A 57,671-nucleotide genomic window follows, 5' to 3' on the forward strand; every position below is an offset into this window, starting at 1 on the left:
GCAGTTCGAATCTGCCCAGACCCACCAATTTCCAGTGGTAACGGCCGGTAGTAGAATACGGGGCCATAGCTCAGCTGGGAGAGCGCCTGCCTTGCACGCAGGAGGTCAGCGGTTCGATCCCGCTTGGCTCCACCACCATCCTCTGTTCGAAAGCTTAGAAATGAGCATTCCTTCACACTGAAGCGGAATGTTGATTTCTGGTCTTTTCCAGAATCGTTCTTTAAAAATTTGGGTATGTGATAGAAAGATAGACTGATCGACCAGTTTCACTGCTGGTAGGATCAGGCTAAGGTAAAATTTGTGAGTTGCTCGAAAGAGCGAATGCGAATTTTCGGCGAATGTTGTCTTCACAACCGTAATCCCAAGATTGCTTGGGGTTATATGGTCAAGTGAATAAGCGCATACGGTGGATGCCTTGGCAGTCAGAGGCGATGAAAGACGTGGTAGCCTGCGATAAGCTTCGGGGAGTCGGCAAACAGACTTTGATCCGGAGATCTCTGAATGGGGGAACCCACTCAGCACAAGCTGAGTATCTTGTACTGAATCCATAGGTGCAAGAGGCGAACCAGGGGAACTGAAACATCTAAGTACCCTGAGGAAAAGAAATCAACCGAGATTCCCTTAGTAGTGGCGAGCGAACGGGGACCAGCCCTTAAGTTGACTTGAGATTAGCGGAACGCTCTGGAAAGTGCGGCCATAGTGGGTGATAGCCCTGTACGCGAAAATCCCTTGTCAATGAAATCGAGTAGGACGGAGCACGAGAAACTTTGTCTGAATATGGGGGGACCATCCTCCAAGGCTAAATACTACTGACTGACCGATAGTGAACCAGTACCGTGAGGGAAAGGCGAAAAGAACCCCGGAGAGGGGAGTGAAATAGAACCTGAAACCGTATGCGTACAAGCAGTGGGAGCAGACTTGTTCTGTGACTGCGTACCTTTTGTATAATGGGTCAGCGACTTATATTCAGTGGCGAGCTTAACCGAATAGGGGAGGCGTAGCGAAAGCGAGTCTTAATAGGGCGTTTAGTCGCTGGGTATAGACCCGAAACCGGGCGATCTATCCATGGGCAGGTTGAAGGTTAGGTAACACTGACTGGAGGACCGAACCGACTACCGTTGAAAAGTTAGCGGATGACCTGTGGATCGGAGTGAAAGGCTAATCAAGCTCGGAGATAGCTGGTTCTCCTCGAAAGCTATTTAGGTAGCGCCTCATGTATCACTGCTGGGGGTAGAGCACTGTTTCGGCTAGGGGGTCATCCCGACTTACCAAACCGATGCAAACTCCGAATACCAGCAAGTGCCGAGCATGGGAGACACACGGCGGGTGCTAACGTCCGTCGTGAAAAGGGAAACAACCCAGACCGTCAGCTAAGGTCCCAAAGTTATGGTTAAGTGGGAAACGATGTGGGAAGGCTTAGACAGCTAGGAGGTTGGCTTAGAAGCAGCCACCCTTTAAAGAAAGCGTAATAGCTCACTAGTCGAGTCGGCCTGCGCGGAAGATGTAACGGGGCTCAAACCATACACCGAAGCTACGGGTGTCACGCAAGTGACGCGGTAGAGGAGCGTTCTGTAAGCCTGTGAAGGTGAGTTGAGAAGCTCGCTGGAGGTATCAGAAGTGCGAATGCTGACATGAGTAACGACAATGCGAGTGAAAAACTCGCACGCCGAAAAACCAAGGTTTCCTGCGCAACGTTAATCGACGCAGGGTTAGTCGGTCCCTAAGGCGAGGCTGAAAAGCGTAGTCGATGGAAAACAGGTTAATATTCCTGTACTTCTGGTTACTGCGATGGAGGGACGGAGAAGGCTAGGCCAGCTTGGCGTTGGTTGTCCAAGTTTAAGGTGGTAGGCTGGGATCTTAGGTAAATCCGGGATCCCAAGGCCGAGAGCTGATGACGAGTGCCCTCGGGCACGAAGTGGTCGATGCCATGCTTCCAGGAAAAGCTTCTAAGCTTCAGGTAACCAGGAACCGTACCCCAAACCGACACAGGTGGTTGGGTAGAGAATACCAAGGCGCTTGAGAGAACTCGGGTGAAGGAACTAGGCAAAATGGCACCGTAACTTCGGGAGAAGGTGCGCCGGCGAAGGTGAAGGGCTTGCCCCGTAAGCCTATGCCGGTCGAAGATACCAGGCCGCTGCGACTGTTTATTAAAAACACAGCACTCTGCAAACACGAAAGTGGACGTATAGGGTGTGACGCCTGCCCGGTGCCGGAAGGTTAATTGATGGGGTTAGCGCAAGCGAAGCTCTTGATCGAAGCCCCGGTAAACGGCGGCCGTAACTATAACGGTCCTAAGGTAGCGAAATTCCTTGTCGGGTAAGTTCCGACCTGCACGAATGGCGTAACGATGGCGGCGCTGTCTCCACCCGAGACTCAGTGAAATTGAAATCGCTGTGAAGATGCAGTGTATCCGCGGCTAGACGGAAAGACCCCGTGAACCTTTACTATAGCTTTGCACTGGACTTTGAGCTTGCTTGTGTAGGATAGGTGGGAGGCTTTGAAGCGTGGACGCCAGTCTGCGTGGAGCCATCCTTGAAATACCACCCTGGCAACCTTGAGGTTCTAACTCAGGTCCGTTATCCGGATCGAGGACAGTGTATGGTGGGTAGTTTGACTGGGGCGGTCTCCTCCCAAAGAGTAACGGAGGAGTACGAAGGTGCGCTCAGACCGGTCGGAAATCGGTCGTAGAGTATAAAGGCAAAAGCGCGCTTGACTGCGAGACAGACACGTCGAGCAGGTACGAAAGTAGGTCTTAGTGATCCGGTGGTTCTGTATGGAAGGGCCATCGCTCAACGGATAAAAGGTACTCCGGGGATAACAGGCTGATACCGCCCAAGAGTTCATATCGACGGCGGTGTTTGGCACCTCGATGTCGGCTCATCACATCCTGGGGCTGAAGCCGGTCCCAAGGGTATGGCTGTTCGCCATTTAAAGTGGTACGCGAGCTGGGTTTAGAACGTCGTGAGACAGTTCGGTCCCTATCTGCCGTGGACGTTTGAGATTTGAGAGGGGCTGCTCCTAGTACGAGAGGACCGGAGTGGACGAACCTCTGGTGTTCCGGTTGTCACGCCAGTGGCATTGCCGGGTAGCTATGTTCGGAAGAGATAACCGCTGAAAGCATCTAAGCGGGAAACTTGCCTCAAGATGAGATCTCACTGGAGCCTCGAGCTCCCTGAAGGGCCGTCGAAGACTACGACGTTGATAGGTGGGGTGTGTAAGCGCTGTGAGGCGTTGAGCTAACCCATACTAATTGCCCGTGAGGCTTGACCATATAACACCCAAGCAATCTGCCCAAGGGCAGAACGCGAAGGCAACACCGAAAGTTCGCCATCACAACTACACATACCCAGATTCGCTGCACCGTGCAAACGAGGCAGCTACCGAATTTCTTGACGACCATAGAGCGTTGGAACCACCTGATCCCATCCCGAACTCAGCAGTGAAACGACGCATCGCCGATGGTAGTGTGGGGCTTCCCCATGTGAGAGTAGGTCATCGTCAAGATTCATTCCCAAAACCCCTGGTCGCACAGCGATCAGGGGTTTTGTCTTTAGTAGAAGTATCAAGATTCCGCCGGGGCGCCATAGGCGAAACGGCCACCGAATTTCTTGACGACCATAGAGCATTGGAACCACCTGATCCCATCCCGAACTCAGCAGTGAAACGATGCATCGCCGATGGTAGTGTGGGGCTTCCCCATGTGAGAGTAGGTCATCGTCAAGATTCATTCCCAAAACCCCTGGTCGCATCGCGATCAGGGGTTTTGTCTTTCAAGGGCTTGGTTATTCAGGTTGATTCATGCTTGAAGAACAAGCATAAAACTCTCTAACCCCCTCAAGGCTAGGGTCTTGGCTAGCAATTCCAGATGTTCTGCCTGAGCGCTACCTTTTCATGGCAGTATCTGCGAAACCTTGAGGAACCTTGGCGACTGGCCTCGCGCCGTCAAACGGAACCGCGAGCGCGCGAGGAGAGGAGATGTCGGCCCTGGGCGGGCCGAAACGGGGCGGGAAGACGAAGCAATTGCCTGAAGGGCACCAAGGGCGTAGGTGCCCGATTACGTAGCCTGGCCTTGCGCCAGGAAGCGAGTGATGGCTTCGATACCGCGTTGCAGGTGCTCGGTCAGCGCGCCGACACAGCGCTCGGTATCCCCGGCCCGCGCTGCGGCGGCCAGGGCTCGGTGATCGTCCTGCGACACTTTACCCAACCCCATGGCCTTGAGATTGAAGCGCAGGAAACGCTCTTCTTCGTCCAGCCCGGTTTCCACCAAGGTCATCAGGCGGCGGTTAGGGGCTCTACGATAGAGCACCAAGTGAAACTGTTTATTCAGCTCGCCCATCGCGGAGTAATCCGCTTCAGCTTCCATGCGTTCGATCAAGGCATCGGCTTCGTCAAGGTCACTTTCAGTGAGCCTCGGTACAGACTGTCGTAGGGCTTCGGATTCAAGAAGTATCCGCAGCTCGTAGGTTTCGGTGGCGTCCCAGGTAATCAATGGGGCAACGACCGCGCCTTTGTGTTGTTCAACGGCCAAAAGGCCCTGGGCTTCAAGTTGGCGTAGCGCTTCGCGCACCGGCATGCGGCTGACGCCGAACATGGTGGCCAGCTCCTGTTGCCGCACTGCCGTGCCGGTTGGCAGGCGACCTTCGAGAATAGCGATGCGCAGGCGTTCCTGGATGATGGAGCGAGCAAGGTGGGCAGGCAACTGTTCGGCCGCCAGCACAACGCTCAAGGCGCTGGGTTTTCTAGGCACTTTGACTACCTTGATAGATGTGAAACCGCATATTGTTGTCACCCAAATCTCGGTGCGAGGCGTGTCCTGCCACCTGAACGCCGGAATTCCTTTCGGTGGGCTGGGCCACACCGGCGTATCGGCATGGAGCTTACGTCCTTTGATCGTCGTTTTCAGCACTTATCCGTTGTGGGGCGGTACCTTCCTCGATCTTGTGCTGAGTTGTTTCGTGAGAGTCGACGCACTGATTGCAGGTTGCGATTGTTTTTTACCGGCGCTACCCGCACCATGCTGCGCCTCACACCGCGCCTCGAGCTTGCCAACGTGCTGAAGGTGACCTTAGCGAAGACCAGGCTGCGCCGCTTCCTGTTTGCGCTGACGCTGAGCCTTGGCTTAATCGGCGTGTTGCAGGCGGACTGGGATTTTACTCTTATCGGTCGACGGGCCCAGGCCTTGTACGGCCCGCTGGGTGCCGGCCAGCAACGGATCGATGCTTGGCAAAAGCTGTTGGCGACCCAACAGCAGGTCCCTGAAGCGCAGCGGTTGAAGGTGGTCAACCTGTTCTTCAACCACCAGATGCAGTACCGCGAAGATATCGACCTCTGGAGAGAAGTGGATTACTGGGCCACGCCTGTGCAGTCGCTCTGGAAAGGCGCCGGCGATTGCGAAGACTATGCCATCGCCAAGTACTTCAGCCTGCGCCATCTGGGCGTATCCGGCGATAAATTACGCATCACTTACGTCAAGGCCTTGCGACAGAATCGCGCCCACATGGTGTTGACCTACTACGCCAGCCCGAACGCCATGCCGCTGGTTCTGGACAGCCTGATGGATGACATCCTGCCAGCCAGCCAGCGCAGCGACTTGCTTCCTGTCTATGCCTTCAATGCCGAAGGGCTTTGGCTGACCGGCCAGGCAGGCAACAAGCGGGTAGGTGACACCAAACGCCTGTCGCGCTGGCAGGACGTGCTCAAGAAAATGACCGCCGAAGGCTTTCCGGCTGACCCTACTGACTAATCAGGAGCCCTGATGTCTCTGTTCAAGCAATTACTGTTGGCCATCTGCCTATTCCTGGTGGTGGCATTCGGCGGGAGCTTCATGGTCAGCCTGGAGAGCTCCCGAGCTCAGTACGTCAATCAACTGCGTTCCCACGCACAGGATGCCGCCACGGCCCTGGCGTTGTCCCTGACGCCCAATATCGATGACCCGGCGATGGTCGAGCTGATGGTGACGTCCATCTTCGATAGCGGCTACTACGCCAGCATCCGCGTGATCGACCTGGCGGACAACAAGGTGATGGTCGAGCGCAGCGCGGAGCCCGACAGCAGTGGCGTTCCGCATTGGTTCATTCGCTTGATCGGGCTGGAAGCCGCGGGTGGGGACGCTATCGTCAGCCGGGGATGGCAGCAGGCGGCACGGGTCGAGGTGGTCAGCCATCCCATGTTCGCCCTGGCCAAGCTATGGGAAAGCGCCCTAGGCAGTTTGGGATGGCTGCTGCTGTGTGGCGCTATCAGTGCCTTGCTGGGGGCTTTGCTGCTCAAGCGCCAGTTGCGCCCGCTGGACTATATGGTCGAGCAATCCCATGCCATTGCCCGGCGTGAATTCCTCAGCCTGCCGGAGCTGCCGCGCACGCCTGAGTTGCGGCGTGTGGTACAGGCCATGAATCAGATGGTGGAAAAGCTCAAGGCATTGTTCATGGAACAGGCTGAACGCAGTGAGCGGTTGAGGGAAGAATCCTATCAAGACAGCCTTACCGGGCTGGCAAACCGGCGTTATTTCGACATGCAGCTCCAGGCGCGCGTCAGTCATGCTGAAGAAAACAGGCCTGGTTACCTATTGCTGCTGCGGGTCAATGACCTGGCCGGCTTGAACCTGCGCTTGGGCGCCGCCGCCGCCGATACGCTGCTCAAGGAAGTCGCAGCGATGCTCGCGCGCCTGTGCGCCCGTCATCCAGAAACCGCCAACCTGATTTGCCGCAGCCGAGGGGGCGAGTTTTCGGTACTGGCGCCTGGGCTAACGCTCGATGAGGCTCACCAGTTGGCGCAAGCATTGGATACCGCCTTGCACAGCCTCTATGAAACAGGCGCTTCGGACATGTATCCGGTGGCCTGGATGGGGCTGGCACCCTATACAGCGGGCGAAGCGCCTCAGGACCTGCTCAAGCTCGCCGACCAGGCCCTGGCCCAGGCTGAAGGCTCGGGAGATGGGCACTGGGTGTGCCTTGACCAGCCCAGCGTTCGGCAGGTCGGCGATGATCACCATGCCTGGCATCAATTGCTGGACCAGGCGCTGGAGGGGCATGGCCTACAGCTGTTCTTCCAGCCCGTTATCCATGCCCAGACAGGCAATACTTTGCACCACAAGGTGCTTTCCAGGGTATTGGACGCCCATGGCGCGGCGATTCCGGCGGGGCGCTTCCTGCCCTGGATCGAGCGCTTCGGCTGGTCCGCTCGCCTGGATATCACGGTGCTCCGGTTAGTACTGACGCATTTGCAAGCCCGCCCGGGCGTGCTGGCGCTCAACCTTTCGGCGGCTACCCTGGATGACACCCAGGCGCTGAATCGCATTTTCGATCTATTGACCGCCCACTCAGCGCTTGGGCCGCGGTTGATCTTCGAAATCGGCGAAGAGCAATTACCTCAGCAACAAGTGCTGGAGCAGGTCACCCGCCGCTTGCATGCGCTGGGCTTTGGCCTGGCACTGCAGCATTTCGGCGGGCGCTTCAGCATGATCGGCAACCTGTCCCGGTTGGGCCTGGCGTACCTGAAGGTCGATGGCAGCTATATCAGGGCCATCGATCAGGAAAACCACAAGCGGCTGTTCATCGAGGCGATTCAACGGGCGGCCCATAGTATCGACCTGCCGTTGATTGCCGAACGTGTAGAAACCGAGGGCGAGCTGGCGGTCATCCGGCATATGGGCCTGGAAGGCGTCCAGGGGCGGCTGGTGGGCGAGCCAGGCCCATGGCAAGAGGCTTGAGTTCAGGGCCCAAGCATCGAAGGCCCTGCTGTGAGGTGAGCTGGCGCCCGAGGGAGCCAGCTTCGCTAGTCAACGCTTCCATAGCCGGGTGCGCTGGCTTTACCGCTCTTGCAGCGCCTCGGCCTTGGCCCGCAGGATAGGCTTGAGCAAGTAACTGAGGATGCTCTTGTGGCCGGTGATGATATCCACCGAGGCCACCATGCCTGGAATGATCAGCAGGGGCTTGTCGTCCGTGCCCAGATGGTTGCGATCAGTACGCAGGCGGATCAGGTAGTAGGTCTGTTTCTTGTCTTCATCGGTGATGGTGTCGGCGCCAATCTGAACCAGTTCGCCCTTGAGCCCGCCATAGATGGTGTAGTCATAAGCGGTGAACTTGATCATGGCCTCCTGGCCGGGATGCAGGAAAGCGATGTCCTGCGGACGTATCTTCGCTTCCACCACCAAGGTATCGTCCAGAGGCACGATCTCCACAATATCGCTACCGGGCTGGATCACGCCGCCGACAGTATTGACCAGCACCTGCTTGATCACCCCGCGCACTGGCGAAGACACCATGGTCCGGCTGACACGGTCTTCCAACCCTTTGGCCGTGGCGGTGTACTTGTTGAGATCTGTGCGCGCTTCGTTGAGCTGGGTAAGAGCGTCGCTGCGGAATTTGCCCCGGGTTTCATCGATCTTTCGCTGTACTTCCGAGATAGCCGCCTGGGCGCGGGGGATGGCCAGGGAAGTGGCATCCAATTGCCCGCGGGTTTCGACCTCGGAACGCTTCAGGCGCAGCACCTCCACAGGCGAAACCGCGCCTTGCTTGACCAGGGGTTCAGACATGCCGATCTCCTGACGCAGCAATGCGAGGCTGTTACGGTATTGTTCCTGCTTGGAGGCGAACTCGCGCAATTCCTGTTGCTTCTGGGTCAGTTGGGCCTGCAGCCCACCGATTTCATCGGCCAGTTGCTGTCGTCGGCTGCGATACAGCTGTTCTTCATCCGCCGCCTGGCGGGGGGCCGACTTGCGCAACGTGTCGGAGATATTGAGCGGCCGATCTTCCACTTCGGCGCTCAGGCGCTCTACCCGCAGGGCCATGCCGATGCGGTCGGCCTCGGTTTCCCCCACATTGGAGGCGAAGCGGGTATCGTCCAGGCGGATAAGCGGCGTGCCGGCTTCCACGATCTGCCCTTCCTTGACGTAGATTTCAGCAACGATGCCCCCTTCCAGGTTCTGCACCTTCTGGATCTTCGAGGAAGGAATCGCCTTGCCCTCGCCTTTGGTCACTTCGTCGACGATCGCGAAATGAGCCCAGCCTAATAGAAACGCGAAGAACAGGATCACGCCCCAGATGGTCAGGCGCACAATTCGAGGCGCATCGTCGATCAGTGCCTTGTTCACTTCTGGAAGCGGCTGGCCGGAAAGGTTGTCCCGGCCTTTGAAGTAGGCGCCGATACCGCCCTTGTCTATCTTAAGCGACATTGACTTGCCCCTTTTTCAACGCTTCGAGCACCGCGGCTTTCGGGCCGTCGGCGACAATCTGGCCCCGGTCGATGACGATCAGGCGGTCTACCAGGGACAGCAGGGAGGCACGGTGGGTAACCAGGACCACGGTCTTGTCCCCTATCACCGGCTGCAGCCGTTGCTTGAGCCGTTCTTCGCCGCTGTTGTCCATGGCGCTGGTAGGTTCGTCGAGCAGGAGAATCTTTGGGTTGAGCAACAAAGCCCGGGCCAATGCCACGTTCTGGCGCTGTCCCCCGGAGAGGTTCTGCCCGCGTTCACCGACCTGCATCTCATAGCCTTGGGGGTGCAGCCTGGCGAATTCATGCACACCGCTGAGTTCGGCGGCCTGCAGCACCATTTCGTCCTCGACGTAGCGCGCGCCGGATACCAGGTTGTCCCGCAAGGTACCCGCCAGCAGCTGGATGTCCTGTGGCACGTAGCCAATGTTGTGGCGCAGTTCGCTCACGTCGATCTGGCGAATGTCCATGCCATCGATCAACAGCGCGCCTTCATCGGCCTCGTAGAGGCCTACGATCAGCTTGGCCAGGGAGCTCTTGCCCGAGCCGCTACGGCCAATGATGCCGATCTTCTCGCCTGGGCGAATGCTCAGGTTGATATTGCGCAAGGCCACGTTCTGCTGGTTGGGGTAGGTGAAGCCCAGGTTGCGAAACTCCACGGCCCCTTGCAGTACCGGACGGCTCAGGGGCCGTTCCTCGAAGTTGCGCTCCTGCGGCAGGTCCATCATCTGGTTGACCGACACCATGGTCACCTTGGTCTGCTGGTAGCGGGTCAGCAGGCCCGAGAGCTGGGCGAGGGGCCCCAGGGCGCGGGTATTGAGCATGTAGCAGGCAATCAGGCCGCCCATGCTCAGGTTGCCATCGATGATCTGATACACCCCGAAGATGATCATGGCCACGCCGGCCAGTTGCTGGATCATCAAGGTCAGGTTCATCGCCAGGCTGGACAGCACCTTCACCCGCAGTTCCAGGCGGCTGAGGGTGCCGATGGTTTGTTCCCATTGGTACTGCCGCTCGCTCTCGGCGTTGTTCACCTTGATGCCGTCGAGGCCCGCGAGGGTTTCGATCAGCGCCGATTGCCGTTCCGACGCCAGCGCCATGGTGCGCTCCAGGGTAGCGGTCAGAGGCTTCTGCAGCACATGGCCCAGCCCTAGCGCCAATGGGAAGGCAACGATGGGAATCCACACCAGGTGCCCGCCGAGAATGGCGATTACGAGAAGAATGAGTACCGTAAAGGGCAAGTCGATCAGGCTGGTGAGGGTCAGCGAGGTCAGGAAGTCCCGCATACCCTGGAATTCATGGATGTTCTGGGCATAGCTACCCACCCGGGCGGGGCGCATCTTCATGGCCATGCCCACGACACGCTCGAACAGCGTGGCGGAAATGATCAGGTCAGTCTTTTTTCCCGCCAGGTCCAGGCACAGGCCACGCAGGCCCTTGAGCAGCAGGTCGAACAGGTAGGCGCCGGTAATACCCGCGGCCAGTACCCAAAGGGTCGCCGTGGCCTGGTTGGGAACTACACGGTCGTAGACGTTCATCACGAACAGGGGGGCGGCCATGGCGATCAGGTTGATCACCAGGCTGGCGGCGATGGCGTCCATGTACAGCCAGCGGGACCGCTTGAGCGTGTCCTTGAACCACGACTGGGCCCTGGGGATGAGCGAACCGTGGTTGACGTCGAACTTGTGTTGCGGCTGGGCGAAAAAGACCCGGCCGCTGTAGTCTTCCTCTAGCAGCTCGCGACTCACCCGGGTTTCGCCGCCATCGCTTTCGCTCAGCAGCACCCGTGCTTGCTCGCCTTCCCAGCCTAACAGCACGGCGCTACGGTTGTCTTTCAACAGCAGCAGCACGGGCATGGCGATGGCGGGAATCTGTTCCAGCTTCCGGGTCAGCAGGCGACCCTGGAGGCCAGCGCGGGCCGCTGCCCGGGCCAGCAAGGCCGGTGAAAGACGCTGATCCGGCAAAGGCAGGCCCGTGGTGAGCATGGCCCGGCTGGCCGGCTTCTGATGCAGATAACAAAGCGACAACAGCCCATCGAGCAGCGGGTCGTCATGCAGGCTGCGTGGATCATGAGTGGGTAGGTTTCGACCGGCTTCTGATTCCACGCTGCGCTCTCTGATTTTTAAATTACGGGGATTGGTCAAGAATCAATTCATGCCGGGCAGTTTAACCTCCGGCTTGAGGTCCTGTTGTACAACCGATGCCAGCGGGGCGAGCACGGCCTGGCTGAACCGCGTCGGGTGCGCTATGCATACCCGACCGCTTCGCTTCGCATGCGGCTGGGCGATCGGCCTTTGGCTCTAGGCAGTGTGCAAATACCGGCGCCTGCTCCGCCAGGCAAGGCTCGGATTGCAGGTGCGCCTGGTTGGCCCCACCAGCGTACAGGTTGGAGGTCATGCGTGCCACGGCCGAGCAAGCGTTGTGATGGCCTTCTCCAGCGCTGATGTTGTTGTCGGCATTGCGTGACAGTTCTACATCGAATTTCGGATGGAGCGACGAACGGGTACCGAATACCGCTTCGCGGTCGGCTTGGTCCGAGCGCCGCGCCGGCCCGTCTGCCACCAGTCCTTCCCAGTCTTGAGCCAGACACGGTTGCGCTTGATCCAAATCCGCGTTGCGGCCTGGCTCGCGAGCCGTGCGCAGGTTGCTCTGAGCAGAATTTCGCTGGTGGTTCTTAAGATTCTCCTCCGGCGGCCGAACATATTCGCAACGGATCAGCCCATCTGGGTAAACCTGGACAACGGTCACTGCAGTGCGCTCGAAGGCGCTGACAACAAATAGGCGCTCCTCCCTGCCTGAGGCTGAGCATGGGCCTCAGGCGCATGCTTAATGGCACCGGACAAAGTGCCTCTCTGAGCGAAGCTGATACCGAAGGCCATGGGAAGTGAGGCGGGGAAGTACGAACGCATCGCAAGAAATACCGAAAGTCCTTTGAAAACAATGACTCTGACAAGCGTATAAGGCTGTGGAAGTCGCAGCCGAAGCGCGCAAGCGTCTGCTGGTGCAAGAGGAAAAGGAAGTGCACACAGTGAAGGCGGTTTGCCATGAAATATCAATGTGACATTACTCAGCGGATTGTTTAGGATGCCACACAATAGGTCAATAGTTTGTCGGTTAGTTAGCTTCCTATAAGTAGCGTCATAAAACCGACGCAGATTAGAAATTCTTTTTATACCTTACGCTCCCCTCTGAAATGTAGGGCTTTTTTGCCCACACGTCGTACGGAAGCGACCAGATCGGTACCCCCGGAGAAGCTTCATGAGCAGTGTCGTCGCCATCGTAAAAAGCATTGTTGGCCAGGTCGTCGCGGTTTCACCGGAGGGCATCCGTCGGGTGCTTGTGGAGGGGGATCGGCTGTTCGCGGGGGAGGTGGTGGAAACCGGCGCGTCTGGTGCGGTAACCCTGTCTTTGAACGATGGCCGTACACTGGATATAGGGCGTGAAAGCCAGTGGAGCGCCAGCGCGCCGGACACGATGCGCGCCGCAGAAGATGTTGCGCAGCAAGCACCTTCGGTCGCTGAGCTACAGAAAGCCATCGCCGCGGGCGCAGACCCTACCACCGAACTGGAAGCTACCGCGGCGGGCGAAACCGGCGTGGATACTGGCGGCTCAGGTGGCGGCAGCCACAGCTTCGTTTTGCTGGAAGAGACTGCAGGCGAGGTAGACCCAACGGTGGGCTTCGAGACTGCAGGGCTGTCGTCCGGTGACAGCATCGCTGCTGAACAGACCAGCCCGACTGACAGTCCGACCATCGTGGCGGGTGATACCGCGACTCTGAACGAAGATGATGTCGCGACCGGTAATGTGCTGGCCAACGACAGCGATGCTGATAACGCATTGAGCGTTACCAGTTATACCGTGGCGGGGGTCACGGGTACGTTCGTGGCTGGGCAAGTCGCTACGATCCAGGGTGTAGGTACCATCACGATCGCCACCAATGGTGATTACGCTTTCACCCCAGTGGCTAACTGGAACGGTACGGTTCCACAGATTACCTACACGACCGATACCGGCGTGAGCGGGTCGCTAGATATTGTTGTTAACCCTGTCAACGATGCGCCTGTTATTACTACGAGCGACGTCGCCAGCTTTGCCGGCGTGGACGAAGACGCTACCGTCTCTGGCCAGTTGACGGCGACGGATGTCGACGCTGGTGCAGTACTAACCTTCAACACCGCGCCAGGCCAATCTGCTGTACCTGGCTTTACCCTGAACACCGATGGTAGCTGGACCCTGGATGCCAGCAATGCGGCCTACCAGCAACTGGCCGTCGGTCAGACCCAGACCATCGCTATCCAGTACGTGGTGACCGATGAGAACAATGCTGCCAGCGTTGCTGAAACGCTGACGCTGACCGTCACCGGCACCAACGATGCGCCAGTTGTCACTACATCCGCTGTGAACAGCGCTGCGGCTGTAGATGAAGACTCCACGGTTAGCGGCCAACTTACTGCCACCGACGTAGATACCGGTGCCCAGCTGAGCTTCGGCCTTGCAGAAAACCAGGCGACTGTACCTGGCTTTACCCTGAACACCGATGGTAGCTGGACCCTGGATGCCAGCAATGCGGCCTACCAGCAACTGGCCGTCGGTCAGACCCAGACCATCGCTATCCAGTACGTGGTGACCGATGAGAACAATGCTGCTAGCGTTGCTGAAACGCTGACGCTGACCGTCACCGGCACCAACGATGCGCCAGTTGTCACTACATCCGCTGTGAACAGCGCTGCGGCTGTAGATGAAGACTCCACGGTTAGCGGCCAACTTACTGCCACCGACGTAGATACCGGTGCCCAGCTGAGCTTCGGCCTTGCAGAAAACCAGGCGACTGTACCTGGCTTTACCCTGAACACCGATGGTAGCTGGACCCTGGATGCCAGCAATGCGGCCTACCAGCAACTGGCTATGGGTCAGACCCAGAATATTGATGTTCAGTACCAAGTGACTGATGAACATGGGGCAAGCAATACAAAAACGCTGAGCCTGACAGTTACCGGCACCAACGACGCCCCGCTGGTGATCAGCAGCACTGCCAATGGTAGTGAAGACAGCCCAGTCATCGTGACTCTCGGTGGCAGCGATGTGGACGGCACCATTGACCACTTCACTATCACTTCGGTCCCGACCGGTGGCGTATTGCTGCGCGATGCCAATGACTCGTCCAGCGTTGTGAAAGTCGGCGACACCATCACCGCGACCGGCAACGGCGCGACTTTGACCTTCGTGCCAAATGCCAACTGGAACGGCAGCACCAGCGTGGTCTACACCGCCACCGACAATCAGGGCGTGACCAGCACCGCCTCCGGCACCGTGACCGTGAACGTCGCGGCGGTGAACGACGCTCCGCTGGTTACCAACAGCACCGCCACCGGCAGTGAAGACAGCCCTGTCACCGTGACCCTGGGTGGCAGCGATGTGGACGGCACCGTCGATCACTTCACCCTCTCCTCGGTCCCGGCCGATGGCGTGCTGCTACGCGATGCCAACGATCCGCTCAGCGTTGTGAAAGTCGGCGACACCATCACTGCGACCGGCAACGGCGCGACTTTGACCTTCGTGCCAAATGCCAACTGGAACGGCAGCACCAGCGTGGTCTACACCGCCACCGACAACCAGGGCGTGACCAGCACCACCTCCGGCACCGTGACCCTGAACGTAGCGGCGGTGAACGACGCTCCGCTGGTTACCAACAGCACCGCCACCGGCAGTGAAGACAGCCCTGTCACCGTGACCCTGGGTGGCAGCGATGTGGACGGCACCGTCGATCACTTCACCATTACCTCGGTCCCGGCCGATGGCGTGCTGCTGCGCGATGCCAATGATTCGTCCAGCGTTGTGAACGTCGGCGACACCATCACTGCGACCGGCAACGGCGCGACTTTGACCTTCGTGCCAAATGCCAACTGGAACGGCAGCACCAGCGTGGTCTACACCGCCACCGACAACCAAGGCGCGACAAGTATCGAGGAAGCTGCCGCAACCATTCAGGTTTCCCCTGTCGATGACGCTAGTGCGCTTGTTGCCGATACGGCTACTCTTGACGAGGACAGCCAAGTTTCAGGAAACCTGCTGAGTAACGATAGCGATGTCGATAACGTCCTAAGCATCAGCTCGCTCAGTATTGCCGGCAAAATCTACGCGGTGGATACCGATATCGACACGGGCGTAGGCACGTTGAAAGTTAATGCCAACGGTAGCTATGTCTTCAAGCCAGCGGCCGATTGGTCGGGCACGGTACCCCAGGTTACCTACACTACGAACACCGGCTCATCTAATACGCTCAACATCAATGTCAACCCCGTCGCCGACGCCCCGAGCCTGTCCATTACGCCAGACAACGTCGTTTCCACGGGGCTGTACAAGCAGACCTGGACCGGCCTGCCCGGTATGGAAGGCAATGGCTGGGGCGCGTCAGCCGCGGCCTTGGTCAGCAGCATTGGCGCGGCCGACCAGAGCGTGGCGCGCCAGATCGTCAATAGCGTGGTCGATGCCGACGTGCCTCAGGGCGTTGCCAGCAAGACTTCGGGCGTTATCTACCTGGAAGCTGGCCACACCTACAGCTTCAGCGGTAGCGTCGATGACAGCATGGCGGTCACCGTAGGCGGCCAGCTGGTCGCTTCAGCGTCCCTGGCGGTTGGCCTCAATGGCAGCTTCACCCCGAGCGTCACTGGTTTCTATACCCTGGATGTATACCAGTACAACCAGGACGGCCCGGGCCGCTACGAAGTACTGATGTCCGTGGATGGCGCTGAGGCTAAGCTGCTTACCAGCGACAACTACCTTATCTACAAGAACATCGCCGACATCACGACCCCTGGCCTGGATGTGGTCCCTCATGTAGACGCCAATGGTGAAGGCTATTACGCCGGCTATGCGTTCAACCATGGGGCTGAAGACTCCACCATCAAGCTAAGCACCATCAACGTAGCGCTGACCGACACTGACGGCTCTGAAAGCATCACCAACGTCACTATCTCGGGCATACCGAGCGGCGCGGTGCTGCAGGACGCCAGTGGGCACAGCTTCACCGCGACCGCCACCAATGGCAGCGCCAACGTAACCGGCTGGGATCTCAGCACCCTGAGCATCACTCCGGCGGCCAACTACAGCGGCACCATTGCCCTGGCTGTCAGCGCCACCTCTACCGAAGGTGCCAATGGCCAGTCGGCAACCAGTACGGCTACGCTCAACGTTACAGTCATTCCCGTGGCAGACGCCGCGGTGATCGTCGATTCACGTACCGTCAGTGGCGATGAAGATACTTCCATTGCCTTGGGCACTGTCGCCAGCTACACCGATAACGATGGCTCCGAAACTCATACCACCGTCATCAGCGGCATCCCGACTGGCGCAACCATTACCGACGGCACACCTGGTCATAGCTATACGGCGGTAGCTGGTGGCGACGGCACCGTGGACGTGAGCAGCTGGAACCTGTCCACTATCAGCTTCAGCGCGGCCAAGGATGCCAGTGGCACCTATACCCTGACAGTAACCGGTACCACCACCGAAGCCGCCAACGGCAGCAAGGCCACCAGCTCCGGCGATATCGTCGTCACCGTGAACCCGGTGACCGACATCCCGACCTTGAGCCTGATTGGCCAGAACACGGTCGCTTCGACCAACTTCCAGGAAGTGAACGCCGGCAGCTACACCACGGTAAACGTAGGCAAGTTGGGCAGCGGCGAATGGCACACTGATAACCAGCCGCAGACCGTGGAAATCGGCTCCGGCAACACCTACGGCGCGAATACCAGCAGCCAGGTCATCGAGCTCGAGCGTAACGGTGGCGATGCCAGCAACCTCTACACCACGGTCAACGCCAAAGCGGGCGCAACCTACACGGTATCGTTCGATTATTCGGCGCGTTCAGGTGCCGAAGGCAGCTCCACGGTCAATGTGTTCTGGGGGGGCAAGCTGATCACCACGCTCTCCGCCAACTCGGCGGGGATGACCCATTACACCCTGAACCTGCCGGTCAGCGCCGATGGCAACGAAAGGCTGGAATTCGTGGCGGCTGACAAGAGCGGCGCGGGCGGCTTGCTCGACAACATTCAGCTGGTGGAAACCCGCAATAGCGGCTTGGAAGACCAGCCGATTCTGTTGTCGAACATCAAGGCTGCGACTACCGACGTCGACGGTTCGGAAACCCTTACGGTCAAGATCAGCAACCTGCCCGAAGGCGCTGTGCTGACCGATGGCACCACTGCACACACCGTGACCGCCAGTGCCAATGGCATTGTCGATATCACTGGCTGGGATATGTCCAGCCTGAAATTCACCGCGCCTGCCAATGCCAGCGGTGACTACACCTTGACCGTGACCGCTACCGCGCAAGACGGCAACGCCGCGCCGCAAAGCGTCAGCCAGGACTTGGTGGTGCACGTCGCGGCCGTGAACGACGCTCCGCTGGTAACCAACAGCACCGCCAACGGCAGTGAAGACAGCCCGGTCATCGTGACCCTGGGTGGCAGCGATGTGGACGGCGCCGTCGATCACTTCACCCTCACCTCGGTCCCGGCCGATGGCGTGCTGCTGCGCGATGCCAACGATCCGCTCAGCGTTGTGAAAGTCGGGGACACCATCGCCGCGACCGGTAACGGCGCCACCCTGACCTTCGTGCCAAACGCCAACTGGAACGGCAGCACCAGCGTGGTCTACACCGCCACCGACAACCAAGGCGCGACCAGCACCACTTCCGGCACCGTGACCGTGAACGTCGCGGCGGTGAACGACGCTCCGTCGATTTCCGATGGTGCGGGTAAAGACGTTGCCAACGGCAGCACCAATAGCGGCGCCCTGGGCAATACCTTCATCGAAACCCCGGCACCGGGGGAAACCCCGCATGCAGGTCAGGGCCCGGCATTGATCGCTCGCGACCTTAGCCTGACCGACGTGGACAGCCCGACGCTCAAGAGCGCGACCGTGGTGTTGACCAATGCCCACGCTGGCGACAGCCTGGCGGTGAATACTGGCACCAGCGGCATCACCGCTTCTATCGTCAAAGGTGTGGATGCCAACGGCAAAGCCATCATTACCCTGAGCCTGAGCGGCGATGCGACCCCGGCCGAGTACCAGGCCGTGATCAACAGCATCACCTTCGACAACAACTCGCAAAACCCAAGCTCGGAAACCCGCAACATCACCATCGCCATTACCGACGACAAGGGCGCGACCACCACTGGCATCTCCCACGTTGCGGTGGTGCCGGAGAATGACGCACCTGTGCTCAGCGGCTCGCCAGCCAGCTTCACTGAAGGCGATTCCGCTACCTCCGTTGTCAATGGACTGGCGATTTCCGACGTGGATAACACCACCCTGACCAAGGCCGTGGTGACCATCAGCGGCCTGGGTGCTGGCGACACTGTCGCCTTCACCGGCACCTTGCCGTCGGGTGTAACCCTGGTCGCCAGCGATGTGGTGAACGGTACCCAGACCTTCACCCTCAGCGGCGCCTCGTCGGTCGGGAACTACCAGGCGTTGATCGACGCCATCCAGTTCTCCAATACCACCGATACCCCGGTGGACGGTGTGCGTACCGTGAGCGTGGCGGTCACCGATGCCGGTGGCGACAACCTGGCACGCGACCCGGCCTTGACCACTGTCTACAACAGCACCTTGACGGTGAATGCGGTCAACGACGCTCCGGTAGCTGCTGGCAACAGCACTGCCACCGGCAGTGAAGACAGCCCGGTCACCGTGACCCTGGGTGGCAGCGATGTGGACGGCACCGTCGATTACTTCACCATTACCTCGGTCCCAGCCGATGGCGTGCTGCTGCGCGATGCCAATGATCCGCTCAGCGTTGTGACAGTCGGCGATACCATCACTGCGACCGGCAACGGCGCTACCCTGACCTTCGTGCCGAACGCCAACTGGAACGGCAGCACCAGCGTGGTCTACACCGCCACTGACAACCAGGGTGCGACCAGCACCAACACTGGCACTGTCGCCATCAGCGTGAAGGCGGTGAATGACGCCCCGGTAATCACCCATACCGACGGCAGCACCAACACCAATAACTTCGGCAACACCTTCATCGAAACCCCAGCGGCGGGCGAAACGCCTCATGCTGGCCAAGGGGTAGCGCTGATCGCTCGGGATCTGAAGCTGACCGACGTGGACAGCCCGACGCTCAAGAGCGCGACCGTGGTGCTGACCAATGCGCACGCTGGCGACAGCCTGGCGGTGAACACCGGCACCAGCGGCATCACCGCCTCCATCGTCGAGGGCGTGGATGCCAACGGCAAAGCCATCATTACCCTGAGCCTGACTGGCGATGCGACCCCGGCCCAATATCAGGCCGTGATCAACAGCATCACCTTCGATAACAATTCGCAGAACCCGAGCTCGGAAACCCGCAACATCACCATCGAAGTGCGTGACGATGCTGGCGCAGCCGCTACGGCCACCTCGCATATCGGCGTGGTGCCGGAAAACGACGCACCTGTCGTCACGGGCTCGTCCGTAAGCTTCACCGAAGGCCAGGCAGCCGTCTCCATCGTCAACGGCCTGACTATTTCCGACGTGGATAACACGACCCTGGCCAAGGCCGTGGTCACCATCAGCGGCCTGGGCGCCGGCGACACTGTCGCCTTCACCGGCACCTTGCCTTCAGGTGTGACCCTGGTCGCCAGCGATGTGGTGAACGGCGCCCAGACCTTCACCCTCAGCGGCACTTCGTCGGTGGGGACCTACCAGGCGCTGATCAACGCCATCCAGTTCTCCAACGGCACCGATACCCCTGTGGACGGTGTGCGTAACGTCACCGTGGCGGTCACTGATGTGGGCGGCAACAACCTGGCCCGCGACCCGGCCCAGACCACCGTCTACAACAGCACCTTGACGGTGAAGGCGGTGGACGACCCTAGCGTACTCAAGGCAGACACCAAGACCATCAATGAAGATGGCCAGGCCAGCGGCAACCTGTTGAGCAACGACAGCGATGCTGACAACGCCCTGAGCATCAGTTCGGTCAGCGTAGGTGGCCAAACCTACGGCATAGGCAAGGATGTCGATGTTGGAGTAGGTACCCTGAAGGTAGCCACCGATGGCACCTACAGCTTCACCCCGACCGCAGACTGGGCCGGCACCGTGCCGGAGGTGACCTACACCACCAACACCGGGGCCAGCAGCACCCTGAAGATCACCGTCAACCCAGTGGTCGACATTCCTGTGGTCAGCGTCGCCAGTGCGAACATCACCTCCACTGGCCTGAACAAGGACACCTGGACGCCAAGCGATCGCTCCAGCCTGGACGTCGGCGGTGGCAACGGCGCCAACACCCAGGTATTAATCAATACCCTGGGCGGCACCAAGGTGGACAGCAGCGCGACCATCCATGGCGTCACCGCCATGGCGTCCAGCAGCAACCTGGCCGCCGGCACCGCGACCAAGATCAGCGGCCTGGTGTACCTGGAAGCGGGCAAGAGCTACAGCTTCAGCGGCAGCGGCGATGACAGCCTGGCGATCCAGCTGGGCGGCACCACCGTGGCCACCGCCAGCTGGGGCAAGAGCTCCGGCGTCGTGAGCAGCGGCAGCTTCACGCCAACTGATACCGGCTACTACACCTTCGAACTGTACCACTACAACCAGAATGGTCCGGGCAACTACGACGTCACCCTGCTGGTCAACGGCGTGTCTACCTCACTGGCAAGCCTGACGACCTTCGGCAGTGTCCAGGACATGACCAACGCGGGCCTGGATGTGTCCAGCCTGCATGGCAGCAATGGCACGGGCTACTATACCGCGACCAGCCTGAACCACGGCCTGGAAGACACCGCCATCAAGCTGGCGCCGATCAGCGTCACCTATGGCGACACCACCGACGGTTCGGAGACCCATGTCACCACCCTCAGCGGCGCGCCAGCTGGCAGCACCCTGAGCGATGGTACCCGTACCGTCACCTTCGACAAGAACGGCTCGGCTGTGGTCGATGGGCTGGACCTGTCCAAGCTGTCGATCACCACCCCGCTGAACTACAACGGCACCTTCACCCTGACCGTCACCGCCACGGCGACCGAGCAGGGCGTGGCCAGCCCGCAAGTGCGCACCGGTACCCTGAGCGTGACCGTCGACGCGGTGAACGACGCGCCGGTGGTCACCCTGACCCCGGGCAGCGGCACCAGCGCTGACGTGACCTACGTGGAGAACGCCGCCGCGACCGCCTTGGTCAAGCAGTTGAGCATCAGCGATGCCGACGGCACCAACACCCTCAAGAGCGCCACCGTGACCCTGAGCAATGCCCAGGCCAACGATGTGCTCAAAGTGGGCACCCTGCCAAGCGGCATCACCGCGACCATCGACACCAGCGTCAGCGGCAAGATCACCGTGACCCTGAGCGGGACCTCGACCCTGGCCAACTATGAAGCGGCCATCAAGGCGATCACCTACGCCAATACCAGCGAAGACCCAAGCGTGGTCGATCGCAGCTATAGCGTGGTGGTCAACGACGGCGGCGCCAGCTCGGTGGCCGCCAGCGGGCAGGTCCATGTCACGGCAGTGAACGATGCCCCCGTGGCGGCCACCGGCTCGGCTTCGACCAATGAAGACACCGCAGTGGTGCTCAAGTGGAGCAACTTCAGCGTCTCCGATGTGGATACCGCAGCGGACAAGCTGAGCGTGCAGGTCACTGCGCCGGCCGCCAACCAGGGCACCTTGCAGTACAAGGACGGCAATACGTGGGTTACCCTGGCCGCAGGCAGCACCCAGTTGATATCGAAGGCTGCCATCGACAGTGGTTATCTGAAATACACGCCGTCCAAGGATGCGTCGGGCACGGTCAACCTGACCTACAAGGCCTACGATGGGGCGGCCTACAGCGCCAGCAGCACGCTGAGCATCAGCGTGGCGCCGGTAGCGGATGCATCTACCCTCAAGGTGGACGGCAGCCAGACCCTGGTCGAAAACAACTCGACCACGCTCAAGCTGGTGGCCAGCACCCCGGATACCGACGGTTCGGAAACCGCCACTGTCACCAAGATTAGCAGCATCCCGGTGGGCGCAACCCTGTCCGACAGCGCTGGCCATAGCTTCACAGCCACCACGGGCAATACCGAAGTGGATGTCAGCCAGTGGACGGTCACCAGCCTGACCTACACCCCGGCGGCCTACCACAACGGCACTGACACCTTGCAGGTCACCACCACCTCCGTGGACGGCACCTCCAGGCTCGACACCGTGACCAGCCTGCCGATCACTGTCACCCCGGCGGTCTACAACCACCAGGACGGCAACGCGGGCGATGGCAGCTCCACCGGCACAGCCAACAACGACATCATGACCGGCGACATATCGGGACAGTTCGTCAAGGGCCAGAACTACAACATCGCGTTCATCGTCGACAGCTCGAGCAGCATGGGCAGCGATGGTGTCTCCGCGGCAGTGAACTCGCTCACCGAAGCGTTCAAGTCGTTGCAGGCCAGTGCCGCCAAGAATGGCGCCGGTACGGTGAACATTCTCTTGGTGGACTTCGACACCAACGTCAAGAAGTCGGTTTCAGTGAACCTGGCCAGCAGCGACGCGTTGTCCAAGTTGACCGATGCACTGAGTTCCATGTCGTCTGGTGGAACGACCAACTACGAAGATGCCTTCAAGACAACGGCCAGCTGGTTCCAGAGCAAGACGGCGCTGGCCAATGCCAACGCTACGAACCTGACCTATTTCATTACCGATGGCGAACCGAACACCTACCAGAATGCCAACCCAACGATTTATACAGCTGATGGCACATCTCATACCTTGGATGAGCTGGTTACCACAGCCAAGTACAGCATCGGTTCTGGGCAGACACTGACGGAGAGGTTTGGCGGCTCCGATCATGTAATCGTCGATAGGTCAGGGAATGTCTTGCAATGGACGTCGGTAAACGGCAAGTGGGTTTCCACAGTCATTGGCAAGATCCATACTGAAGGCAATGGTACTTATGATGTCACCGACACCACAGGAGCAAATACCGGTTTCACAGACGCGGCTACCGCCGACGCCAAGTCTGCCTATGCCGCACTCAAGGCAGTGAGCCCAACGGTCGAAGCCATCGGCCTCAACTCCTCGATCTCGGCTGACAAGCTCAAGCCCTACGACACCGATGGCAAGGTGCAGACCAACGTCGACCCATCGAAGCTGGCGGACGCCATCCTCGGTCACGACGTGGCTACCCCGGCGGGCGCCGACACCCTCAACGGCGAGGCCGGCAACGACATCATCTTCGGGGATGCCATCAAGCTGACGGGTTATTCTAGCGATGGCGTGGAAAACCTGCGTGCCTACGTCTCGGATGTCACCAAGGTCAGCAGCGTGAGCGATTCGGCGCTGCACCAGTACGTGACCGAGCATGTATCGGAAATCGCCAAGCTGACGGACTCGAGCTCTGGTGGCAGCGACACGCTATTGGGCGGCGAAGGCAACGACATCTTCTTCGGTCAAGGTGGTAACGACGTCCTCAACGGAGGGGCCGGCAATGACACACTGGTCGGCGGTAATGGGGCAGATACCTTCGTATGGAACAAAGGCAACACGGGTACGGATACCATTGCCGACTTCAGCACCAGCCAGGGCGATGTCATCGACCTCAGCGACCTGCTGTCCGGCCATGGCAGTGACCTGACCCAGTACCTGCAGGTGGGCAAGGACAGCGATGGCACCGCCACCCTGCTGGTCAGCAGCGCGGGCAAGTTGAGCTCTACCGCCGCGGCGGACACCAACGCGGCGGCGGCGGACGTCACCATCAAGGTCAGCGGCATTGGCTACGATGCGCTCAAGAGCCTGGTGGCCGGCGCGGACAGCCATATCAAGGTCGATCACGCTTGACGCCGAGCCACCCGGGGCTGCCGTCCCGGGTGGCGCTGGTGGTGCCGCCTGTGCTTGCCCTATGCTAAGGGCACCAATCATGAGGGTTCTGTGATGTTCTATGTCGAGCGCAATGGCGAAGGCCAGCTTATGCGGGTCCAGCCAACAGAGTTTCCCGGCTATACCGAAACCCTGGCCGCCGACCATCTGGATATCCAGGCCTGGTTCAGTAGCGAGGCGGTGGAAACCAGCCTCAAGCAGTTGCGCCAAAGTGACTTGGACATGGTGCGGGTACTGGACGACCTGATCCAGCTGCTCACCAGCAAAGGCGTCATCCGCATCACCGACCTCCCGCCCGCTGCCCAGGCCAAGCTGCTCGACCGCACCCAGGCGCGCGAAGCCCTGGGGGGCTTGAGCCGTTTGATCAACGACGAAGAAACCGGCCTTATCTAAGCACCTCCGTGGGGAACCAGCGAAGCGAGTCAATCCGCGCAGCCTGCCTGCCGGACTCTCGCTTCGCTGTTTTCCTGTTGACAGCCAGCAGGCGCCTCTCCACGCACACCACCTATCACTCTGGCAATTTGTAACTATTGACTACACTGTAAGCTTGCTCGAATATTGATAGTTAGCAACCTATCAATCATGTGGTGCCTGTGAACACACTCGACAAGCTCCAGTTGAACGTCAGCAGCGGCCTGGTCGTCGCCGGTCGGCATTGGCGGCGTATCTGCCAGACGACCTTGGCCAACTACGGTATCTCCGAAGCGTGCGCGGTGCCTTTGCTGGTCATCGTGCGCCTGGGTGATGGGGTGCGCCAGGTTACGGTGGCCCAGGCCGCTGGCCTGGAAAGCCCTTCGCTGGTACGCCTGTTGGACCAGTTGTGCGCCCAGGGCCTGGTGATACGCACCGAAGATGCCACCGACCGGCGCGCCAAGGCCTTGAGCCTTACCGCCGAGGGTCGTAGCCTGGCCGAAGCCATCGAGGGCGAACTGGTAAGGCTGCGTCGCGATGTGCTCAAGAACGTGGAAAAAGCGGACCTGGAAGCCGCCCTGCGCGTGGTGCGGGCTTTCGAGGAAGCCGGGCAGGGGTCGGCCGTATGGGCATCCTGAAAGGCTTTTTCAGCGACCTGCCCCCTGCCCAGGACTGGTGGTACGGGGTGCGTACCTTCTGCGCTTCCATGCTGGCGCTGTACATTGCCTTGAAGCTGGAAATGCCGCGGCCGTACTGGGCCATGGCCACGGTCTATATCGTATCCAGCCCTTACGTAGGCCCAACCAGCTCCAAGGCCGTCTATCGCTTCCTGGGGACCTTGCTAGGGGCCAGCGCGGCCGTGCTGTTGGTGCCCTTGTTTGTCCAGGCGCCGGCCTTGCTGGCCATCGTGGTCGGCCTGTGGACCGGCACCTTGTTGTTCCTTTCCTTGCATCTGCGCACCGCCAATTTCTATGCATTGATGCTGGCCGGCTACACCATGCCGATGATCGCCCTGCCAGTGGTGGATAACCCCGCGGCCGTGTTCGACGTGGCTTCGGCGCGTACCCAGGAGATCTTCATCGGCATCGTCTGCGCGGCGGTGATTGGCGCGATCTTCTGGCCGCGGCGGCTGGCACCGGTGGTGTCCGGGGCGCTGGACAAATGGTTCAAGGAAGCCAGCGACTACAGCCTGCGTTATCTGTCGCGAAGCGTCAGCGCAGAGGAAGTGGCCCCGCTGCGGGCCTCCATGGTGGTGACCTTCAACTCCCTGGAGCAGATGATCGGCCAGCTTTCTCATGAAGGCGCTACGCCCCAGAGTGTGCGAAATCGCAAGGAGTTGCGCGGGCGGATGATTCATCTTCTGCCTGCCATCGATGCGCTGGATGACGCCCTGGTGGCCTTGGAGCGGCGCACGCCTGAGCTGGCGGCACGGATGGCTCCGATCCTGGAGCATGCCCAGCGCTGGGTGAGCGCCAGCGCCGACGCGCCTGGCGAAGCGGCCTGGCAGGCATTGCACGCGCAGATCGACCAGGCCCGCCCCGCCAACGAGGCGCTGGGCGACCGGCATAACCTGCTGCTGGCCAACGCGCTCTACCGGCTCGAAGAGTGGATCGATCTTTGGCAGGACTGTCGGACACTGCACGTAGCCATCGCCAGCGAACAGCGCCAGCCCTGGAAAGCCGTGTACCGGCACTGGCGCCTGGGCCGGCTGACGCCGTTCTTCGACCGAGGCCTGTTGCTGTATTCGGCGCTGTCCTCGGTGACCGCCATCATCGCCGCCAGCGCTATCTGGATGCTGACCGGGTGGGCCGATGGGGCCAGCGCCGTGGTGCTCGCCGCCGTGTCCTGCAGCTTCTTCGCCTCCATGGACGACCCGGCGCCGCAGATCTACCGGTTCTTCTTCTGGACCCTGGTGTCCGTGGTGCTGTCGGGCCTGTATTTATTCCTCGTGCTGCCCAACCTGCATGACTTCGCCATGCTGGTGCTGGCGTTCGCGGTGCCCTTTATCTGGATAGGCGCGCTGACGGTGCAACCGAAGTTCTATCTGGGCACCCTGCTTACCATCGTCAACAGCTCCACGTTCATCAGTATCCAGAGCCAATACGATGCGGACTTCATGAGTTTCATCAACGGCAATATCGCCGGCCCCGCCGGGCTGCTGTTCGCCTTCTGCTGGACACTTGTAGTGCGGCCTTTCGGCACCGAGGCGGCGGCGCGCCGGCTGACCCGCTTCGGCTGGAAGGACATCGTGCGGCTTGGCGAGCCCGGCACCTTGCAGGAGCACCGGCAGATGGCGGTCCGCCTGCTAGACCGGCTGATGCAACTGCTGCCGCGTCTGGGGCAGGTTGGCCAGGACACCGGCGGTGCCCTGCGCGATGTGCGAGTGGCCCTCAACCTGCTGGATATCCTGGCCTATGCGCGGCGCGTGGAGCCCTCAGCCCAAGCGTCGTTGCAGCAAGTCGTGGAGGAGGTCGCCGCTTATTTTTCGGCGTGCCTGAAGGCAGGGGAGCGCTTGCCAGCGCCCCTGGACATTCTCAAGACGCTGGATCGTGCCCGCCGTGGCCTGGGCAATAGCCTGGCGAGCGACGCCTGTCCCCATCTGCTGCTGGCCTTGAGTGGCCTGCGCCTGGCGCTGCTGCCGGGTACTGAAATGGTGGTGGAAGGCGAGCAGGCGCAAGAACAGCCTCCCTATGGTATCGATGGAGCGCCATTGTGATCGGTGAACTGGATATCGGCGGGATCTTCCTGCCGACCCTGCTAGGCATCATGGCCATCGCCTATGGGCTGTTCCTGGCGGTGCATGCCGTGCTCAACCGGCTGCATTTCTATCGCCTGGTGTGGCACCGGGCCCTGTTCAACATTGCCCTTTATGCCGTGCTGCTGAGCGCGGTGGACGTAATCTGCCGAAGCCTGATGACATGAAAAAACCCTTGTTGACCTTTGGCCGCCTCTTTCTCACTCTGATCGTGGTGGCGCTCGCCGTGGTGCTGGTATGGCGCATGGTGATGTACTACATGTTCGCGCCCTGGACCCGGGACGGGCATATCCGTGCCGATATCGTGCAGATCGCCCCGGACGTGTCCGGCCTGATCGAACAGGTGCCGGTGCATGACAACCAGTGGGTCAAGCGTGGCGATGTGCTGTTCACCATCGATCAGGACCGCTTCCACCTGGCCCTGCGCCAGGCCCAGGCAGGGCTGGCCGATCGCAAGGAAACCCTGGCCCAGGCGCAGCGTGAGAACAGGCGCAACCGGGGCCTTGGCAACCTGGTGGCCAAAGAGCAACTGGAAGAAAGCCAGTCCCGAGAAACCCGTGCCCAGGCAGCCCTGCTCGAGGCCCAGGTTGCGGTGGACGCCGCCCAGCTGAACCTGGATCGCTCGGTAGTGCGCAGCCCGGTCAATGGCTATGTGAACGATCGCGCTCCCCGGGAGCACGAGTTCGTCAGTGCGGGTCGCCCGGTGCTCTCGGTGGTCGATGCCGATTCCTTCCACATCGATGGCTATTTCGAAGAAACCAAGTTGCCTCATATCCATGTCGGCCAGGCGGTGGATATCCGCGTCATGGGCGACACGGCCCGTCTGACCGGGCATGTGCAGAGTATCTCCGCGGGTATCGAAGACCGCGACCGCAGCAGCGGTAGCAACCTGCTGCCCAACGTAAACCCTGCCTTCAGCTGGGTACGCCTGGCGCAACGTATCCCGGTGCGGATCGCCTTCGACCAGGTGCCGAAGGATTTCCGCATGATCGCCGGGCGTACCGCCACGGTGTCCTTGCTCGATGATGCGCGGGCAGCGGGACAGCCGGAGGCGGCGCAATGAACGGTCTGTGGCGAGCCCTGACGCTGACCGGTCTGGTGACCGGGCTAGTGAGCCTGGCGGCCTGCCAGACCGTGGGCCCGGACTATCACCTCCCAGCCAACGCGGCGCTGCAGCGTCCCGACCTGCAAGGCAATCTCGGTACCGACAACCCCAACGTAGTATCGGCGCCTGTGCCGAACGATTGGTGGCGGCTGTACCATGACCCGCGCCTGGATGCGCTGGTACGCCAGGCCCTGGCGTCCAACACCGACTTGCGTGTGGCGGCGGCGAATATTGCACGGGCACGCTACCAGACCGAGCAAGCCAAGGCGGAGGGCGGGTTCAATGCTAGTATCAGCGCCGAAGCCCAGCGCCTGCAGGAGTCGGGGCAGGCGTTTCTGCTTACCGAGAAGGTGCCGGTGGACAACATAGGCGCGGCCTCCATCAAGACGTCCTACCAGTTTGACCTCTGGGGCACGCTCAAGCGCGGCGTGGAAGCGGCCAATGCCAATGCCGACGCGGCCCAGGCCGCGGCCGATACCGCGCGCATCACGGTGGTGGCCGACGTAGTGCGGGCCTATACCCAGGTGTGCGCGGCCAATGAAGAGCGTGACATCGCCCTGCGCTCCCTGGAATTGCAACAGCAAGGGGTAGACTTGGCACAGCGCCTGCGTGACGCAGGGCGCGGTGATGAAACCCAGGTCACCCGCACCCAGACCCAATTCAAATCCCTGCGTGCCGAGCTGCCGCGCTACCAGGCCGAGCGCGCCGCGGGCCTGTATCGCCTGTCCATGTTACTCGCCAGGCCTGTGGAGCAATTGCCCGCCGGGGTAGGGGATTGCGCGGAACTGCCCCATATCGCCCAGCTATTGCCTGTAGGCGATGGCAGCAGCCTGCTCAAGCGCCGTCCGGACATCCGCCGGGCCGAGCGCCAGCTGGCCGCCGCCACAGCCCGTATCGGGGTTGCGACCGGCCAGCTGTACCCGGACATCAGTATCGGCGCCACTGTGGGTACCGTAGGGCTGTTGGAGGATCTGGGCGGGCCGGCCACCAACCGCTGGGGCTTCGGCCCGATGATCAGCTGGACGGTACCCACCAACGGCGCCCGCGCCCGTATCCGCGAAGCCGAGGCGGCCACTCAGGGTGCCCTGGCCAGTTTCGATGGGGTGGTGCTCAATGCCGTGCGCGAAGCGCAAACCAGCCTGTCGAGCTATGCCGCGGCCCTTGAGCGTCGCGATGCCCTGGCCGAAGCCGAACGCTCAGCCCACCAGGCCGCGGACCAGACCCATCAGTTCTACCTGGCCGGACGCCAATCCTTCCTGGAAGACCTCCAGGCCACCCGCACCTATACCAGCGCCCGCGCTCAGCTGGCCGAAGCCAACACCCAGGTCGCCATGCTCCAGATCGACCTCTTCCTGGCCTTGGGTGGCGGGTGGGAGCGGTAGCAACCGGCGAAGCGATGAACCCGATGGGAGCCTGCGAAGCTGACGAACTGTGCTCGATCAGAAAGCCTTTTCATCACCTCGCGGTTCAATCAATGGGGTCAGTTCACCCGGTGGGAGCCAGCGGAGCTGGCGAAGGTGGTATCACCGCAACAGACTGAACGCGCCCTTGGCGCCGCGCTTGATGCGTTCCAGCTCGCGGCTGACGGAAAAGGCCCCGGCTTCGCGCCGACGCCGGTTGAGTTGCACATTCACCGCCTTGGCATACAACCCCTGAAGCCGCTCTTGCAATTGCACCAAGCCAAAGGCGGGCTGGCCTTGGGGTAGCGCGGTCAGGATGAGGTCGGGCAGGTCCAGCAGCTGAGCGTTGTAGGCCAGGGCGTCGCCGGCGGCGCGGGCGGCCTTGCTACCATCGTCCAGGCTAAAGGCCGCGGGCCAGCTGCCAGCGGGTACCAGCCGATCGCCCTGGGTAAGGATCCCCAGTATCGCCGCTGGCTCGTGCTCAAGGTTCTCAGGCTTGGCGAACCACAGCTTGAGCCGCTCGCGGAACTGCTTGTCCAGGGCGCGGGCTGGCTGGTTGGCTTTCAAGGCCCAGATGATCAGATCACACTCGCACACTTCCTTGAACACCAAGGCGTCTACCGCTTCGCTGCCATCCAGCCCGGGAAGGTCGACCAGGCGAATGTTGGGCGCGCCTTCGATTGCACATTCGTACACGGCTACGCCATCAGTGGCGGGCAGGGCGCTGACTTCGGCATTCAGGCTGCCGGTGAGGGCATTGATCAGCGAGGACTTGCCAGCGCCCACCTGGCCGACCAGGCAGATGCGCACCGGGTCCAACGGTGGCGCCTTGCGAGCGTCGTCGCGTTCGGTGACGCGGGCCGCCTGGAGTTGATCGTCATCGAGACGGAAATGCCCGCCATACAGGTCGATGGCAGCCCTGAGCACTTCCAGCAACAGCAGGTACTTCAGACGATTCTGTAACTCGTCGCTAAGGCCACTGAACACCTCGCCTCGCAACTGCGTCAAGGCCTCCGCCACCAGGCCCTGGGGTGAAATCAGGCGCGCGGCCCGGTACAGGTTGAACGCCTTGCGAGCGAGCGGGCCATAGCGTTCCACCTGCTCGTTCAAGCTCAGCAAGGTCGACAGGCGCAAATGGTCGACACCCGGCACATGGGCTTTGAGCACGCGGCGGTAACGACGGCTGACCTGCTCGATGATGGCCAGCAGCTCGGGCGCGGTGAAGGCCCAGTGGGCCCGGCTGGATTGGGCATCATACCGGCTCGCCACCAGCCTCAACACGGCCAGACCCGTATGCGGGAGCTCCTGCCAAGGTACCTCTGCGGCCACCATGGCGCGCAGCTCCGGCATCAGCGCCTGCTGCACTTCACGGTCCTGAGGGCGCCAGTAGTCCGGGGTGCGCGGCGTCGCTTCGAGAGCTTCCCGTACCGCCGGCCCCATTTTCTGGCCGAACCGGCGGCGGGCCAGCAGCAGGCCCAAACTGCTCAGCAAGGTGCAAGCGATCAGCACCAGGATCAGGTGCAACACATAACCGTAACGGATCACGGCGTAAAGACCGAACCCGGCCAGTACCAACAGCGGCAGCACCACCGAGACCAGGGCATAGGGCATCACCCGGTCTGACAGCCGGGTCAGCGCGGCCAACCCACTAAAGGTTCTTTTCATCGCGAGCCACCGGAAGGATATGGTTGAAGGCGTTCTTGTAGAGCGCTTGCAGCTCCGCGGCGCTGATGCTTTCCCCACGGGACAGGCGATAGAAGTACAGGCAGGCTGCCCTGCCCAGGGCGTAGGTAAAGCCGTAGCTGGCGGCCGCCGCCGATGCGCTGCCTACCGTTTGGCCAACCACGGGAATCAGCTTCAGCAGCTGGCGCAGGCCAAGCCGTGAGGCGTAGTGCACACCGAAACCGGTGCCCAGGGCAGCAGCGAATTGCGCCAGCAAGCGCCGGTCATAAGCCAGGCCATATTGATTGGCGAGGCTGTGCAGCATCTTCAGTTGTACTGTTGGCACAGCCACCAGGCCAACGGCAGGGATGGCATCGGCAGCGCCCGCGGCCCCTGCGTACCAGATGACCTCCTTCTTCAGCCGCTGGAAGTTGCGCTCTTCCACATCGGCATGGGCCCGATGCTCGAACAGCTCGCCAAGGATCGGCAGCCGCTCGGCCAGCTTCTGCGTCAGGGCCTTCAGGCCATAGGGCCGGCCGTCCAGGTCGCCGAAGTCCACCGCCACGGCATCGACCTGTCCCCAGTTTTGCCGGACCTGCTCTTCATTACGAGCGATGCAACGTTCCCGTTCCGTCACGTCATCGATCTGCAATACGCCGGTATGTACTAGCAAGGCTTCCCGAACCTTGCCGGAGCGACGGATCTGCCTGAGCGCGGCGAGCACCTGGGACTGCTCTGGATCCTCGGCCTTCATGACCACGATCAGCGCATGGCTGGTGCGCTCGCAGTTGGCCAGGTCCTCGCGAGCGTCGTAGTCCGCTTCGGCCAGGCCCCGGGTATCCAGGAACGCCATCACTGGGGTTTCGGTAGGATAGGCATAGCGGACGGAGGTCAGGGTGCAAGGTCGGAACCCTGCTCCTACCTCGACACGGTCCAGGCCTGTGAGCGCCCGCACCAGCGATGATTTGCCCGCACCGGTCTTGCCCAGCAGCCACAACGTAGGCAGGTGCGCCTCGCTGCGCTGGAAAGCCTTTTCCAGCGAGGGGTTGGCCGCTGGGTTGAGGGTGCGGTAAACACGGTCGAGCAGGCTCATGAAGGTGCATTCCAGTGGGGCATGGACATTAGGCCCGTTGCGCTGGGAAAAAATCCTGGCACTTGGCAAGCGACTGTCCCGCCAAGACTCGCGAGGTTACCTGGGGCCTGCCGTCGCGGACAGGAAAACCTCTATTCCAAGGGGCTACGGGGTGTGCGGACCCTTTCCTACAGAAACTTAAGCCTCGCCTGATTCAGAGCGCTCGGGCGTGCGCTTTATAGTCCGGCTGAAACTCGCACAGAAGGACGCCATGGCATGTTCGACCACCGTCAGTACGTACCGGTGCTGAAATGGCGCCACGGGGAATACCAGGCCCTGGCTCGCGTCAGCGATCTGCTACGCAGCCGTATAACGCCACTGCTGGAGATCCCGGCCGAAGCCTGGGACCACGAAACGGCGCAGCCGCAGAAAAGCATCGACGACCACATCGAGCACTTCGGGCGACGCCTCATGGCCAACTGGGGCAGCCTGCCCTGCTTCGTGGACTCCTGCCACCTGCCGGCGGACGCGCTCTGCGCCAGCGGCATCCATCACTTCGAACGCCTGCTTGAGCTGGCGGCCCAAGCGGGCTGCCTGGCGCTACCGGTGACTGGGCTGAACCGACACTACCAATACCAGGCCGCCACCGCGCGTATCGTTCGTCGCCAGGGCCGAGGCCTTTGCCTGCGGTTGACCGGCGAAGACTACGATCGCCCGGAGCTGGCCGCTCAGGTAGGAGGCCTGCTGGCCTATATGGGTCTGGCCCCTGGCCAAGTGGACCTGATCCTGGACTTCCACCAGCATATAGCCCATTGCGCCACTGCCCAGGCCGGGCATGCCCAGGCCTTGCTCGAGCACACTCCCTTGCTGGCACGCTGGCGTAGCCTGACCTTGCTAGGGTCGGCCTTTCCGACCGAGACGGAGGAACAGATGCGGCCCTACCTGCAGGTCGCCCGGCGCTATGAGTGGCTGGCCTACAAGCAATTGTCCAGGCGCCTCGGGGAAACCCGGCGCCCCGCCTTCGGCGACTACAGCATCGCTCATCCGCTTACCGGACTGTCCGATCCGCGTCTGGAAAAGCCTCAGGCCATGATCGACTACACCGTGGCCGATGGCTGGCTGAGGGCCCAGCGAGGGCCGGTACGCCACGATGGGCACGACCAGTACCGAGAGCTTTGCCAGCAGGTGCTGACCTCCGGGCAATTCGACGGCGAGTGCTTTTCCTGGGGAGATGAATGTATCCAGCAATGCGCCGAGCTCGGCATTCCGGCTCAGGGGGCCGGCGGGTGGGCCGCGATCGGGCATAACCATCATTTCACCCGGGTAGTCCTTGAGCTGGCGAACTTTCATATGTCTTAGCGCTGCCCCCGGCGTTGCAGGGATTCTTCCGGAGCGAATGACCGAGTGATCTCACGTAGCAGATGTCTTCCATCCCGATTCATGAAAAGCTGTGCAGCTTCATTGCAAGGAGCATCCCGATCCATGAGCAAGATTCTCCCTACCGCGATCGGCGCGGTCATCGTCGCGGGCGCGGCCATCACCGGCATGGCCTGGTACACCGGTACCCAGGTCGAGCCCCTGCTGCGCCAGCAGGTCAGCGAAACGAACCAGCAGATCCAGGCGAGCCTAGCCGGGCAGCCGGTAAGCGCGAAGGTGGAGCTGACTAGGTTCGAGCGCCATCTCTTCAGCAGTACGGCGCATTTCGTCAACACCATTCAGGCGCCGGATTTCAATGGCGGCCAGCCTCTACAAATAGAGGCCACCGCGCAGATCGAGCACGGTCCCTTGCCGTGGTCCAGGGTGCGGGTATTCAAGTGGCTGCCGGTCATGGCTGCCATGGACTATCAACTGGTGCCTGGCGGTGAATTCAGCCAGCTGCTGAGCTTGCCGGAAGGTCAGGCGCCCATCACCGTCTACAGCGTGTTCGGCTACGGCCGTACCCTGGACACTGAGTTCCATGCCGTGCCGTTCAGATGGCAGAGCGGGCAGGGCGTACTGAGTTTCACCGGGCTGGAAGGCACGGGCAAGGGCACAATCGATGGCAAGAAGAACGAGGTGGACGCGCGTATCGCAAGCTTTACCTATACCTCCACCGATCCCGACGCTCCCGTCAACATCGAACTGAAGAACGTGAAGCTGCATACCGGCGGGATCAAGGGCGAGTCCGGTTTCTACCTGGGCAACACCAGCATGGAAACCGAACGGATGAGCGTCGGCTCCGGCGGTGAATCGGTGTTGGAAGTGACCGCATTGGCGGCCAATGGCAGCCTGGAAGAGCTTGAAGGCAAGCTCAAGGGTTTCGTCGACTATCGCTTCGGCTCTGCCACTGCCGCGGGTGAGGCCGTGGGAAGCGGGCAGATGCGCTGGGTGTTCGATAAGCTGGACATCCAGGCCAGCCGAGACCTGGCCAGGTTCTATCAGGAAGTGGTAGCCCCCCAGGCCGCCGAAGCCACCCAGGAGCATCGCCCGCTGCACCTGCAACTGACTGCGGAGCAACAAGCGGCCTGGCAGGCGAGCCTGCAGCGTCTTCTGCAAGGCAAGCCCCATGTGGAACTGCAGCCACTGGGTTTGAAGACCGCCTCCGGTGAAAGCCATCTCTCCCTAGCCTTGGACTTCACCGCTCCGGCCAACCCGAACGCCCCCGCACCGGAAGTGTTCCAGAACAGCCTCAGCCTCCTCGATGCTCGCCTGTCCCTGGCCAAGGGCACCTTGCGCGATCTCGCCATGCTCAAGGGCCGCCTGGAGGGCCAGACCGACGCCGCCATCCTGGCCCAGAACGGCGATGCCGCCGCGACCATGGTCGCCACCCTCGCAACGCTGCAAGGCCTGGCCAAGGCTGAAGGAGATGCCGTGGTCTCAACCTTGCGCTACGAGAACGGCAGCGTGGACTTCAACGGCCAGAAGATGACGCCCCAGGAATTCGCGGGTTTCCTGATGGCGGCGTTCGGGCAAAGGTGATGCGGTGATAGGCTTTTGGCGTCAGGCTGGAGTGTAGGAGACAAGGGACGGCCGGCCTACGAATGAGGCATATCCCTCGGGGGGACGGTTCAGGACCTGTTCGGAAGCTTCGTCCCTTTGGTCCACGCTTATAAGATATCCTTTAAGGAAACCTTATCGTACTTAAGATTTCATTATAAGAAATCTTAGCCGCCGGGGAGCGCTGTTAAGATTGCATTAAATGATATCTTATTACCTATAGGATGTCGGCTGGTATAACCTTATGAAAAGCTTTTTCCCTGTCCAAAGCGCCTCGCTGCTTTACCGTATAGGTCTTCTGGTGAAGGAGGCCCGTCTGCGCATGGGGATACGGCAGGCTGACCTGGCTGCTATGGCCGGGATTTCTCTTCGAGCGGTTCGTCACCTCGAGGGCGGGAAGCCTGAAGGGGTCTCGTTGCGCGATTTCATGCTCGCGCTATTTACTGTTGGTGTCTCTGACCGGGTTTTCCAAGCGCTGCTCGATGACCCTGCGCTTGATCTCGACTCTTTGGAAACCAACACGACCAAGCGAGTAAGACTGCCGCGTAGTAACCCGGAGGACTTCTAGTGTCACGCGCTTACATTTATATGGAATGTCCAGAAACGCGCGAGACCCTGACCTTGGGCAGACTGACCCTTGCAGGTGGTACGGGAACCTTCGTCTATGCGCCGGAAATCGTGGATGCCAGGCGTTGGGTGCCTGATCCGATACGATATCCGCTCTCCGCTCGACCTTTTCGGGTGCAGAAGAATGGGGGGGTTCCAGGGTTCATTGATGATGCGATGCCAGATGGTTGGGGAGAACGGCTGCTGCGCCGCACCCGAAAAGGAGAGCTCACTCCGATCCAGCTTCTGTTGTTATCTCCTAATGAGGATCGCGCCGGAAATATAATGGCTGGTGAAGATCGCACACCGAGGCCCGGTGTAGGCGAAAGGCCCATGAAAATGCTTGAAGCCAAAGGGCTCGATCACTTCATCGATGTTTGTGCTGCGATCTATGACAGCCAGCTGAGCGCTGAGCAGCTGGAAGCATTAAGAATACGAGATCAGCGCTCAGCTGTCGGCGGTGCCAGGCCCAAACGCACGTACCGTTTTGATCACAAGCTGATTCTTGCTAAGCCACGCGACAAATTCGATCACTACGATCTGCCTAAATTCGAGTATGCCTGCATGACTTTCGCGGCTAGTAAGGGCATGAATGTAGCCCGGACTGCGCTCTATCAAAGTGAGAAAGGCAACACGTTGCTAGTGGAGCGATTTGACAGAGAATGGTCAGAGGAAGATGCAAGGTTTCGGCGCATCCCGATGATGAGTGGCTTGACTCTTCTCGATGCCGAATGGCATGCGCAGCGCAACAACGGGTGGCTCTACGCGGCGCTCGCCGATGAGCTATACCGCAGAGGCGCGCCAGATTCTGATAGGCAAGAGCTCTACAGGCGTATGGCCTATAACGCTCTTGCAGGGAACAGTGACGATCATCCTCGCAACCACGCAGTGATCTGGCAGGAAGGGGCTTGGCGTCTTTCGCCTATGTATGACGTGCTTCCAATACTGGGAGAGGGACCTGCACAGAGGCTGTCGATGGCTGTTGGTATCGACGGTACCCTGCTAAGTCGAGCTAACCTGCTTAGCCAGCATAAGCATTTTGCACTGACGAAAGATGAGGCGGCGGGCATATTGGACGAGGTCGCTTCTTGGGGGCCGGAGCTGATAGAACACTATGCAAAGCACTTGGCTGGCGCTGAGCTGGATGCGGCGGTGGAGGCAACATGTAGCGAGAGACTACTGGCTTAGGGGCAACTGCGAAGGATTCTCCTGAGCGATGCTTGGTTCCCCGTCCGGCGCGCTAAAGAGCCCCTGCCTGCGAGTATCCGATCTCGAAACGCTTCAGTTTGTATATCCCTTCGGCTCTCAGGATTTCCCGGGGATAGCCTGATATACCAAGCGGCCGGTATGAGGGTAGATAGAAGAGATAGCCAGAAACGACAAAGCCCGCACGGGGCGGGCTCTGCGGGGCGTTTCATAGGCATCGGTAAACAACTAGAAACATTGATCTGGCGCACTCGGCGGGATTCGAACCCACGACCCCTGCCTTCGGAGGGCAGTACTCTATCCAGCTGAGCTACGAGTGCAACGCGGGCGCCATGATACCCATGTCTAGGGTGCCCGTCTATGCTGATAAGTCGCCCTGCGTTTCCGTAGCCCCGGTTCGCAGGCCTGGCGGGCCTGCTATCAGGGAATCCTCCACGCGATGTTCTTTTTTTCGAACAGCTATTGTCCTTTTCTTGCCCAGATCCTAGGATGCGTTTGAGATTTCAAACGCCCAAACGCTGGGCGCCCATCCGCCAACCTCAGGCTTCGCACGGGCGAGGCCAGCTTAGGGAGCCGACATGCAGCTCAAAGATGCCCAACTGTTCCGCCAGCAGGCTTATGTAGATGGTGCCTGGGCGGACGCCGACAGCGGCCAGACCATCAGCGTCAACAACCCGGCCACGGGTGAGATCCTGGGCAGCGTGCCGAAGATGGGCAAGGCTGAAACCCGCCGGGCCATCGAAGCGGCCGACCGCGCCCTGCCGGCCTGGCGCGCGCTGACGGCCAAGGAACGCGCCGCCAAGCTGCGCCGCTGGTACGAGCTGATGCTGGAAAACCAGGACGACCTGGGCCGCCTGATGACCCTAGAGCAGGGCAAGCCGCTGGCCGAGGCCAAGGGCGAGATCGCCTACGCGGCCTCGTTCCTGGAATGGTTCGCCGAGGAAGCCAAGCGCGTCTATGGGGATGTGATCCCTGGTCACCAGCCCGACAAGCGCCTGATCGTGCTCAAGCAGCCCATCGGCGTGACTGCGGCCATTACCCCCTGGAATTTCCCGGCAGCCATGATCACCCGCAAGGCCGGGCCAGCCCTGGCGGCTGGTTGCACCATGGTACTCAAGCCTGCTTCGCAGACCCCTTACTCGGCCTTGGCCCTGGCCGAGCTGGCCGAGCGCGCCGGCATTCCGAAGGGTGTCTTCAACGTGGTCACCGGCAGCGCGGGTGAAGTGGGCGGCGAGCTCACCGGCAACCCTACCGTACGCAAGTTGTCGTTCACCGGCTCCACCGATATCGGCCGCCAGCTGATGGCCGAGTGCGCCGCAGACATTAAGAAAGTTTCCTTGGAGCTGGGCGGCAACGCGCCCTTCATCGTGTTCGACGACGCGGACCTGGACAAGGCCGTGGAAGGGGCGATGATCTCCAAGTACCGCAACAACGGCCAGACCTGCGTCTGCGCCAACCGCATCTATGTACAGGATGGTGTCTACGACGCCTTCGCCGAGAAGCTCAAGGCGGCGGTGGCCAAGCTCAAGGTCGGTAATGGCCTGGAAGATGGCACCACCACTGGCCCGATGATCGACGAAAAGGCCGTGGCCAAGGTCAAGGAGCACATTGCCGATGCCGTGGGCAAGGGCGCCAGCGTGCTGACCGGCGGCGATGTCATCGAAGGCAACTTCTTCCAGCCGACCGTACTGCTGAACGTACCGGCCAGCGCGGCCGTGGCCAAGGAAGAAACCTTCGGCCCGCTGGCGCCGCTGTTCCGCTTCAAGGACGAGGCCGAGGTGATTGCCGCGGCCAACGATACCGAGTTCGGCCTGGCTTCATATTTCTACGCCAAGGACCTGAGCCGCGTCTTCCGGGTTGCGGAAGCCCTGGAATACGGCATGGTCGGAATCAACACCGGCCTGATCTCCAACGAGGTCGCGCCTTTCGGTGGCGTGAAAGCCTCCGGCCTGGGCCGTGAAGGCTCCAAGTACGGCATCGAAGACTACCTGGAAATCAAATACCTCTGCCTGAGCGTATAAGCGCGGGCAGCACTTACCCCGGGCATCCCGGCCGCTGGGCAGTCGATCATCGTATGCTGCCCCGCCGTGCCAGGTGCCCTGTTCTGATCCGCGCCGACGATGAGCGGCGCTCGAGGAGCTTTCCCATGAGCAAGACCAACGAATCCCTGATGCAGCGGCGCATGGCCGCTGTGCCACGTGGTGTCGGCCAGATCCACCCGATTTTCGCCGACCACGCCAAGAACTCCACTGTTACCGACGTCGAAGGCCGTGAATTCATCGACTTCGCCGGCGGCATCGCCGTGCTCAACACCGGTCACCTGCACCCCAAGATCGTCGCCGCGGTGGAAGCTCAGTTGCACAAGCTGACCCATACCTGCTTCCAGGTCCTGGCCTATGAGCCCTATGTCGAGCTGTGCGAAAAGATCAACGCCAAGGTGCCCGGCGACTTCGCCAAGAAGACTCTGCTGGTGACCACCGGCTCCGAAGCCGTGGAAAACGCCGTGAAGATTGCCCGAGCAGCCACTGGCCGCGCGGGCGTGATCGCCTTCACCGGCGGTTATCATGGCCGCACCATGATGACCCTGGGCCTGACCGGTAAGGTCGTGCCTTACTCGGCCGGCATGGGCCTGATGCCCGGCGGCATCTTCCGCGCCCAGTACCCGTGCGAGCTGCACGGCGTAAGCGTGGACGACAGCATCGCCAGCATCGAGCGCATCTTCAAGAACGACGCCGAGCCACGTGACATCGCCGCCATCATCATCGAGCCTGTGCAGGGCGAGGGTGGCTTCTATGTCGCGCCCAAGGCCTTCATGGCACGCCTGCGCGCCCTGTGCGACCAACACGGCATTCTGTTGATCGCCGACGAAGTGCAGACCGGCGCTGGCCGTACCGGCACCTTCTTCGCCATGGAGCAGATGGGCGTCGTGCCGGACCTGACCACCTTCGCCAAATCCATCGCCGGCGGTTTCCCCTTGGCCGGCGTGTGCGGCAAGGCTGAGATCATGGACGCCATCGCCCCAGGCGGCCTGGGCGGTACCTACGCCGGCAGCCCGCTGGGCTGTGCCGCGGCCCTGGCCGTGATGGAAGTGTTCGAGGAAGAAAAACTGCTGCAACGCTGCCAGGCAGTCGCTGAGCGCCTGACCGCTGGCCTGCGCGCAATCCAGGCCAAGCACCCAGTCATTGGCGACGTTCGCGGCTTGGGCGCGATGATCGCCGTCGAGCTGTTCGAAGGTGGCGACAGCCACAAGCCTAATGCCGCCGCTGTGGCCCAGGTCGTGGCCAAGGCGCGTGAGAAAGGCTTGATCCTGCTGTCATGCGGCACTTATGGCAACGTGTTGCGCATCTTGGTGCCGCTGACCGCGCCGGACGAGCAGTTGGATAAAGGCCTGGCCATTCTGGAAGAGTGCTTCGCCGAGCTGTAACGGCCCGAGCACGCCCGCGCTGAAGAGACCCGCCCCTAGAGGCGGGTTTTTTTTTTTGGGAAGCGCCCAAAGCCGCCCCTAAATGGGTAATGGTCGGGGTGGAAAGGGGCCCGGGGGATCTGCCGGTGGGCGGACCCCTTTACGCCCCCCCCCCCGCGCGCACTGTGGGGCTTTGGTGCCGCTGCCCGCGCGGGACGAGCAGTGGAAAAAGGCCCGGCCCATTCGGGAAGAGTGCTCCGCCGAGCTGAACCGGCCCGAGCACGCCCGCGCTGAAGAGACCCGCCCCTAGAGGCGGGTTTTTTACTTGGAGAAGCGCCAATAGCCGCCTATAAATGGCTAATGGTCGGGCTGAAATGGGCCCGTGGAGATCTGCCGATGGCCGAACCCTTGAACGCCTCCCCCCGCGTGCTCATTGCGGAATCCGAACCCTGGAGCAGGGACCTGCTGACTCAGCTGTTACTCAGCGTGCGCTGCGACGCCAAGGTGACCCTCTGCGAGAATGGCGCGCAGGCCTTGGCTGCGCTGGACGAGCCCGCGGACCTGATCATCGCCAGCCGTGAATTGCCCGGCACCGATGGGCTTGAATTGCTTCGGCAAGTCAGGCGAGGCGCGCGAGCGCCGGGGCTGCCGTTCATTCTGCTCAGTAGCCGGGGCGATAGCACCAGCGTGCGGGAAACCCTGGCCCTGACGCCCACTGCCTACCTGACCAAGCCGCTGAATTTCGAATCCTTGCGGGAGCGGTTGAGCAATCTGCTGTTGGAGGCCGGGGAAGCGGTAGTGTGCGAAGTACCGCCCGTCATGCCCGGGATCGAACTCGCCGACTTTCTCGAGATGCGCCGGGAAGCTTCCGATGGCGCGCCCATCATGACCGAGGTGTACGATGCCGTCGTGCGCAGCATCAAGGCACGTTCGCTCAACCTGCGCGCGCTTGAAGCAGAGATCCGTTCAGACCCGCAAGTGACCGCTGTCCTGCTGGCAGCCGCCAACAGCGCCGCCCGCCATCGCGAGGAACCCGCCAATACCCTCCTGCAAGCCCTGTCGCGGCTGGGTGCCAACCAAAGCATGAACCTCATTCTGGGGCTCGCGCTCAAGCGCAGCGCCCGGCTCGATGATCCCTTGCTGGCCGAATATGCCCAGGTGCATTGGAAGGGGTCGCTGGCTACCGCGGAACTGGCCCGAGCCCTGGCGCGGCAGCAGGGGATCGACGCCGAGCTCTGCTATTGTGCCGGGCTTCTGCATCGGCTGGGTGAATTGGCGCTGTTACGTACTCTGATGGAGTGGAAACTGGCCGGAGGCTCCTTGCAGCCTGCTCAGGTAGAGGCCTCGCTGCAGCGCTTCGGGGCGAACTTCGGTTCGGCCCTGCGGGCGCGCTGGCGGTTGCCGCACGATCTGCGGGACCTGATCGCCTCGGTGTATGCCTTGATGGGGGTATACGGCAGGCCTGCGTTGGTGATGAATATCGCGGGGCAACTGGCGAACCTGCCCGCCGAAGAAGACGTCACGGCCGTAGCTCAAGGCAAGGCTGCCCGACTGCTGGGGCTGGATGCCGCCCATCTTGCCGGGCTGCGCAAGGCGGCAGGATCGCCTCGCCCGGCGGCGCCCACGGCCGGCTGACCTGGCCCTCAGGCCATGATGATCTGGTTCTTGCCCTGGCGCTTGGCCTGGTACATGGCCGCGTCCGCGCGCGAGTAAAGGTTGTCCAGCGCTTCGTCGTCCGGCTTGAGGTTGGTCAAACCCTGGCTGACAGTCACGCCGTAGGTCTTGTCGCCGCTGCTGAAGCTCAGCCGTTGCACCTCGCGCTGCAAGCGCTCGGCGATCTGGCGGGCCATCTCCGGGGCGCAGCCTGGGAATACGGCGGCGAACTCCTCGCCACCGATACGTCCGAACAGGTCGCCACGCCTCAGCGCCGCCTTGCCACTTTCGGCGATACGCTGCAGCACCAGGTCACCGTCCTGGTGGCCGTAAGTGTCGTTGATCATCTTGAAGTCATCGATGTCCAGGAGCAGAAACGCCATGGGCGTGTCGTTGAGCCTCGATTGTTCAAACTCGCGATGGGCGCACTCGAAGAAGTGGCGACGGTTGCTGCTCTGGGTCAGCACGTCGGTAGTGGCCAGGCGTTGAAGCTCCCCTTCCAGATGCTTCTTTTCGGTGATGTCTTCAGCAATGCCGACAACGATCACCCGCTGCCCGGACTCGGGGCGGTGGCTGATGAAGCATTTGTCGCTCAGCCAGCGGATCTGCCCGTCGGCACGAATGATCCGGTATTCCCGGTCTTCGATGGAGCCCTTTTCCAGCACCTCGGCACGGCTTCGCTCGGCATAGTCCAGGTCATCGGGGTAGATGCTGTCTCGCCATTCGTTATAGTCGGCCAGCAGCAGCCCGGCGGAGCGGCCAAAGATGCGTTCGTAGGCAGGGCTGACGTAGATCATCTGCTGGGTTTCCCAGTCGAACGCCCATAGCACGGCGTTGACACTGACCAGCAGCGAACTGAAGAGCTCCTCGCGTTCCTTGAGACGTGCGACTTCGCCTTGAGCATGCATGAGGGCAAGAAGGGTTTCCGCGGCTTCCGGAACCTGCTCGAGCGATGTGGACGGAGCTTGAATGTTGACCATCACGGCTTCTTTCGGGACGCGTCGAGGTGGGCCCACCGGCAGGTGGCCATGGCTCGCTGCACCAGCGAGCATGTGGCTCTGATCGAATTTGGCCGTGAAAGTTCAGCCGCCGTATCGCTTAAGGATCCTAAAATTCTTACTTAAAACTTTTAGATCTAGATGCATTCTTAAATATTATTTTTGAGAATAAATGGCAGATCTTATAGTCCACCTACGTCAGGCAACTTGCCGGCGCTCTCCCCGAGCATAGCCACCGAGCCAGGAGCACCCCATGAGCGCACCTTTGCGTAGCGTCGATAGTCAGGATGAAACGGCAATCCTTAGAGAAATCCAGAGCGCCTTGCGTGACCTTCGTTTCGGCGCGGTAGAGATTACGGTGCATAACGCCCAGATCGTGCAGATCGAGCGCAAAGAGAAATTTCGCCTGCAACATGCCAATCAGAAGCCAAGCTGACCCTTGACCCGACCGGACCCCCGAAGGGCGCCACATGGGCTGCCGACAGCGAACCAACCCCTTCTGTGGGTCGCCTTATCAGCAGTGCCAGCGCGCCATAAGAAAAAACGCCAACTCGAGTCGTCTTCAGGAGCACACCCATGTTCATCCGTCGTTACGCGCTGGCTGCCCTCACGGCCGCGTTGTTCGCAGGTTCTGCCGTCGCCAAGGACTACGAACTGCTCAATGTGTCCTACGACCCCACCCGTGAGCTGTATCAGGAATACAACGCTGAGTTCGCCAGCTTCTGGAAACAACAGCATCCGGGCGACACGGTAAGGATCCAGCAGTCCCATGGTGGGTCAGGCAAACAGGGGCGCTCTGTCATCGACGGGCTTCGCGCGGATGTGGTTACCCTTGCACTGGCCGGGGACATCGACGAAATCGCCAACCTCGGCAAGCTGTTGCCCACCGATTGGCAGAAGCGTTTGCCAGAGGCCAGCACGCCCTATACCTCCACCATCGTGTTCCTGGTGCGCAAAGGCAACCCCAAGGGCATCAAGGATTGGGATGACCTGGTCAAGGATGGCATATCGGTGATCACGCCCAATCCCAAGACGTCCGGCGGCGCGCGCTGGAACTTCCTGGCGGCCTATGCCTATGGCCTGAAGGCCAACAATGGGGATGAGGCCAAGGCCAAGGCCTATGTACAGCAGCTGTTCAAGCACGTTCCTGTACTGGACACCGGCGCTCGCGGCTCCACCATCACCTTCGTCAACAATGGCCAGGGCGACGTGCTGCTCGCCTGGGAAAACGAAGCGCATCTGGCCCTGAAAGAAGACGGGGGCGCCGACAAGTTCGACATTGTGGTGCCGTCGCTTTCCATCCTTGCCGAACCACCGGTGGCGGTGGTGGACAAGAACGCGGAAAAGAAAGGCACGGTGGACGTGGCCACCGCTTATCTCGAGCATCTGTACAGCCCCGCTGGGCAGGAGATCGCCGCCAGGAACTTCTATCGGCCGCGCAATCCTGAGGTGGCGAAGAAATACGCCAGCACCTTCCCCACGCTCAACCTGGTGACTATCGACAAAGACTTCGGCGGCTGGAAAACTGCTCAACCCAAGTTCTTCAGCGATGGCGGGATCTTCGACCAGATCTACCAGGCTCAGTAAACCCTAAAGGTATGGCAAGCAGCCCGGGATCGTTCCCGGGCTCGTTGCGTTCACACAAAGGACTTCTATGTCGCGCCGTATTTCCCCCGTCATACCCGGCTTCGGGCTGACGCTGGGCTACACGCTGGTCTACCTCAGCCTTATCGTGCTGATTCCCCTTGCCGCCATGTTCGTACATGCCGCACAGCTGAGCATGGAGCAGTTCTGGGCGGTCGTCAGTGCCCCTCGGGTCATGGCCGCGCTCAAACTCAGTTTCGGTACCGCGCTCTATGCCGCCGTGATCAACGGCGTCATCGGTACCTTGCTGGCCTGGGTACTGGTGCGCTACAGCTTCCCGGGACGGCGCGTCATCGATGCCATGATCGACCTGCCCTTTGCCTTGCCCACCGCCGTGGCGGGCATCGCTCTGACGGCCCTGTACGCGCCGAACGGCCTGGTGGGGCAACTCGCCACGGACCTGGGTTTCAAGATCGCCTACACCCCGCTGGGTATCACCCTGGCCCTGACCTTCGTCACCTTGCCCTTCGTAGTGCGCACCGTGCAGCCAGTACTGGCTGACATCCCGCGTGAGGTGGAAGAAGCCGCCGCCTGCCTGGGCGCGCGTCCTTGGCAGGTGTTTCGTCACATTCTCGCTCCGGCCTTGCTACCCGCCTGGCTGACGGGTTTCGCACTGGCATTCGCCCGAGGGGTCGGGGAATACGGCTCAGTGATTTTCATCGCCGGCAACATGCCGATGAAGACCGAGATCCTGCCCTTGCTGATCATGGTCAAGCTCGACCAGTACGACTATACCGGCGCTACCGCCATCGGCGTCTTGATGCTGGTGGTCTCGTTCATTCTGCTGTTGCTGATCAACCTGCTTCAGCGTCGCATCGAAACCCCTTGAGGAAGCCGCATGTCCCGTTCGACCGTTTCGGCCGCGCAGGCGGCCAATGCTGCCCGGCGCGGTAGCCCTTGGGCGCGACGTACCCTGATCACCCTCGCCTGGCTGATCTTCGTCCTGTTCCTCCTGCTGCCGTTGTTTATCGTTGTCTCCCAGGCACTCAAGGAAGGCGCGGGCACATTTTTCAGCGCCATTCTGGAGCCCGACGCCTTGAGCGCGCTCAAGCTGACCGTGCTGGCCGTGGCGATCTCGGTGCCGCTGAACCTGGTATTCGGCGTGAGCGCGGCCTGGTGTGTGAGCAAATACGAATTCCGGGGTAAAAGCCTGCTGGTCACCTTGATCGACCTGCCGTTCTCGGTATCCCCAGTGATCGCCGGCCTGGTCTATGTGCTGATGTTCGGCGCGCGCGGCTTGCTGGGGCCTTGGTTGTCGGACCATGACATCCAGATTGTTTTCGCCCTGCCAGGCATCGTGCTGGCCACCATCTTCGTGACCGTGCCGTTCGTGGCGCGAGAGCTGATTCCGCTGATGCAGGAACAAGGCACTCAGGAAGAAGAGGCCGCCAGGTTGCTGGGCGCCAATGGGTGGCAGATGTTCTGGCATGTGACCCTGCCCAATATCAAATGGGGCCTTATGTATGGGGTAGTGCTCTGCACCGCTCGTGCCATGGGCGAATTCGGCGCGGTGTCGGTGGTGTCCGGGCACATTCGTGGTGTGACCAACACCCTGCCGCTGCACGTGGAAATTCTCTACAACGAATACAACCATGTGGCTGCCTTCAGCGTGGCCAGCCTGCTACTGGCCCTTGCCCTGTTCATCCTGCTGCTCAAGCAGTGGAGTGAAAGCCGCCTTGACCGCCTGCGCCATAGCGCCGCGGAGGAATAATCCATGTCGATCGAAGTCCGTAATGTCAGCAAGCGCTTCAACCAGTTCCAGGCGTTGAACACTATCGACCTGCACATCCGTAGCGGCGAGCTGGTGGCGCTACTGGGCCCCTCCGGCTGTGGCAAAACCACCTTGCTGCGCATCATCGCCGGGCTGGAAACCCCTGATCAGGGAAGCATCGTCTTCCATGGGGAGGATGTGTCCGGGCATGACGTACGGGACCGCAATGTAGGTTTTGTCTTTCAGCATTACGCGCTCTTCCGTCACATGACGGTGTTCGATAACGTCGCCTTCGGCCTGCGCATGAAGGCGCGCGGCCAGCGCCCCAGTGAAGCTCGGATCGCTGAAAAGGTGCATGAGTTGCTGAACATGGTGCAGCTGGATTGGCTCGCCGATCGCTACCCTGAACAGCTGTCAGGCGGTCAGCGGCAGCGCATCGCCCTGGCCCGCGCCTTGGCGGTGGAGCCGAAGGTGCTCTTGCTGGACGAACCCTTCGGTGCCCTCGACGCCAAGGTGCGCAAGGAGCTGCGGCGCTGGCTGGCGCGCCTGCACGAGGAAATCAACCTGACCTCGGTGTTCGTTACTCACGATCAAGAAGAGGCCATGGAGGTTGCCGATCGCATTGTGGTAATGAACAAGGGCGTGATTGAGCAGATCGGCTCGCCTGGTGAAGTCTACGAACATCCGGCCAGCGACTTCGTGTATCACTTCCTGGGCGATTCCAACCGCTTGTACCTGGGCCAGGAGCAGCCTCTGCAATTCCGGCCCCATGAGATTTCCTTGTCGCGGCTGGGGGTAGACGCGCACCATCCGGCCCAAGTGCGCGACATCCGCCCCTTGGGCGCGACCACGCGTATCACGCTGAAGGTGGAAGGCCAGGATGAGCTGATCGAGGCGGAGGTGGTGAAGGACCATGACAGCCTGGCGGGGCTGAACCGCGGAGATACCCTATTCTTCGCGCCCAAGGGACGCGTGCCCATGAACTGAACCTGCTAAGCAGCAGGAGCCGGATGCAGCTCGAGAACGGCCTTGCACTGCATCCGCGAGCTTCATCCGTCACACGGCATCCTTTCTACCGATCGGATGCCGCCCTACAGACGTGAACCGTTAGGCTTCGGTCTCCATCCGCTCCCTGAGCTCTTCTCCCAGCCCCAGCAGGAAGCCGAACTCCACTACCACGAACAGCGGACCAATGACCAACCCACTGACGTCATCCATGAAGGCCGGCTTGCGCCCTTCATAATGGTGACCCAGGAACTGCATTGCCCACCCGATCACGAACATGCCTATTCCCAGTGTCAGCCAGCTGGCCGTGGAGAGCGACGCTACCGTGTGGCCGAACCAGAGACTCAGCGCCAGTAGCATCGCCATCAATAGGCCCAGCTGCCTGTCCAGGCGCAGGTAGAACGCTCCACTGGCCAGGGCCACCAATAAGGCGGGAGAAATGCCGTGCCAGTCTGGCCGCGACAAAAGCGCCGCCACTGCCAGGACAATGAAAGGGATGCCCACGAAATGAGTAGCGACGTTGCGCGGATCTTGGTGATAGGCGGCGTATTGGCTCAGGTGTTGCGTCAGCGTCTTCACGGTTAGCATCCCTAGTTATTATAAATAGCTTCTTATTCCTTAACGCGAATAAGGCCGCTCCTTATACTTCTCCACATGTAAGCAGACAGGGCCAGGAGTTGCCATCATGCGCACCGATTCCATCCGCTACCTTATCGTCCCCGGTTGGCAAGGCTCGCCCGATGGACACTGGCAGCACCATTGGCATGACACCTTGCCCAACAGCGAGTGGCTGGAACAGGCAGACTGGAACCACCCGCAAAAAGATCACTGGGTCAGCAGCCTGGACCACGCCATCGCCAGCACCAGCAAGCCCACAGTGCTCATTGCCCATAGCCTGGGCTGCATTACCGTAGCGCATTGGGCCGGCCAGGCGCCGCTTGCGCGGGTCGGTAGGGTACAGGGCGCGCTGCTGGTGGCACCGGCGGACGTGGAGCGGCCCAATCGTCCCTCGCCCTTGGCTGATTTCGCGCCCGTTCCAAGACAGCCATTGCCCTTCCCAAGCCAGGTCGTGGCCTCGGACAACGATCCTGCCGCCTCGGTCGCCCGAGCATTGGAGATGGCCAGGGATTGGGGCGCCGAGGCAGGCATCCTCAGCGGGGCGGGGCATATCAATGTGAAATCCGGCCACCACCGCTGGGATCAAGGCTTCGCCTATCTCTACCGCTTGCAGAGCCGCGCGCAGCGAAACGGCTTGCGCCGTGCCTGAGCCTAGCCTGCGTGGCCTCGGGCAGCCAGCCTGGAATCTTTGAGAGAATGAAGCGATGAGTAGTAGCCTGGGCCAGCCCCTGCTGACATTCCCGGACGCGGACCGCAGCCCGCTGAGCATTCGCGCCAAGGCACTGGTATTCGCAGACCCTCGCTCGCAGGTCCTGCGCGAGCGTATGCAGGCGCTTGCGCCTGGGGCGTTGCCGGTGCTCATTCATGGCGAAACCGGAACCGGCAAGGAGCTGCTTGCCCGGCACTTGCACAAGGCCAGCGACCGGCCGGGCATGTTCGTGTCGGTAAATTGCGGGGCCTTGAGCCCGACCTATGCCCAGGCGGAACTGTTCGGCCATGCGCCAGGCGCTTCGCCCGGGTCGGCCGCGAGCCGGGCGGGCTGGTTCGGCTCCGCCAATGGCGGCACCCTTTATCTGGATGAGATCGCCGACCTGCCGCTACCCATCCAGGCCGCACTGCTCGAGGCGCTGGAAAATCACGAAGTGCTGCGCGTAGGCGCGACGCAGCCCACTCCGGTGGATGTACGCTTGATCGCGGCCTCGAGCATCGAACTGGGCCAAGCAGTGGCGGTCGGCAAGTTCAACGAGCGGCTGTGGCGTTATCTGGATGAAGGGCGCCTGCGGCTCCCGGCCTTGCGTGAACGTCCCGGCGATATCCTGCCTCTGGCGGAATACTTCCTGGGTATCTACAGCCAGCGGTTGGGCCTGCCTACTCCAACCTTCAGCGAAGCCGCGATGCAACGGATGCTTGCCCATGGCTGGCCAGGCAATACGCGCGAACTGGAAAACATCATTCACTTCGCGCTTCTGGTCAGCGAAGGGCCCTGCATCGAAGCCAGGCATTTGAGCCAGGCCGGCATAGGCGCGAATTCGAGCCGCCTTGAGGACCATCTAGCCTTGTGCCTTAGAACAGGGGATGCCCATTCTAGAGCGGCTACGCTGGTTCTTTTACGCCGTTACGCTGTTGAGCTTGAAAAAAATTCATAAGCAGCTAGAAAAAAGGTATTTCAACGGCATAAGGGAATTGAGTATCGTCCCGCCATGCCAGAATACTGGCACCCTGCTTAATAAGGATTACCAATGAAAAAGGCACTTCTGTTCTCTGCATTCGCTGCTGCGTTGTCCGTGGCGGGCTTCGCCCAGGCCGCTGAAAAGCTCGTGGTGGCGGCCACGCCTATCCCCCATGCTGAAATCCTTGAGCTGATCAAGCCAACCCTGGCCAAGGAAGGCATCGACCTGGAGATCAAGGTCTTTACAGACTACGTACAGCCGAACGTTCAGGTAGACCAGAAGCGCCTCGACGCCAACTACTTCCAGACGCTGCCTTACCTGAAGAGTTTCAACGAAGGCAAGGGTACCCACCTGGAGACGGTCATTGGCGTGCATGTCGAGCCTTTCGGTGGTTACTCCAAGAAGGTCAAGAGCCTGTCCGAACTCAAGGACGGGGCGACCGTAGCCATTCCGAACGAGGGCAGTAACAGCGGCCGCGCCTTGCTGCTGCTGCAAAAGGCTGGGCTGATTACCCTGAAAGACCCAAGCAATGCCCTGGCTACGCCTAAAGACATCGCTACCAACAGCAAGAACCTGAAGTTCAAGGAGCTGGAGTCGGCCATGCTGCCGCGCGTGCTGGACCAGGTCGACCTGGACATGATCAACACCAACTATGCCCTGGAAGCCGGCCTGAACCCTGCCAAGGATGCGCTGGTGATCGAAGGCAGCGACTCGCCCTACGTGAACTACCTGGTCGCTCGTCCGGACAACAAGAACAGCGATGCCATCCAGAAGCTGGCCAAGGCCCTGACCTCGCCAGAAGTGAAGGCCTTCATCGAGAAGAAGTATAACGGCGCCGTACTGCCTGCCTTCTGACCATGCCTGCGGGGGCTGGCGCTCGCTGGCCCTCTTGAGTCGAGGCCCGCCTTGGGCAAGGCCTCGCTTCTGCTTTTTCAATCCTCCCCGCACTCTCGCTCGACCCGGCGAGGCGGTTCTTTTTTCCTCCTTCGATGCATCAGGCGCAATGAACCGATCACAATCGGTTACAGTCGCATCACCAGATTTTCCGTGCAAAGGAAGTGTGCATGACGCGTGCGTGGGGGAGGGGAGTCGCCTGGGCGTTCCTGGCGTTGCTGTACGGCTGCGGCGAAAAACCCGCCTTGCAACCCGAGCGGCCTCGAGTGATGGTGCAGACCGTGCAGAGCGTGCCGTTCGCGCCCAAGGTCGAGGTCACCGGCGACATCCAGGCCAGGGTGCAGACGCAGCTGTCGTTCCGCGTCTCTGGCAAGATCATCCAGCGTATGGTGGACGTCGGCGACCGTGTCAGCCCACGTCAGGTACTGGCCCGGCTGGACCCGAAGGACCTGCAAACCAGTGTGGATTCAGCCACGGCCGCGGTCGCCGCTGAACAGGCGCGTGTCACCCAGGCCAGCCTGGCCTTCGAGCGCCAGGCCAAGCTCCTGCCCAAGGGTTATACCAGCCGTAGCGAATACGATTCCGCCCAGGCTGCGCTGAAAAGCAGCCAGAGCGCGCTGGCCGCCGCCCGCGCCGAGCTGGCCAATGCCCGGGAGCAACTGAGTTACACCGACCTGATCGCCGATGCGCCAGGCGTGATCACGGCGCGACAGGCAGAGGTCGGGCAGGTGGTCCAGGCGACCCAGCCCATGTTCAGCCTCGCCCGGGACGGTGAACGCGATGCGGTGTTCAATGTGTATGAGTCGCTGTTCCTCAGCCCTGCGGGCGATGCGCCCATCACGGTGCGCTTGCTGGAAGACCCCAGCGTGACCGTGGAAGGTCGCGTGCGGGAAGTCACCCCAACGGTATCGGCGCAAACCGGCACGCTGCAGGTGAAGGTAGCGCTGGCGGCGCTTCCCCCGCGCATGCGCCTGGGCTCTGTGGTCAGCGGCGCCTTGGCGGCCCCGGCCCAGCCAGCGATGGAGCTGCCATGGTCGGCCTTGACCAAGGACCTGCATGACCCGGCTGTGTGGCGGTTGGATGGTGACAAGGTCACGCTGCACAAGGTCACCGTTGGCCGCTACCTGACCGGCAAGGTGGTGATCACCGAAGGCCTGGCGCCTGGCGACCGTGTCGTGGTGGCAGGCGGGCAATTGCTGCATCCGGACATGCAGGTGGAAGTCGCCCAGGAGGCCAAGCCATGAAACCCTGGTTCCTGCTGCCTATGCTGATGCTGGCCGGTTGCGGCGAAGACCCGCCGCCGAAGGAGCCGATCAGGCCGGTGCTGTCGGCGGTCGTGGTCGCCGTCGACCAGCAAGCCTTGGGTCGCTTCGCCGGCAATATCGAGCCGCGCTATCAAAGCACCCTGGGGTTTCGCGTGCCGGGCCGTATCGCTCGTCGGCTGGTGGACGTGGGCGATGAGGTCAAACGAGGCGACCTGCTTGCCGTGCTCGACCCCACCGACCAGCAGAACCAGTTGCGCTCCCGTGAGGGCGACCTGAGCCGGGTCGAGGCCCAGTGGATCAATGCCCAGGCCAACAGCCGACGGCAGCAAGAGCTGTTCGATCGGGGCGTGGGCTCGGCCGCGTTGCTGGACCGGGCCACCGCGGACCTGAAAACCACTGCCGCGTCCTTGGAGCAAGCCAAGGCCGCCGTAAGCCAGGCCCGTGACCAGCTAGGCTACAGCGAGCTGCGCGCGGACCATGATGCCGTGGTCACCGCCTTGAGCGCCGAAGCCGGGCAAGTGGTGGCGGCTGGCCAGGAAGTGGTGACCCTCGCCCGGCCCGATGTGAAGGAAGCGGTGATTGACCTGCCCATGAGCCTGGCCGAACAGCTCTCGCCGGATGCAGACTTTCAGGTGCAGGCACAACTGGACCCTACCGTGACCACCCATGCCAGGCTGCGGGAGGTCGAGCCCCAGGCCAATAGCACCACTCGCACCCGCCAGGTACGTCTCAGCCTGGTGGACACTCCGGCGGGCCTGCGCCTGGGCACTGCGATCAGCGTGACCCTGAGCCGCCCGGTTCAGCCCCGTAGCGCCTTGCCCGTGCAGGCCTTGCAAGAAGCCGATGGGCAAACCCGGGTGTGGGTCATCGATGAACAGGCCCGCAGTGTGTCGCCCCGCCCGGTCACTGTACTGGAGCGGCAAGGCGATACCGCCATCGTGGACACCAGCGTGCGCCCGGGTGAGCGAGTGGCCATCGCCGGGCTCAACAGCCTCAAGCCGGGGCAAGCGATCAAGACCGACCAAGGAAAGGCCCAATGAGCGGCAGCAAGTTCAACCTCTCGGACTGGGCGCTACGGCATCAGTCTTTCGTGTGGTACCTGATGTTCGTGGCCCTGCTGATGGGCGTGTTTTCCTACATGAAGCTGGGGCGCGAGGAAGATCCGGCCTTCACTATCAAAACCATGGTCATCCAGACCCGCTGGCCGGGCGCGACCCAGGACGAAACCCTCAAGCAGGTCACCGACCGAATCGAGAAGAAACTCGAAGAGCTCGACTCGCTGGATTACACCAAGAGCTATACCCGGCCAGGCGAATCGACGGTGTTCGTGTATCTGCGCGACACCACCAAGGCCGGGGCGATACCTCATATCTGGTACGAGGTGCGCAAGAAGATCGACGATATCCGCGGGGAGTTTCCCCAAGGCTTGCAGGGGCCGGCCTTCAACGATGAATTCGGCGACGTGTTCGGCTCTATCTACGCCTTTACGGCAGATGGCCTGAGCATGCGCCAGCTGCGTGACTATGTGGAGCAAGTACGCGCGGGCATCCGCCAGGTGGAAAACCTGGGCAAGGTGGAGATGATCGGTGAACAGGACGAAGTCATCTACCTGAATTTTTCCACGCGTCAACTGGCCGCCCTGGGGCTGGACCAGCGACAGGTGGTGCAGGCGCTACAGGCGCAGAATGCGGTGACCCCCGCGGGGACCATAGAGGCCGGCCCTGAGCGTATTTCCGTGCGCACCACCGGCCAGTTCCGCTCCGAGGCTGACCTGCGCGAGCTCAACCTGCGGGTCAACGACCGTTTCTATCGCTTGGCCGATGTAGCGCAGATCAGCCGCGGCTACGCCGAGCCGCCCGCGCCCATGTTCCGCTACAACGGGCAGTCGGCCATTGGCCTGGCCGTCGCCATGCGTGATGGCGGCAATATCCAGGCTTTCGGCAAGGCCCTGCACGCGCGGATGAGCGAGCTCACCGCCGAGTTGCCGGTCGGGGTGGGCGTGCACTCGGTATCGGACCAGGCGGCCGTGGTGGAAAAGGCTGTCGGCGGCTTTACCAGCGCCTTGTTCGAGGCAGTGGTGATCGTGATGGTGGTCAGCTTCGTCAGCCTGGGTATCCGCGCCGGGCTGGTAGTGGCCTGCTCGATCCCGTTGGTGCTGGCCATGGTGTTCGTCTTCATGGAGTACAGCGGCATCACCATGCAGCGTATTTCCCTGGGGGCCTTGATCATCGCCCTGGGGCTGCTCGTAGACGATGCCATGATCACCGTAGAGATGATGGTCACGCGGCTGGAGCTTGGCGACAGCCGGGAAAAGGCCGCGACCTTTGCCTATACCTCCACCGCTTTTCCCATGCTTACCGGCACGCTGGTCACCGTGGCCGGCTTCACGCCCATCGGGCTCAATGCCAGCTCTGCGGGTGAATACACCTTCACGCTGTTCGCGGTGATCGCCATTGCCATGTTGGTATCCTGGGTGGTGGCGGTGTTCTTCGCGCCTGTGATCGGCGTGCACATCCTCAGCGAGAAAATCACCAAGAAGCACTCGGACGAGCCGGGGCGTATCGGGCGGATGTTCAACAACGCCCTGTTGAGCTGCATGCGCCACCGTTGGCTGACCATCATCGGCACCCTGGCGATCTTCGCCCTGGCGCTGTTCTGCATGCGCTTCGTCCAGAATCAGTTCTTCCCCTCGTCAGACCGGCCAGAGCTGCTGGTAGACCTGAACCTGCCGCAGAACGCATCCATCCATGAGACCGCGCGAGCGGTGGACAAACTCGAAGCCATGGTCAAGGACGACCCGGACATCCTGCGCTGGAGTACCTACATCGGTGAGGGGGCGATTCGCTTCTATCTACCACTGGACCAGCAGCTGCAGAACCCTTACTACGCTCAGTTGGTGATCGTCAGCAAGGGGCTGGAAGAGCGTGAAGCACTGGCGGAGCGGCTGCGGCAGAAACTGCGTCAGGAATTCGTAGGCATCGGCACCTACGTGCAACCCCTGGAGATGGGACCGCCGGTGGGCCGACCATTGCAGTACCGGGTCAGCGGCCGCGACCTCGACGAAGTGCGCAAGCATGCCATCGACCTGGCCACGCTGCTGGACCAGAACCCTCATGTGGGGGACATGATTTTCGACTGGAACGAACCGGGCAAGGTCCTGCGCGTCGATATCGCCCAGGACCGCGCCCGCCAGTTGGGGCTCTCCTCCGAGGACGTGGCCAAGCTGATGAATACCATTGTCAGCGGCGCACCCATCACCCAGGTCAACGATGACATCTATCTGGTGAACGTCGTCGGTCGCGCCGAGGATGCGGAGCGGGATTCGCCGGAAACCCTGCAGAACCTGCAGATCGTGACCCCGAATGGGGTGTCCATCCCGCTGCGGGCGTTCGCCACGGTCCGCTATGAACTGGAACAGCCACTGGTCTGGCGGCGGGACCGTTTGCCCACCGTAACCTTGAAGGCGGCGGTGCGCGACAAGATCCAGCCCACCGACCTGGTCACCCAGCTCAAGGCCGACGTGGATCGCTTCGCCGCCGAATTGCCCCAGGGTTATACGGTGACTACCGGCGGTACCGTGGAGGAAAGCGGCAAGGCCCAGGGGCCAATCGCCCAAGTGGTACCTTTGATGATCTTCCTGATGGCCACCTTCCTGATGATCCAGCTGCACAGCGTGCAGAAGATGTTCCTGGTCGCCAGCGTGGCGCCCCTGGGGCTGATCGGGGTGGTGATTGCCCTGGTGCCCACCGGCACGCCGCTAGGCTTCGTGGCTATTCTCGGGGTGCTGGCGCTGATCGGCATCATCATCCGCAACTCGGTGATCCTGGTGACCCAGATCGATATCTTCGAGCGCGACGGCTACAAGCCTTGGGACGCCGTGGTGGAGGCGACCCAGCACCGGCGCCGGCCGATCCTGCTGACCGCGGCCGCGGCCAGTCTGGGCATGATCCCGATTGCCCGGGAAGTGTTCTGGGGGCCCATGGCCTACGCCATGATCGGCGGCATCATCAGCGCGACCCTGCTTACGCTGTTGTTCCTCCCCGCGCTCTATGTGGCCTGGTATCGCATAAAGGAGCATTGAAATTCAGCGGGTGGGAGTCAGCGCAGCTGACGAATTGCGCTCGATCAGAAAGCCTTTTCGCTAGCTGGCGCTAGCTCCCGCCGTGATCACTCGCTGTCCAATGAATGGGGGTTCAGTTCACCGGTTGCTCAGCTGACGAACTTGCCAAGGAACTGCCGGGTGCGCTCATGCTGGGGCGCGGCGAACAAGGCCTTCGGGTCTCCCTGTTCGATGATCTTGCCCTTGTCGAAGAAGATCACCCGGTTGGCCACGTCCCGGGCGAAGCTCATTTCATGGGTGACGATCACCATGGTGCGCTTCTCCTCGGCCAAGCCGCGAATGGTCGCCAGTACCTCGCCCACCAGTTCCGGGTCCAGGGCCGAGGTGGGCTCATCGAACAGAATCACCTCCGGGGCCATGGCCAGGGCACGGGCAATGGCAACCCGTTGCTGTTGCCCGCCGGAGAGCCGACGAGGATAAGCGTCTTCCTTGCCCGCCAACCCTACCTTGGCCAGCAGAGCGCGGCCCAGGTCCTGGGCCTCGGCCAAGGGCATCTTCTTCACCACCACAGGGCCTTCGATGACGTTCTCAAGGGCGGTGCGGTGAGGGAAGAGGTTGAAGTTCTGGAAAACGAAGCCTACCTGCTGACGTAGCCGGCGCACTTGCGCCTGCTGCCGGGCAATGGGCTGGCTGGCGTCGATCTGCACGTCGCCCACCTGGATATGCCCGGCTGTCGGCGTTTCAAGCAGGTTCAGGCAGCGCAGGAAGGTAGTCTTGCCCGAGCCGCTCGGCCCAATGATGGCCACGACTTCGCCTTCTTTTACCGTCAGGTCAAGGTCATCGAGCACAGTCGTGTCCTTGAACCGCTTGGTGAGGTGTTCCACCACAATCATGGCTTAGCGCTCCAGGTCATGGCGATTGACGCGTCGTTCCAGGCGATGCTGGAAGTGCGCAAGGATACTGGCCAACACCCAGTAGATAAGGGCCGCGCTCAGGTACATGGCGAAGATTTCGAAGGTGCGCGCGGTGACCAGCTGCGCCTGGCGGAACAGCTCCGGCACCTGAATGGTCGCTGCCAGGGCCGTGTCCTTGACCAGGGAAATGAAACTGTTACCCAATGGCGGCAGCGCGGTGCGCGCTGCCTGGGGAAGAATGGTCCGGCGCAGGGTTTGCCAGCGGGTCATGCCAATGCTGGCGGCGGCTTCCCACTGGCCGCGATCGATCGAGGCAATGGCGGCCCGCAGGATTTCACAGGCGTAGGCCGCCATGTTCAAGGAAAAGCCGATCAGCGCCGCCGTGAGTGGACTGAGTTCGATACCCACCGACGGCAGGCCGTAGTAGATCAGGAACAGCTGCACCAGCAGGGGCGTGCCGCGGAAGAACGACACATAGATCCCGGCCAGGCAGCGCAGTAGCCGCAGCCGGGACAGGCGCATCAGGGCCAGGGCGAAACCCAGCAGCAGCCCGAAGAACATGCCGCCCAGGCTCAGCACCACGGTGAAC

General features: G+C 61.3%; 36 protein-coding genes, 2 tRNA genes and 3 rRNA genes (1 of these 41 running past the window's edge). 31 read left to right on the forward strand and 10 right to left on the reverse strand.

From position 1 onward, the window contains the following. The first annotated feature begins 59 nt into the window (after positions 1-59). The 4 genes from BN1188_RS01475 (at position 60) to rrf (BN1188_RS01490) (ending at position 3,723) form a co-directional block, all read left to right on the forward strand. Positions 60-135, forward strand: a tRNA-Ala gene (locus BN1188_RS01475). 248 nt (positions 136-383) lie between these two features. Then, positions 384-3,271 (forward strand): 23S ribosomal RNA (locus BN1188_RS01480). 117 nt (positions 3,272-3,388) lie between these two features. Next, positions 3,389-3,504, forward strand: a 5S ribosomal RNA gene (rrf, locus tag BN1188_RS01485). 103 nt (positions 3,505-3,607) lie between these two features. Then, positions 3,608-3,723, forward strand: a 5S ribosomal RNA gene (gene rrf / locus BN1188_RS01490). Between the two features lie 331 nt (positions 3,724-4,054). On the opposite strand, the gene BN1188_RS01495 is transcribed toward rrf (BN1188_RS01490), so the two are convergent. Further along, positions 4,055-4,747 carry a GntR family transcriptional regulator gene (locus BN1188_RS01495; protein WP_052469110.1) on the reverse strand — a complete coding sequence of 231 codons (693 nt, stop codon included), beginning with the start codon at positions 4,745-4,747 and terminating at the stop codon, positions 4,055-4,057. Between the two features lie 267 nt (positions 4,748-5,014). On the opposite strand from BN1188_RS01495, the gene lapG reads away from it, so the two are divergent. After that, complete coding sequence (gene lapG, locus BN1188_RS01500; RefSeq protein WP_052469138.1) at positions 5,015-5,743, forward strand: cysteine protease LapG; 729 nt, start codon at positions 5,015-5,017, stop codon at positions 5,741-5,743. Between the two features lie 12 nt (positions 5,744-5,755). Next, on the forward strand, positions 5,756-7,705 hold the full coding sequence (gene lapD, locus BN1188_RS01505) for a cyclic di-GMP receptor LapD (protein ID WP_040259419.1): 1,950 nt from the start codon (positions 5,756-5,758) through the stop codon (positions 7,703-7,705). A 99-nt stretch (positions 7,706-7,804) separates the two neighbouring features. Here lapD and BN1188_RS01510 read toward each other — a convergent pair whose 3' ends face one another. Next, a complete protein-coding gene (locus BN1188_RS01510; protein ID WP_040259420.1) occupies positions 7,805-9,169 on the reverse strand; it encodes an HlyD family type I secretion periplasmic adaptor subunit in 1,365 nt (454 codons plus the stop codon). Beyond that, positions 9,159-11,312 carry a type I secretion system permease/ATPase gene (locus tag BN1188_RS01515; RefSeq protein ID WP_040259421.1) on the reverse strand — a complete coding sequence of 718 codons (2,154 nt, stop codon included), beginning with the start codon at positions 11,310-11,312 and terminating at the stop codon, positions 9,159-9,161. The genes BN1188_RS01510 and BN1188_RS01515 overlap by 11 nt, the downstream gene beginning before the upstream one ends. 1,153 nt (positions 11,313-12,465) lie before the next feature. Between BN1188_RS01515 and BN1188_RS01525 the strand changes: the two genes are divergently transcribed. The 7 genes from BN1188_RS01525 to BN1188_RS01555 all read left to right on the forward strand — a co-directional run bounded on the left by BN1188_RS01525 (position 12,466) and on the right by BN1188_RS01555 (position 29,707). Beyond that, positions 12,466-24,015, forward strand: a complete 11,550-nt coding sequence (locus BN1188_RS01525; protein WP_040259424.1) for a retention module-containing protein — start codon at positions 12,466-12,468, stop codon at positions 24,013-24,015. Positions 24,016-24,108: 93 nt separating this feature from the next. Then, a complete protein-coding gene (locus BN1188_RS01530) occupies positions 24,109-24,447 on the forward strand; it encodes a hypothetical protein (protein WP_040259425.1) in 339 nt (112 codons plus the stop codon). Between the two features lie 200 nt (positions 24,448-24,647). Continuing rightward, positions 24,648-25,103: a MarR family winged helix-turn-helix transcriptional regulator gene (locus BN1188_RS01535; RefSeq protein WP_408633551.1), complete on the forward strand. Its 456-nt coding sequence runs from the start codon at positions 24,648-24,650 to the stop codon at positions 25,101-25,103. Then, a complete protein-coding gene (locus BN1188_RS01540) occupies positions 25,100-27,181 on the forward strand; it encodes an FUSC family protein (protein WP_040259841.1) in 2,082 nt (693 codons plus the stop codon). The genes BN1188_RS01535 and BN1188_RS01540 overlap by 4 nt, the downstream gene beginning before the upstream one ends. Next, the gene (locus tag BN1188_RS01545) at positions 27,178-27,387 is read left to right on the forward strand and encodes a DUF1656 domain-containing protein (protein WP_040259428.1); all 210 of its coding nucleotides are present in this window, start codon (positions 27,178-27,180) and stop codon (positions 27,385-27,387) included. The genes BN1188_RS01540 and BN1188_RS01545 overlap by 4 nt, the downstream gene beginning before the upstream one ends. After that, a complete protein-coding gene (locus BN1188_RS01550; RefSeq protein WP_040259429.1) occupies positions 27,384-28,283 on the forward strand; it encodes an efflux RND transporter periplasmic adaptor subunit in 900 nt (299 codons plus the stop codon). Before BN1188_RS01545 ends, BN1188_RS01550 begins: the two co-directional genes overlap by 4 nt. Then, complete coding sequence (locus tag BN1188_RS01555; protein ID WP_040259431.1) at positions 28,280-29,707, forward strand: efflux transporter outer membrane subunit; 1,428 nt, start codon at positions 28,280-28,282, stop codon at positions 29,705-29,707. Before BN1188_RS01550 ends, BN1188_RS01555 begins: the two co-directional genes overlap by 4 nt. A gap of 141 nt (positions 29,708-29,848) precedes the next feature. Here the strand turns inward: BN1188_RS01555 and BN1188_RS01560 are convergent, their stop codons facing one another. Both BN1188_RS01560 and BN1188_RS01565 read right to left on the reverse strand, forming a co-directional pair. Next, complete coding sequence (locus tag BN1188_RS01560; RefSeq protein ID WP_084596124.1) at positions 29,849-31,390, reverse strand: GTPase family protein; 1,542 nt, start codon at positions 31,388-31,390, stop codon at positions 29,849-29,851. Beyond that, positions 31,374-32,480, reverse strand: a complete 1,107-nt coding sequence (locus tag BN1188_RS01565) for a YcjF family protein (protein ID WP_040259433.1) — start codon at positions 32,478-32,480, stop codon at positions 31,374-31,376. The genes BN1188_RS01560 and BN1188_RS01565 overlap by 17 nt, the downstream gene beginning before the upstream one ends. A 255-nt stretch (positions 32,481-32,735) precedes the next feature. Here BN1188_RS01565 and BN1188_RS01570 point away from each other — a divergent pair, with 255 nt between their 5' ends. The 4 genes from BN1188_RS01570 (at position 32,736) to BN1188_RS01585 (ending at position 37,229) form a co-directional block, all read left to right on the forward strand. Further along, complete coding sequence (locus BN1188_RS01570; RefSeq protein ID WP_040259434.1) at positions 32,736-33,818, forward strand: beta family protein; 1,083 nt, start codon at positions 32,736-32,738, stop codon at positions 33,816-33,818. Between the two features lie 123 nt (positions 33,819-33,941). Next, complete coding sequence (locus BN1188_RS01575; protein ID WP_040259435.1) at positions 33,942-35,417, forward strand: YdgA family protein; 1,476 nt, start codon at positions 33,942-33,944, stop codon at positions 35,415-35,417. Between the two features lie 262 nt (positions 35,418-35,679). Further along, positions 35,680-36,003 carry a helix-turn-helix domain-containing protein gene (locus BN1188_RS01580; RefSeq protein WP_040259436.1) on the forward strand — a complete coding sequence of 108 codons (324 nt, stop codon included), beginning with the start codon at positions 35,680-35,682 and terminating at the stop codon, positions 36,001-36,003. After that, positions 36,003-37,229, forward strand: coding sequence for a type II toxin-antitoxin system HipA family toxin (locus tag BN1188_RS01585; protein WP_040259437.1), 1,227 nt, complete (start codon positions 36,003-36,005; stop codon positions 37,227-37,229). The genes BN1188_RS01580 and BN1188_RS01585 overlap by 1 nt, the downstream gene beginning before the upstream one ends. Before the next feature lie 261 nt (positions 37,230-37,490). On the opposite strand, the gene BN1188_RS01590 is transcribed toward BN1188_RS01585, so the two are convergent. Then, positions 37,491-37,567: transfer RNA gene (locus BN1188_RS01590), tRNA-Arg, on the reverse strand. A 258-nt stretch (positions 37,568-37,825) separates the two neighbouring features. On the opposite strand from BN1188_RS01590, the gene gabD reads away from it, so the two are divergent. From gabD to BN1188_RS01605, 3 genes are all read left to right on the forward strand, one after another. Then, a complete protein-coding gene (gabD, locus tag BN1188_RS01595; RefSeq protein WP_040259439.1) occupies positions 37,826-39,268 on the forward strand; it encodes an NADP-dependent succinate-semialdehyde dehydrogenase in 1,443 nt (480 codons plus the stop codon). Between the two features lie 125 nt (positions 39,269-39,393). Further along, positions 39,394-40,671 carry a 4-aminobutyrate--2-oxoglutarate transaminase gene (gabT, locus tag BN1188_RS01600; RefSeq protein ID WP_040259440.1) on the forward strand — a complete coding sequence of 426 codons (1,278 nt, stop codon included), beginning with the start codon at positions 39,394-39,396 and terminating at the stop codon, positions 40,669-40,671. A gap of 375 nt (positions 40,672-41,046) precedes the next feature. Continuing rightward, positions 41,047-42,285: an HDOD domain-containing protein gene (locus BN1188_RS01605; protein WP_052469111.1), complete on the forward strand. Its 1,239-nt coding sequence runs from the start codon at positions 41,047-41,049 to the stop codon at positions 42,283-42,285. Positions 42,286-42,293: 8 nt separating this feature from the next. Here BN1188_RS01605 and BN1188_RS01610 read toward each other — a convergent pair whose 3' ends face one another. Beyond that, the gene (locus BN1188_RS01610; RefSeq protein WP_040259441.1) at positions 42,294-43,283 is read right to left on the reverse strand and encodes a GGDEF domain-containing protein; all 990 of its coding nucleotides are present in this window, start codon (positions 43,281-43,283) and stop codon (positions 42,294-42,296) included. Between the two features lie 271 nt (positions 43,284-43,554). Between BN1188_RS01610 and oscA the strand changes: the two genes are divergently transcribed. The 5 genes from oscA to BN1188_RS01635 all read left to right on the forward strand — a co-directional run bounded on the left by oscA (position 43,555) and on the right by BN1188_RS01635 (position 47,643). Further along, on the forward strand, positions 43,555-43,737 hold the full coding sequence (oscA, locus tag BN1188_RS01615; RefSeq protein ID WP_040259442.1) for a sulfur starvation response protein OscA: 183 nt from the start codon (positions 43,555-43,557) through the stop codon (positions 43,735-43,737). A gap of 140 nt (positions 43,738-43,877) precedes the next feature. Next, the gene (locus tag BN1188_RS01620; RefSeq protein ID WP_040259443.1) at positions 43,878-44,888 is read left to right on the forward strand and encodes a sulfate ABC transporter substrate-binding protein; all 1,011 of its coding nucleotides are present in this window, start codon (positions 43,878-43,880) and stop codon (positions 44,886-44,888) included. 67 nt (positions 44,889-44,955) lie between these two features. Then, entirely contained in the window at positions 44,956-45,774 is an 819-nt protein-coding gene (gene cysT / locus BN1188_RS01625) for a sulfate ABC transporter permease subunit CysT (RefSeq protein ID WP_040259444.1), read from the forward strand. 9 nt (positions 45,775-45,783) lie between these two features. Next, positions 45,784-46,656 carry a sulfate ABC transporter permease subunit CysW gene (cysW, locus tag BN1188_RS01630; protein ID WP_040259445.1) on the forward strand — a complete coding sequence of 291 codons (873 nt, stop codon included), beginning with the start codon at positions 45,784-45,786 and terminating at the stop codon, positions 46,654-46,656. Between the two features lie 3 nt (positions 46,657-46,659). Further along, positions 46,660-47,643, forward strand: coding sequence for a sulfate/molybdate ABC transporter ATP-binding protein (locus BN1188_RS01635; RefSeq protein ID WP_040259446.1), 984 nt, complete (start codon positions 46,660-46,662; stop codon positions 47,641-47,643). A gap of 120 nt (positions 47,644-47,763) precedes the next feature. Here BN1188_RS01635 and BN1188_RS01640 read toward each other — a convergent pair whose 3' ends face one another. Continuing rightward, a complete protein-coding gene (locus BN1188_RS01640; protein ID WP_040259843.1) occupies positions 47,764-48,240 on the reverse strand; it encodes an Mpo1 family 2-hydroxy fatty acid dioxygenase in 477 nt (158 codons plus the stop codon). Positions 48,241-48,346: 106 nt separating this feature from the next. On the opposite strand from BN1188_RS01640, the gene BN1188_RS01645 reads away from it, so the two are divergent. From BN1188_RS01645 to BN1188_RS01670, 6 genes are all read left to right on the forward strand, one after another. Beyond that, positions 48,347-48,928, forward strand: coding sequence for an RBBP9/YdeN family alpha/beta hydrolase (locus tag BN1188_RS01645; protein WP_040259447.1), 582 nt, complete (start codon positions 48,347-48,349; stop codon positions 48,926-48,928). Between the two features lie 55 nt (positions 48,929-48,983). After that, complete coding sequence (locus BN1188_RS01650; RefSeq protein ID WP_040259448.1) at positions 48,984-49,925, forward strand: sigma 54-interacting transcriptional regulator; 942 nt, start codon at positions 48,984-48,986, stop codon at positions 49,923-49,925. A gap of 93 nt (positions 49,926-50,018) precedes the next feature. After that, positions 50,019-50,804, forward strand: a complete 786-nt coding sequence (locus BN1188_RS01655) for a MetQ/NlpA family ABC transporter substrate-binding protein (RefSeq protein WP_040259449.1) — start codon at positions 50,019-50,021, stop codon at positions 50,802-50,804. Positions 50,805-51,013: 209 nt separating this feature from the next. Beyond that, on the forward strand, positions 51,014-52,087 hold the full coding sequence (locus BN1188_RS01660) for an efflux RND transporter periplasmic adaptor subunit (protein ID WP_040259450.1): 1,074 nt from the start codon (positions 51,014-51,016) through the stop codon (positions 52,085-52,087). Further along, positions 52,084-53,148, forward strand: a complete 1,065-nt coding sequence (locus BN1188_RS01665) for an efflux RND transporter periplasmic adaptor subunit (protein WP_040259451.1) — start codon at positions 52,084-52,086, stop codon at positions 53,146-53,148. Before BN1188_RS01660 ends, BN1188_RS01665 begins: the two co-directional genes overlap by 4 nt. Continuing rightward, positions 53,145-56,189, forward strand: coding sequence for an efflux RND transporter permease subunit (locus BN1188_RS01670; protein ID WP_040259453.1), 3,045 nt, complete (start codon positions 53,145-53,147; stop codon positions 56,187-56,189). Before BN1188_RS01665 ends, BN1188_RS01670 begins: the two co-directional genes overlap by 4 nt. 128 nt (positions 56,190-56,317) lie before the next feature. On the opposite strand, the gene tcyN is transcribed toward BN1188_RS01670, so the two are convergent. After that, the gene (tcyN, locus tag BN1188_RS01675; protein ID WP_040259454.1) at positions 56,318-57,061 is read right to left on the reverse strand and encodes an L-cystine ABC transporter ATP-binding protein TcyN; all 744 of its coding nucleotides are present in this window, start codon (positions 57,059-57,061) and stop codon (positions 56,318-56,320) included. Between the two features lie 3 nt (positions 57,062-57,064). Next, on the reverse strand, positions 57,065-57,671 hold the 3' portion of the coding sequence (tcyL, locus tag BN1188_RS01680; RefSeq protein ID WP_040259455.1) for a cystine ABC transporter permease. 62 nt of this gene lie beyond the right edge of the window; only the last 607 of its 669 coding nucleotides appear in the window; the start codon falls outside the window, past its right edge; the stop codon is at positions 57,065-57,067.

The sequence above is a fragment of the Pseudomonas massiliensis genome, from assembly GCF_000826105.1.
In the GTDB taxonomy this organism is placed as follows: Bacteria; Pseudomonadota; Gammaproteobacteria; order Pseudomonadales; family Pseudomonadaceae; genus Aquipseudomonas; species Aquipseudomonas massiliensis.

Bases quoted from the DNA above. Each gene is read 5' to 3' on its own strand.
- lapG (WP_052469138.1), top strand. From the start codon at position 5,015: ATGCTGCGCCTCACACCGCGCCTCGAGCTTGCCAACGTGCTGAAGGTG.
- lapD (WP_040259419.1), top strand. From the start codon at position 5,756: ATGTCTCTGTTCAAGCAATTACTGTTGGCCATCTGCCTATTCCTGGTG.
- BN1188_RS01510 (WP_040259420.1), bottom strand. From the start codon at position 9,169: ATGTCGCTTAAGATAGACAAGGGCGGTATCGGCGCCTACTTCAAAGGC.
- BN1188_RS01525 (WP_040259424.1), top strand. From the start codon at position 12,466: ATGAGCAGTGTCGTCGCCATCGTAAAAAGCATTGTTGGCCAGGTCGTC.
- BN1188_RS01530 (WP_040259425.1), top strand. From the start codon at position 24,109: ATGTTCTATGTCGAGCGCAATGGCGAAGGCCAGCTTATGCGGGTCCAG.
- BN1188_RS01550 (WP_040259429.1), top strand. From the start codon at position 27,384: ATGAAAAAACCCTTGTTGACCTTTGGCCGCCTCTTTCTCACTCTGATC.
- BN1188_RS01555 (WP_040259431.1), top strand. From the start codon at position 28,280: ATGAACGGTCTGTGGCGAGCCCTGACGCTGACCGGTCTGGTGACCGGG.
- BN1188_RS01560 (WP_084596124.1), bottom strand. From the start codon at position 31,390: ATGAAAAGAACCTTTAGTGGGTTGGCCGCGCTGACCCGGCTGTCAGAC.
- BN1188_RS01565 (WP_040259433.1), bottom strand. From the start codon at position 32,480: ATGAGCCTGCTCGACCGTGTTTACCGCACCCTCAACCCAGCGGCCAAC.
- BN1188_RS01570 (WP_040259434.1), top strand. From the start codon at position 32,736: ATGTTCGACCACCGTCAGTACGTACCGGTGCTGAAATGGCGCCACGGG.
- BN1188_RS01575 (WP_040259435.1), top strand. From the start codon at position 33,942: ATGAGCAAGATTCTCCCTACCGCGATCGGCGCGGTCATCGTCGCGGGC.
- BN1188_RS01580 (WP_040259436.1), top strand. From the start codon at position 35,680: ATGAAAAGCTTTTTCCCTGTCCAAAGCGCCTCGCTGCTTTACCGTATA.
- gabD (WP_040259439.1), top strand. From the start codon at position 37,826: ATGCAGCTCAAAGATGCCCAACTGTTCCGCCAGCAGGCTTATGTAGAT.
- gabT (WP_040259440.1), top strand. From the start codon at position 39,394: ATGAGCAAGACCAACGAATCCCTGATGCAGCGGCGCATGGCCGCTGTG.
- BN1188_RS01605 (WP_052469111.1), top strand. From the start codon at position 41,047: ATGGCCGAACCCTTGAACGCCTCCCCCCGCGTGCTCATTGCGGAATCC.
- BN1188_RS01610 (WP_040259441.1), bottom strand. From the start codon at position 43,283: ATGGTCAACATTCAAGCTCCGTCCACATCGCTCGAGCAGGTTCCGGAA.
- oscA (WP_040259442.1), top strand. From the start codon at position 43,555: ATGAGCGCACCTTTGCGTAGCGTCGATAGTCAGGATGAAACGGCAATC.
- BN1188_RS01620 (WP_040259443.1), top strand. From the start codon at position 43,878: ATGTTCATCCGTCGTTACGCGCTGGCTGCCCTCACGGCCGCGTTGTTC.
- cysT (WP_040259444.1), top strand. From the start codon at position 44,956: ATGTCGCGCCGTATTTCCCCCGTCATACCCGGCTTCGGGCTGACGCTG.
- cysW (WP_040259445.1), top strand. From the start codon at position 45,784: ATGTCCCGTTCGACCGTTTCGGCCGCGCAGGCGGCCAATGCTGCCCGG.
- BN1188_RS01635 (WP_040259446.1), top strand. From the start codon at position 46,660: ATGTCGATCGAAGTCCGTAATGTCAGCAAGCGCTTCAACCAGTTCCAG.
- BN1188_RS01645 (WP_040259447.1), top strand. From the start codon at position 48,347: ATGCGCACCGATTCCATCCGCTACCTTATCGTCCCCGGTTGGCAAGGC.
- BN1188_RS01650 (WP_040259448.1), top strand. From the start codon at position 48,984: ATGAGTAGTAGCCTGGGCCAGCCCCTGCTGACATTCCCGGACGCGGAC.
- BN1188_RS01655 (WP_040259449.1), top strand. From the start codon at position 50,019: ATGAAAAAGGCACTTCTGTTCTCTGCATTCGCTGCTGCGTTGTCCGTG.
- BN1188_RS01660 (WP_040259450.1), top strand. From the start codon at position 51,014: ATGACGCGTGCGTGGGGGAGGGGAGTCGCCTGGGCGTTCCTGGCGTTG.
- BN1188_RS01665 (WP_040259451.1), top strand. From the start codon at position 52,084: ATGAAACCCTGGTTCCTGCTGCCTATGCTGATGCTGGCCGGTTGCGGC.
- BN1188_RS01670 (WP_040259453.1), top strand. From the start codon at position 53,145: ATGAGCGGCAGCAAGTTCAACCTCTCGGACTGGGCGCTACGGCATCAG.
- tcyN (WP_040259454.1), bottom strand. From the start codon at position 57,061: ATGATTGTGGTGGAACACCTCACCAAGCGGTTCAAGGACACGACTGTG.